Annotated in this window: 48 protein-coding genes; 7 read left to right on the plus strand and 41 right to left on the minus strand. The window is 69.7% G+C overall.

Going from position 1 to position 51,078, the window contains the following annotated elements:
* The coding region (locus VMJ70_05480) for a hypothetical protein (GenBank protein ID HTO90563.1) at positions 1–609 on the plus strand (609 nt) is incomplete at its 5' end.
* Between the two features lie 72 nt (positions 610–681).
* Here the strand turns inward: VMJ70_05480 and VMJ70_05485 are convergent.
* From VMJ70_05485 to VMJ70_05525, 9 genes are all read right to left on the minus strand, one after another.
* On the minus strand, positions 682–2,184 hold the full coding sequence (locus VMJ70_05485) for a T9SS type A sorting domain-containing protein (GenBank protein ID HTO90564.1): 1,503 nt from the start codon (positions 2,182–2,184) through the stop codon (positions 682–684).
* 463 nt (positions 2,185–2,647) lie between these two features.
* Positions 2,648–3,445, minus strand: coding sequence for a DUF72 domain-containing protein (locus VMJ70_05490; protein HTO90565.1), 798 nt, complete (start codon positions 3,443–3,445; stop codon positions 2,648–2,650).
* Entirely contained in the window at positions 3,442–4,308 is an 867-nt protein-coding gene (locus tag VMJ70_05495; GenBank protein ID HTO90566.1) for an alpha/beta fold hydrolase, read from the minus strand. The genes VMJ70_05490 and VMJ70_05495 overlap by 4 nt, the downstream gene beginning before the upstream one ends.
* A gap of 109 nt (positions 4,309–4,417) precedes the next feature.
* Complete coding sequence (locus VMJ70_05500; protein HTO90567.1) at positions 4,418–5,560, minus strand: citrate synthase/methylcitrate synthase; 1,143 nt, start codon at positions 5,558–5,560, stop codon at positions 4,418–4,420.
* A gap of 57 nt (positions 5,561–5,617) precedes the next feature.
* The gene (locus VMJ70_05505) at positions 5,618–6,844 is read right to left on the minus strand and encodes a cytochrome c oxidase assembly protein (GenBank protein HTO90568.1); all 1,227 of its coding nucleotides are present in this window, start codon (positions 6,842–6,844) and stop codon (positions 5,618–5,620) included.
* A 98-nt stretch (positions 6,845–6,942) separates the two neighbouring features.
* A complete protein-coding gene (locus tag VMJ70_05510) occupies positions 6,943–8,112 on the minus strand; it encodes a CoA transferase (protein ID HTO90569.1) in 1,170 nt (389 codons plus the stop codon).
* On the minus strand, positions 8,109–9,758 hold the full coding sequence (locus VMJ70_05515; protein HTO90570.1) for a M2 family metallopeptidase: 1,650 nt from the start codon (positions 9,756–9,758) through the stop codon (positions 8,109–8,111). The genes VMJ70_05510 and VMJ70_05515 overlap by 4 nt, the downstream gene beginning before the upstream one ends.
* Complete coding sequence (locus tag VMJ70_05520) at positions 9,755–10,567, minus strand: nitrilase-related carbon-nitrogen hydrolase (GenBank protein ID HTO90571.1); 813 nt, start codon at positions 10,565–10,567, stop codon at positions 9,755–9,757. The genes VMJ70_05515 and VMJ70_05520 overlap by 4 nt, the downstream gene beginning before the upstream one ends.
* A gap of 58 nt (positions 10,568–10,625) precedes the next feature.
* Positions 10,626–11,141 carry a hypothetical protein gene (locus VMJ70_05525; protein HTO90572.1) on the minus strand — a complete coding sequence of 172 codons (516 nt, stop codon included), beginning with the start codon at positions 11,139–11,141 and terminating at the stop codon, positions 10,626–10,628.
* A gap of 251 nt (positions 11,142–11,392) precedes the next feature.
* Between VMJ70_05525 and VMJ70_05530 the strand changes: the two genes are divergently transcribed.
* Both VMJ70_05530 and VMJ70_05535 read left to right on the plus strand, forming a co-directional pair.
* Complete coding sequence (locus tag VMJ70_05530) at positions 11,393–12,739, plus strand: glycosyltransferase family 39 protein (protein ID HTO90573.1); 1,347 nt, start codon at positions 11,393–11,395, stop codon at positions 12,737–12,739.
* 1 nt (position 12,740) lies between these two features.
* A complete protein-coding gene (locus tag VMJ70_05535) occupies positions 12,741–14,573 on the plus strand; it encodes a hypothetical protein (protein HTO90574.1) in 1,833 nt (610 codons plus the stop codon).
* Here the strand turns inward: VMJ70_05535 and VMJ70_05540 are convergent.
* From VMJ70_05540 to bshC, 12 genes are read right to left on the minus strand one after another with little or no spacing between them, the layout of a single operon-like run.
* Positions 14,554–15,222, minus strand: coding sequence for a hypothetical protein (locus VMJ70_05540; protein ID HTO90575.1), 669 nt, complete (start codon positions 15,220–15,222; stop codon positions 14,554–14,556). The two genes, VMJ70_05535 and VMJ70_05540, sit on opposite strands and share 20 nt — an antisense overlap.
* Positions 15,223–15,233: 11 nt before the next feature.
* A complete protein-coding gene (locus VMJ70_05545) occupies positions 15,234–16,187 on the minus strand; it encodes a TIGR01777 family oxidoreductase (GenBank protein HTO90576.1) in 954 nt (317 codons plus the stop codon).
* A 28-nt stretch (positions 16,188–16,215) separates the two neighbouring features.
* Positions 16,216–16,983: a slipin family protein gene (locus VMJ70_05550; protein ID HTO90577.1), complete on the minus strand. Its 768-nt coding sequence runs from the start codon at positions 16,981–16,983 to the stop codon at positions 16,216–16,218.
* The gene (locus VMJ70_05555; GenBank protein HTO90578.1) at positions 16,980–18,356 is read right to left on the minus strand and encodes a nodulation protein NfeD; all 1,377 of its coding nucleotides are present in this window, start codon (positions 18,354–18,356) and stop codon (positions 16,980–16,982) included. Before VMJ70_05555 ends, VMJ70_05550 begins: the two co-directional genes overlap by 4 nt.
* Positions 18,353–19,576, minus strand: coding sequence for a threonine synthase (locus VMJ70_05560; GenBank protein ID HTO90579.1), 1,224 nt, complete (start codon positions 19,574–19,576; stop codon positions 18,353–18,355). Before VMJ70_05560 ends, VMJ70_05555 begins: the two co-directional genes overlap by 4 nt.
* 37 nt (positions 19,577–19,613) lie before the next feature.
* Positions 19,614–20,621 carry a ribosome small subunit-dependent GTPase A gene (gene rsgA / locus VMJ70_05565; GenBank protein HTO90580.1) on the minus strand — a complete coding sequence of 336 codons (1,008 nt, stop codon included), beginning with the start codon at positions 20,619–20,621 and terminating at the stop codon, positions 19,614–19,616.
* Positions 20,573–22,003, minus strand: coding sequence for an ATP-binding protein (locus tag VMJ70_05570; GenBank protein HTO90581.1), 1,431 nt, complete (start codon positions 22,001–22,003; stop codon positions 20,573–20,575). The genes rsgA and VMJ70_05570 overlap by 49 nt, the downstream gene beginning before the upstream one ends.
* A complete protein-coding gene (locus VMJ70_05575; protein HTO90582.1) occupies positions 22,000–23,022 on the minus strand; it encodes a dipeptide epimerase in 1,023 nt (340 codons plus the stop codon). Before VMJ70_05575 ends, VMJ70_05570 begins: the two co-directional genes overlap by 4 nt.
* Positions 23,006–24,091, minus strand: coding sequence for a DUF1611 domain-containing protein (locus VMJ70_05580; protein ID HTO90583.1), 1,086 nt, complete (start codon positions 24,089–24,091; stop codon positions 23,006–23,008). The genes VMJ70_05575 and VMJ70_05580 overlap by 17 nt, the downstream gene beginning before the upstream one ends.
* Before the next feature lie 2 nt (positions 24,092–24,093).
* Positions 24,094–25,311, minus strand: coding sequence for an N-acetyl-alpha-D-glucosaminyl L-malate synthase BshA (gene bshA, locus VMJ70_05585; protein ID HTO90584.1), 1,218 nt, complete (start codon positions 25,309–25,311; stop codon positions 24,094–24,096).
* Entirely contained in the window at positions 25,308–26,024 is a 717-nt protein-coding gene (gene bshB1 / locus VMJ70_05590; GenBank protein ID HTO90585.1) for a bacillithiol biosynthesis deacetylase BshB1, read from the minus strand. The genes bshA and bshB1 overlap by 4 nt, the downstream gene beginning before the upstream one ends.
* Positions 26,024–27,649 carry a bacillithiol biosynthesis BshC gene (gene bshC / locus VMJ70_05595; protein HTO90586.1) on the minus strand — a complete coding sequence of 542 codons (1,626 nt, stop codon included), beginning with the start codon at positions 27,647–27,649 and terminating at the stop codon, positions 26,024–26,026. The genes bshB1 and bshC overlap by 1 nt, the downstream gene beginning before the upstream one ends.
* 322 nt (positions 27,650–27,971) lie before the next feature.
* Between bshC and VMJ70_05600 the strand changes: the two genes are divergently transcribed.
* Positions 27,972–29,177 carry a hypothetical protein gene (locus VMJ70_05600; protein ID HTO90587.1) on the plus strand — a complete coding sequence of 402 codons (1,206 nt, stop codon included), beginning with the start codon at positions 27,972–27,974 and terminating at the stop codon, positions 29,175–29,177.
* A gap of 9 nt (positions 29,178–29,186) precedes the next feature.
* Here the strand turns inward: VMJ70_05600 and murJ are convergent, their stop codons facing one another.
* Positions 29,187–30,803 carry a murein biosynthesis integral membrane protein MurJ gene (gene murJ, locus VMJ70_05605; protein ID HTO90588.1) on the minus strand — a complete coding sequence of 539 codons (1,617 nt, stop codon included), beginning with the start codon at positions 30,801–30,803 and terminating at the stop codon, positions 29,187–29,189.
* Positions 30,804–30,845: 42 nt separating this feature from the next.
* Between murJ and VMJ70_05610 the strand changes: the two genes are divergently transcribed.
* A complete protein-coding gene (locus VMJ70_05610) occupies positions 30,846–31,640 on the plus strand; it encodes an undecaprenyl-diphosphate phosphatase (protein HTO90589.1) in 795 nt (264 codons plus the stop codon).
* Here VMJ70_05610 and VMJ70_05615 read toward each other — a convergent pair.
* The 3 genes from VMJ70_05615 to VMJ70_05625 are packed head-to-tail and all read right to left on the minus strand — an operon-like array spanning position 31,615 to position 34,729.
* A complete protein-coding gene (locus tag VMJ70_05615; protein HTO90590.1) occupies positions 31,615–32,310 on the minus strand; it encodes a sigma-70 family RNA polymerase sigma factor in 696 nt (231 codons plus the stop codon). The two genes, VMJ70_05610 and VMJ70_05615, sit on opposite strands and share 26 nt — an antisense overlap.
* Positions 32,307–33,938, minus strand: coding sequence for an amidohydrolase (locus VMJ70_05620; protein HTO90591.1), 1,632 nt, complete (start codon positions 33,936–33,938; stop codon positions 32,307–32,309). Before VMJ70_05620 ends, VMJ70_05615 begins: the two co-directional genes overlap by 4 nt.
* Positions 33,935–34,729, minus strand: a complete 795-nt coding sequence (locus VMJ70_05625) for a fumarylacetoacetate hydrolase family protein (protein HTO90592.1) — start codon at positions 34,727–34,729, stop codon at positions 33,935–33,937. Before VMJ70_05625 ends, VMJ70_05620 begins: the two co-directional genes overlap by 4 nt.
* Positions 34,730–35,020: 291 nt before the next feature.
* Here VMJ70_05625 and VMJ70_05630 point away from each other — a divergent pair, with 291 nt between their 5' ends.
* The gene (locus VMJ70_05630) at positions 35,021–36,337 is read left to right on the plus strand and encodes a nucleotide sugar dehydrogenase (protein HTO90593.1); all 1,317 of its coding nucleotides are present in this window, start codon (positions 35,021–35,023) and stop codon (positions 36,335–36,337) included.
* A 78-nt stretch (positions 36,338–36,415) separates the two neighbouring features.
* Here the strand turns inward: VMJ70_05630 and dnaK are convergent, their stop codons facing one another.
* Positions 36,416–38,335, minus strand: coding sequence for a molecular chaperone DnaK (gene dnaK / locus VMJ70_05635; GenBank protein HTO90594.1), 1,920 nt, complete (start codon positions 38,333–38,335; stop codon positions 36,416–36,418).
* A 62-nt stretch (positions 38,336–38,397) separates the two neighbouring features.
* Complete coding sequence (locus tag VMJ70_05640) at positions 38,398–38,847, minus strand: Hsp20/alpha crystallin family protein (protein ID HTO90595.1); 450 nt, start codon at positions 38,845–38,847, stop codon at positions 38,398–38,400.
* Positions 38,848–39,140: 293 nt separating this feature from the next.
* Between VMJ70_05640 and VMJ70_05645 the strand changes: the two genes are divergently transcribed.
* Positions 39,141–40,142: a glycosyltransferase family 4 protein gene (locus VMJ70_05645; protein ID HTO90596.1), complete on the plus strand. Its 1,002-nt coding sequence runs from the start codon at positions 39,141–39,143 to the stop codon at positions 40,140–40,142.
* Here VMJ70_05645 and nuoI read toward each other — a convergent pair.
* The 14 genes from nuoI to VMJ70_05715 form a co-directional block, all read right to left on the minus strand.
* Positions 40,133–40,579: an NADH-quinone oxidoreductase subunit NuoI gene (gene nuoI, locus VMJ70_05650; protein ID HTO90597.1), complete on the minus strand. Its 447-nt coding sequence runs from the start codon at positions 40,577–40,579 to the stop codon at positions 40,133–40,135. The genes VMJ70_05645 and nuoI overlap by 10 nt on opposite strands.
* Before the next feature lie 75 nt (positions 40,580–40,654).
* Entirely contained in the window at positions 40,655–41,209 is a 555-nt protein-coding gene (dcd, locus tag VMJ70_05655; protein HTO90598.1) for a dCTP deaminase, read from the minus strand.
* Between the two features lie 3 nt (positions 41,210–41,212).
* Positions 41,213–41,740, minus strand: coding sequence for a molybdenum cofactor biosynthesis protein B (locus tag VMJ70_05660; GenBank protein ID HTO90599.1), 528 nt, complete (start codon positions 41,738–41,740; stop codon positions 41,213–41,215).
* A 5-nt stretch (positions 41,741–41,745) separates the two neighbouring features.
* A complete protein-coding gene (locus VMJ70_05665) occupies positions 41,746–42,441 on the minus strand; it encodes a hypothetical protein (protein HTO90600.1) in 696 nt (231 codons plus the stop codon).
* On the minus strand, positions 42,438–43,487 hold the full coding sequence (locus tag VMJ70_05670) for a DinB family protein (protein HTO90601.1): 1,050 nt from the start codon (positions 43,485–43,487) through the stop codon (positions 42,438–42,440). The genes VMJ70_05665 and VMJ70_05670 overlap by 4 nt, the downstream gene beginning before the upstream one ends.
* Complete coding sequence (locus VMJ70_05675; GenBank protein ID HTO90602.1) at positions 43,484–44,128, minus strand: MBL fold metallo-hydrolase; 645 nt, start codon at positions 44,126–44,128, stop codon at positions 43,484–43,486. The genes VMJ70_05670 and VMJ70_05675 overlap by 4 nt, the downstream gene beginning before the upstream one ends.
* Positions 44,129–44,159: 31 nt before the next feature.
* Positions 44,160–45,017, minus strand: coding sequence for a TIM barrel protein (locus VMJ70_05680; GenBank protein HTO90603.1), 858 nt, complete (start codon positions 45,015–45,017; stop codon positions 44,160–44,162).
* Positions 45,018–45,067: 50 nt separating this feature from the next.
* Complete coding sequence (locus VMJ70_05685) at positions 45,068–46,630, minus strand: hypothetical protein (GenBank protein HTO90604.1); 1,563 nt, start codon at positions 46,628–46,630, stop codon at positions 45,068–45,070.
* A 150-nt stretch (positions 46,631–46,780) separates the two neighbouring features.
* Positions 46,781–47,482 (minus strand): tol-pal system protein YbgF, encoded by a 702-nt coding sequence (gene ybgF, locus VMJ70_05690; GenBank protein ID HTO90605.1) that lies wholly within the window; start codon positions 47,480–47,482, stop codon positions 46,781–46,783.
* A 71-nt stretch (positions 47,483–47,553) separates the two neighbouring features.
* Entirely contained in the window at positions 47,554–48,105 is a 552-nt protein-coding gene (gene pal / locus VMJ70_05695) for a peptidoglycan-associated lipoprotein Pal (protein ID HTO90606.1), read from the minus strand.
* 45 nt (positions 48,106–48,150) lie between these two features.
* Positions 48,151–49,425, minus strand: a complete 1,275-nt coding sequence (tolB, locus tag VMJ70_05700) for a Tol-Pal system beta propeller repeat protein TolB (GenBank protein ID HTO90607.1) — start codon at positions 49,423–49,425, stop codon at positions 48,151–48,153.
* Positions 49,422–50,078, minus strand: coding sequence for an energy transducer TonB (locus tag VMJ70_05705; GenBank protein ID HTO90608.1), 657 nt, complete (start codon positions 50,076–50,078; stop codon positions 49,422–49,424). Before VMJ70_05705 ends, tolB begins: the two co-directional genes overlap by 4 nt.
* A complete protein-coding gene (locus VMJ70_05710; protein ID HTO90609.1) occupies positions 50,078–50,485 on the minus strand; it encodes a biopolymer transporter ExbD in 408 nt (135 codons plus the stop codon). Before VMJ70_05710 ends, VMJ70_05705 begins: the two co-directional genes overlap by 1 nt.
* Positions 50,482–51,078 (minus strand): MotA/TolQ/ExbB proton channel family protein (locus tag VMJ70_05715; protein ID HTO90610.1); only part of this gene is annotated, 597 nt, incomplete at its 5' end. The genes VMJ70_05715 and VMJ70_05710, both read right to left, overlap by 4 nt.

Below are 51,078 nucleotides of genomic sequence, written 5' to 3' on the forward strand. Positions count from 1 at the left end.
CTCGACGATCTGCAGCCGCAGCTCGCCTCCTTCATCGGCACCACCGCGCGCGGCTTCCTGCCGGTGGGCGGCGTGGCTTCGTTGTTCATCGAGACCGCGCCCGGGCTGATCATCAACCGCCTGATGGACGTGGCGCTCAAGGCCACCCGCTGCCGCCCCGCGATCATGGTGGTCGAGCGCGCCTTCGGCCTGCTCGAGATCCACGAGCACGACAAGGGCCAGGTGCAGCTCGGCGGCCAGGCGGTGCTCGACTATCTCGAGATCGAAGAGCACGATCGGTTGAAGCCCCGCGTGGTGAGCGAGCAGATCATCCGCGCGGTCGAGCCCTACCACGCCCAGCTCATCAACAAGATCCGCTACGGCGACATGCTTCTGGCCGGCGAATCGCTGCTGATCCTCGAATCCGAGCCGGCCGGCTACATCGCGTTCGCCGCCAACGAAGCGCTCAAGGCGGCGCGGGTGAAGCTGATCGACGCGCAGCTGTTCGGCGCGTTCGGGCGACTCTATCTCTCGGGACCCGAGGCGCAGATCGATGCCGCGCGGGACGCGGCGTTGCGCGGGCTCTCGAGCGTGACCGGCCGCGAGGGGACGCGAGGCGGCGGCGGGTAGGGGTCCGCTCGGGCTCGAAAACGAATGGCGGGCGAGGGCCGAGGCCCTCGCCCGCGTTCGTTACAGCCGCGACTACCGGCTGACCACCAGCTTCCGGGTGAGCATCAGCGAGCCGGCTTCGAGACGGCAGAAGTACATGCCGTTCGGAACCCGGCTGGCATTCCACGTCACCTGGTGAATGCCGCCCGTCAGGTAGCCGCGCTCGAGTGTCTCGATCCGCCGCCCGGCGAGATCGAACACCGCGAGCGTCGCGTCCCGATCGTCGGGCAGCGAGAAGGCGATGGTCCTGGGACCGGACGCGGCCCCACGCACCTCGAGCCCGGTGACCGAAGCCAGCGCATCCTCACCCGACCGCCCCAGCGGCGTCGGCAGCGGGACGCGCAGCGGCGACACATGCTCGCCCTGGCGGCGCAGCAGCCGACCGTCGGTCATGCTCACCCACAGCACGCCGTTCGCGTCGCCCGCAACGTCCACGGACGCGGCGTGAATGGGCTCGGGCGCGATGTCCTTCCACGCCGAGCCGTCGAAGTGGAACAGATGGAGATATCCATCCACCGCTCCGGTCACGTACACGTCATGCACCTGGAAGCCCCACACCCGGTTCGCGACGCTTCCCACCTGGCACGGACCATCCGGGTGCTCGACCACGCAGTGAAAATCGCCGGCCAGCTGGTCCTGCGTGGTCTCGACGTACTGGAAGATCTCGAGCTGATTGTGGGTGTCGTTGCTGCCGCCGGCGAACATGTGGAGCTCGCCGAACTGATCGCGTCCGCCCCACGCCCCGTTCACGTGCGCCGGGACCGCCTCGGGATTCCAGGTCCAGTGATGCCCATCGAAGAGATGCACACCCGACACGCAGGGCACCATCACCTGATTGCGCGACAGATAGACGATCCCACCGCTCATTCCGAGATTCGGGCAGGAGAAATCCACCTGCCAGTGATTCGCGGTATGACGGAGGATCGCGCCGCCGGTGCGGAAGTAAAGGGTCTGCTCCCCGGCCATCTGACCGGCCGGGCCATGCACGCCCGCGGGCAGCGATTCCATGTGCCAGCCGCAGCCATCGTTCCGATAGAGGTGAATGGATCCATCGGGAAGATCGGTCGCCGCGTAGATCTCGCCGGACCTCGCGATGAAAACGGTGGCGCCAGTCTCACCGGTCACCCGGAGCGACGGCGTCCAGCTGATGCCGTTGTAGGCGTAGAGCGTGCTCACCATCGCGTTGGTGCCGGGGGGCTGAGGACTGCCGCCGCCATCGGGCGGAGGCAGCGGAGTCCCCGGATCGGTCCGCTCGGGATCGATCACGTTCTCGGCGGCCGCGCCAAGCGGCTGGAACTGATTGGCCATCGACCAGACGAACACGCGACCCGACGGCTCGACGGCGAGCGAGCCGAGTGCCGATCCCGGCGCCTGCCCGACGATGGACACCGTGGACCACACGGATCCGCCACCGCCTTCGGCCGGCGGCGTGAGCGGATCGGTACGGCGAGGCGAAGGATCCTGGGCGAGCGCCACACCGGCGAAAATGAGAGCCGAAAGGATCAGGCTCCCGCGAATGAGATGGAGACGGTTCATGACACACCCTCCTTGCTTCCGCGACGGTTCCCTGCCGCCTCGAGGCGCGTTCCAGGCGATTCCATCGCCGTCGCCACCGTGGTTCGCCACCGGCAACAGGGCGCGAGCGGTCGTCTGGATTCAGCGTCTGTATGCGAGGGAGGAGGGCTGCCTGCCCCGTCGGTGTCGACCGTTCGCGCTCCGCTGTCGGCGGAACGCGTCCTCACCACGGATCGCGGCACCTGCGTCTCGGGTGCGCTTGGGGCACAGCCCCTGATCGAGGGGCTCGATCAGAAGATTTCCGTGGGCGGCGAAGTCGGCTTGCACCGAACGTGCCACTCGAAGTCGAGTCGAGCGAGCGGATCCAACTCGCGAATCCCTTGGGAATCCGGGGCGTCCCGCACGGGTGGACCCGTCGAGAAACCGCCCGGCCCGCCGCTCGTGTCATTCAGTCATGTCAGCGATGCACCCTGGCAGCGATCGCTCACCACAGTTCACCCTGAGGCCAGCGAGTCCTGGGATCGACGGGAACGAGTCCCAGCCGGCGCTTCATCTCGTTGGCGCTCGCAGGCGAATGGCCAGCCCAGTGATTGTTGAAATAGCCGAACACCTCTCGCACTCTCGGCAGCGCCTGCCGAATCTCCCGCTCCCATTCCGCGAACGCTTGCGCGCGATCGATTTGCACCCGATCGTATTTCTCGATCGCTTCGCGATCTCCCAGCCAGCGCACGTAGAGGAAGTCGGCGGTCACCTCGAACACCCGTGGCAGATCGCGCCAGTCGGTCCAGGCCATCGCCGTGGCGCGGCGCCGCAGCAGCTCGTAGACCGGGGGCTGGTGCCACGAGCGATGGCGGAATTCGACCGCCAATCTCGCCGCCGCCGGCTTCGCGGCCAGGAAACGATCGAGCACGCCCCGATTGTCTTCATCGTTGGTGAACTCGGCGGGCATCTGGACCAGCAGCGGCCCGAGCCGCGACTCCAGCGGCTCGAGGGCGCTCACGAAGTCCCGCAGGTGATCCCCCATGGCGGCGAGTCTCGCTTCGTGCGTGATCCGCTGCGGCACCTTGGCCGCGAATCGAAACGTGCCGTGCGTGAGGCGGGCCCAGGACCGCACCACGCTGGCCCTGGGCGGGTGGTAAAAGGTGGTGTCGAGCTCGACCGAGTCGAACACCTGCGCGTAGAACGGCAAGTAGTGCTCCTGCTTCGAGCCCGGCGGATAGAAGGTTCCCACCCAGTCCGAATACGACCAGCCCTGCGTTCCGAGGTAGATACGCGCGCTCACTTCAGGTGCTCCGCGTAGAAGCCGAGCACGCGCCGCTCGTACTCGGCCCGATCCTTGAGCCACGCCTCGTTGTGACCGACCTTCCCGCGCAGGATCCAGAGCCCTCCCGAATCGCTGCCGGCTGCGCGCCACAGCGCCTCGGCTTCACCGGTCGAGAGGCGATCGTCGTTCTCCCCGTGGATGAACAGCGTCGGCCGATCGGCGAGCCGGCGCGCCGCGGCCACAGCGTCGAGCGCGAACGGATCGTAGCCGGAGAGCAGCCAGCCCAGTCCTCGCGCGATCGGCGCGGCCACCCACGACGGAGCGTGCGCCCAGCGCCAGCTGGCGTCCTCGACCGCCCAGCGTCCGGTGGCGAAGGCGCCGTCCACCACCACCGCGCGGACCTCGGGACGGCTCGCAGCGGTGACCAGAGCCACGCTCCCCCCCAGCGATTCGCCGAAGAACGCCAGCGTGTCGGCGGACAGATCGGGCTGCTCGTGGATCCAGCTCATCACCGCGGCGGCGTCCGGAATCTCGTAACCCCCGAGCGTGGTGGGCTTCCTCCCGACGGCGCGCGAGGAGCGGAAGTCGAAGGTGAGGATCGAGTATCCCGCGCGGCGCAGGAACTGGGCGTAGCGCCAGGCGCGAGTGTGGTTGCGCCCGTAGCCGTGGAAGATCACCAGCAGCACGCGCCGCGAGCCCGGCAGCAGCCAGCCATCGAGGTGATCGCGCTCGGCCACTGGAATGCGGACGCGGCGCGCGACGCGGTCGAGGTTCGCGACGCCGCCGAGGTCCACCGGGACCACCGGATAGAGCGCGATCCAGGTCGAACCGCCGAGGAACAGGATCGCGGCGAGCAGCACCAGGGTGATGGCGCGTTTCATGGCGCGGCATGTTCGCACAGTCGTGGCGCCCCGCCGAAGCACCACCGCCAGCCAGACGGCCCGAGCCTCCTGCGAGACCCGGGCCGCACGAATTTCAACGGCAAGTCGCTCAGCGCTCGAGCTTCAGTCCCCGCGGCCCGATGTACTCCGATTGCGGCCGGATCAGGTGGTCCTCGGCGTGCTGCTCGATGACGTGGGCGCACCAGCCCGCCACGCGACCACAGGCGAACATCCCGACGAAGGTGGCCGGCGGGAGGCCCAGCGACTGGAGCACCAGCGCGGTGTAGAACTCGACATTGGTGCGCAGGTTGCGCCCCGGCTTCACTTCGTCGAGCACGCGAACGATGGTCTGCTCGACCGAGCGCGCAAGATCGAACAGCTTGCGATCGTGCAGCACCGCTCCCGACATCTCCTCGGCCGTGTGACTCAGCACCTCGGCACGCGGATCGCGCACCTTGTAGACGCGGTGGCCGAATCCCATGATGCGCTCGCCGGCGGCGAGCTTGGCGCGCACCCACGGTTCGCAATTCTCGGCGGTCTTGATGTCGAGCAGCATGTCGAGCACCGGCCCGGGCGCGCCGCCATGGAGCGGACCCTTGAGCGCGCCGATCGCGCCGGTCACCGCGCTCACCATGTCCGAGCGGGTGCTGGCGATCACGCGGGCGGTGAAAGTCGAAGCGTTCATGCCATGGTCGATCACCGTGACCCAGTAGGTATCGAGCGCCCGCGCCGCGATCGGGTCCGGCTCCTTGCCGTGCACCATGTAGAGAAAATTCGCGGCCAGGGTGAGGTCGGTGCGCGGCGCGATCGGCTCCTGTCCCGCCGAGAGCCGGATGTGGGCGGCGAGCAGGGTCGGAAAGCGCGCCACCAGCATCTTGGCGTTCTGCAGATCGGCGGCGGGCGAGATGTCGGCGGGGTTGGCGACGTCGAGCGAAAGCGTTGCGCAGGCCATGCGCAGGGCGTCGATCGGCGGCGCCTTCACCGCCGCGCGGGTCACGGACAGCGCGGTCGGCGGCACCGCGCGCATTCCGGCGATCTCGTTGCGCAGTGCGGTCAACTCGTCGCGCGTCGGAAGCGCGCCCTTCCACAGCAGGTGCGCGGCCTCCTCGAACGTGACGCGGCCGGCCAGCTCCTTCAGTTCATATCCGCCGATGATCAGCACACCGTTCTGGCCATCGACGTGGCTCATACGGGTCTGGGCGGCCACCACCCCATCGAGTCCACGGGGCGTCGGGGTCGTCGTGCCCGTCATGGGTTGCTCCTTTCGGTTGCGGAGGCTTGGTGCGCCTCGATTTCGATTCTCATCGGCTCAATGCGATCCCGGTGTCGCCAGCGGCACTGCCGGAATCGCGAGCGGATCCTCGCTCTTCGATTCCTGGCTCGCCCACTGGAAATAGACCACGGTCATCATGCCCCAGTAGAACATGGTGCCGGGAATCCACATGATCAGCCCGCCGAGGCGCTGATCGCCGACCGCGGTCGTTCCCCACAGCCGCGGCGCGAACTCGTACCATTCGTAGAGCGGCTGAGTGGCGAAGGTGATCAGCGCAGCCACCAGCATCATCGGCGTGCCGAGCAGGAACAGATAGAGGAGCCGGGCGCCATGAGAGAGTGGCCGCTCGACGGCCTCCCCTCCCACGATCGGCCACCACATCAGGGTGGCGCTGGCCATCACCATCAGATGCATGACGATGTGGAAGTTGTGGTCGCGCATCATCAGGTCATAGAGCGGCGGCGCGTGCCACAGCCCGAGCACCAGCGAGTAGAGCACGAAGCCCACCGGCGCCATCGCTGCCCAGCGCCACGGAATCGCGACCCAGCGCGGCCGCAGCACCACGCGCCGGAGCCACACCGGTAGCCCCAAGATCAGGAGGATCGGGAAGATGTCGGCGAGCAGCAGGTGCTGGATCATGTGGGTGGTGAACAAGTAGTGATCGCTCAGATCGTGAATCGGCCCGTTGAGCGACATCACCACCACCGCGAGCCCGCTCAGGAACACGACGATGCGGCCGCGCTCGACGCGGGCCGGCGCGCCCAGGCGCGATCGCCACGGTCCCATCGCCAGCAGATAGAAGAGCGCGATCAGCCCGCAGCCCGCGAGCGTCGTCCACTCCCAGCGGATCGGCCACCAGGCGTAGCCGGGCTCGGGCTGCTCCCGCCAGGGGTAGACCGCGTTGACCGCGATCGCGGCACCGTCGAACTTCTTCCAGACGTGCGCGCGGATGGCGAAGGTGTCCCCGAGCGCGTCGAGAAAACCCTGCTTCGGATCTTCCCAGTGATTCTGGCCAATCACCGTGTAGAGGCGGCGCTGGCGGATGTCGAGAAAGTACATACCCTGCTCGACCCGGCCGCTCACCATCGCGCATTGCTTCTGGGCAATGCCCTGCATGCCGTGCTGGAAGATGCAGACCGGGTCCACGAACTCCCCGACCAGGTAGACGCTGTCCGAATTGGCGTCGCCGGGCCCGGCGTGCGCGGGAATCGCGAACGCCACCATCGGCAACATCAGGCAGGAGGCGAGGAGAACGCGCTTCAACGGTTTGCCCTCGGCGAGGATTCGTGGACGAGCGGGCGGAACGGACCGACCGGGCATCTTACTCGTTCGCGCGCGTGCCCGAAACTGGCGGACCCCGATCAAGAAGCGCCCGAGAAACGGGCCCGGAATTCCGCGGTGTGCTGGCCGAGGGCGGGCGGCGGGAGCTCGAGCGGCGGCCGCGCTCCGTTGGTGCGCCACGGCGTCCCGAGCAGGCGTACGCGCGCTCCGGTCTCGGGCAGGCGCGCCTCGCGCACCATGCCGCGGCTCGCCAGCACCGGGTCGTTCAGCACCTCGCCGACCTCGCGCACCGGACCGGCCGGCACGCGAGCGGCCCGCAGGCGCTCGAGTAGCGGCTCACGCGAATGACGCGCGAACCGCCCTGCCAGGGCTCCCACCACCTCGTCACGACGCAGCACGCGGTCCGGATTGCGCGCGAGGTCCGCCCGGCCGGCCAGGTCCGCCGCCTCGATCACTTCGCAAAGCCGCCGCCACTGCTGGTCATTGCCGATCGCCACCACGATCGGGCCATCGCGGGTCTCGAAGGTCTGATAGGGCACGATCGAAGGATGGGCGTTGCCCCATCGCCGCGGCGGCTCGCCCGACGCGAGCGCGTTCTGCGCGACGTTGACCAGCGAGGCCACCCCCACCTCGAACAGCGGCACGTCGAGATGCACGCCGGGGCCGCCGCGCGCGCGGCCGACCAGTGCGGCAAGAATCGCGGCCGCGGCGTGCGCGCCGGTCATCACGTCCACGACCGCGACACCCACCTTGAGCCCGGGACGGTCCGGCGTGCCGGTGATGCTCTGCAGGCCGACGAATCCCTGCAGCACCGCGTCGTAGCCGGGCCACTTCGCATAGGGGCCATCCTGACCGAAGCCGCTGATCGAGCAGACCACGAGCCCCGGGTGGCGCTCCCGCAGCGTCACGACGCCGAGCCCCAGGGCCTCGAGTCCTCCGGGAAGGAAGTTCTCGACCAGCACGTCGAAGGCGGGGAGCGCCTCGAGCACCAGTCGCCGATCGGGCTCGCTGGCCAGATCGAGGACCGCGCTGCGCTTGTTGCGATTGACGGCGAGGTAGTAGGCGGAGACGCCGCCCACGAACGGCGGGCCCCAGGTCCGCGTTTCGTCGCCGGGGCCGGGGCGCTCGATCTTCCAGACTTCGGCCCCCAGGTCGGCGAGCAATTGCGTCGCGTAAGGTCCGGCCAGGACTCGCGACAGATCGAGCACGCGCAGTCCGGCCAGCGGATGGACCGCGTCCGGCGCGATCACGAGCCGGGCAACGGCGCGAGGTCGGCGATCATGGCCGCGGGGCCGAAGGCTTCGCCGGTGGCGCGGCGCACGGTCTCGCGCCAGTCGTAGCGGCGGCCGCTCGCGTACAGCCGATCCCGCAGCCAGGCGCCGGTGCGCGGGCTGGAGAGGTACTGGCTCCACGGATCGGCGCCGCCGAACTCTCCCAGCAGCGCGCGTTGGAGCTGGGAGGCCATCAGCTCGCCGAGCAGGTAGTTCTGGTAGTAGACGGGCGCCACGCTGAAGTGGATCTTGCTTGCCCAGTCGGGCGCGTTTCGCTCCTCGGGGCGCGTCACCTGCTGGAAGTGCTCGACCAGATCCCACCACCGCGTGTTCAGGTCCTGCTCCGGGTCGCGATACAGCGATCGCTCCATCTCGCACATCACCAGGTTCCAGCGGATCTGAACGAGCAGCTGGTGGCGCGTCGCGCGCTGCGACTCGACCCGGATGGAGCGCGCGACTTCGGCGGGCACCCCGGCGTAGCGCTCGAGCCAGGCGGCGTTTCGCGACAGGCGCCCGAGCAGCATGGCGCTGGATTCGGTGGTCAGGATGTGCGCGTGGGTGCGCAGCAGGAACGGCAGCTCGGGATCGATGTGCAGGTCGTACACCGCATGACCCAGCTCGTGCAGCAGCGTCCCCATCCAGCGCTCGCTGGGTCTGAGGTTGCAGAGCACGCGGATGTCCGGGCCCCGATCCATGGTCATGCAGAACGCGTGCGGGCACTTGCCGCCACGTTCGTAGAGGTCCGAGCGTGCCAGGATCTCCGCGACCTCGAAGCCGATCTGACCGAAGAATCGGCGCGCGATTTCCTCGAGATCGCGACCCTCGAACCACGGGTCGAGATCGAGCCGGGGATCGGGCGCCTCCTGGAAGAACGGGTCCGCGAAGTGCCAGGGGCGCACGCGCCCGGCGGAGATCGCGAATCGCCCGGCGAGCGTCCCGTCGAGCTCCCGCCGATAGGCGGCGAATGCGGGCCCGGTATCGCGCGCGAGCCGATCGAGCATCGCGAACAGCTCGACCTGGTCGAGCTCGTCGAGCTCGAGCATCATCGAGTAGTAGTTGTCGAAGCCCTGTTCGCGCGCCGCTGAATTGCGCAGCCGCACCAGCTCGAGCAGCTCGTCCCGAACCTCGGCGCCGACCTGCTTGGATGCCTCCCACGCCTCGCGCCGCTCGCCCGAGTCGTGCGAAGTGCGCAGCACCTGGCGCAGATCGTTGTCGCTCACCTCGCGACCGCCAAAGTTCGCCCGAAAGGAATTGAACCGCCCTTCCAGCGATTTCTCCATGCGCACCAGCCTTTCGAGCGTGGCCGGAGGGATCTGTTGCGCCCGATATGCGAGGATCAGCACCTCGAGCTGGCGGCGGAGCAGCGGATCGCGGATGGCACTCCGATCGAGCGCGCGCAGCCATTCGAGGGGTTCGCGGCGGGCGTAGACCAGGCGCACGGCAGCCTCGAGCCGCGCGCTCTCCCCCAGATCGGAAGACTCGCCGGTGAGGTTGGCGCGCCAGGAGGCGTGGTTCGAGGCCCGCATCAGCGGCGCGATCTCGGCGACGTGATCGTGAATGAACGACTCGAGCGCCGATTCGGTGGGAGTCCGCGGGTCGGCGCTCACCGGGATGCCCGCGCTCACGCGCCGCGGGTGAGGAGCCGGTAGAAGTCGGGGCGTCGATTCGAGAAGATCGGCGTCCGCGCGGTGATGCGCTTGCGACGCGACGCCCTGAGCTCGCAGGCCGCGGCGCGGGCCACGGTCTCGCGCGCGCCGGCGCGCGCCAGGACTTCGCCGCTCGGGGCCACGATCTGGCTCCGACCCGTGAACGCCACGCGGCCGCCGGGTCGTGACTCGATCCCGGTGCGATTCGCGGTCACCGCGTAAACGTGATTTTCGAGGGCGCGGGTGCGCATCCCTTCCGGCGCCTGGCCGAAGACGAGATTGGAGGGATGCGCCAGCACATCGGCGCCCATCAGCGCCAGGACGCGCGCCACTTCGGGAAAGCGCCAGTCGAAGCAGATCATCATGCCGACGCGGGCTCGGCCGACGCGGTGCACCGCCAGCGGCAGATCCCCGGGCGAAAACCATTCGCGCTCGCGCTCGAACAGGTGCAGCTTTCGATAGATCGCGCGCACTCCGCCCGGGCCCACCAGCATCGCGCTGTTGAAGAAACGCCCGGCGTGTCGCTCGGGAAACCCGGCCACGTAATGGCGCCGTTCGCGTCGCGCGGCGGATGCCAGCGCCCGGGCGGTCACGCCGCGACGCGCGTCCTCGGCGAGCCGGGCCACCTCGGCCCGGGAGGAAAAGACGTAGCCCGACGACCACAGTTCGGGGATGACGATCAGCTCGGCGTCGAGCGGCGCGCTCAACGACAGCGCTCGCTCGAGGTTCTCGTCCGGACGGCCGAAGCGGGGGGATCCCTGCACGAATCCCGCGCGGAATTCGCTCATGGCCGAACCCTAGCGGGTGCGCCGGCCGCGGACAACCCGGGCCGCGCGAGCCGCTCGGCTAGGCGGCCGCTTGTTCTTCGGAGCTGGAGAGCGGCGCGCCCGCGCTCTCGGACAATCGGACTTCGACCACCGCCTCGGCACGAATCAGGTGCGTGCCGGTGGAAGTCAGGAGCACGAAGAAGGCGCCGCCGAGTTGATTGAAGAAATCCGAAAGGCGCTGGGTGGCGCGCTGGATCGGCATCCACACCTTGCCGCTCAGCGCCGTGCCGTCCGCCATCAGGATCTCGGCTTCCTCCTCGCGCCAGGGCTCGAACCCGCGGTGGAAGATGTCGCTCGGCATCACCTGCCGGCCGACGGTGAGCCGCGCGATGCGCTGCTTGTTGTAGAGGTGGACCCGACCCTCGTCCCCGACGCCGACCGGCATGAAGGGCGTCGATTCGTTGAGCTTCTCGAGAATGGTCTGATGCATCTGGGTGGCCGCGTCCATGTCGAGGAACAGCTGGCCGCGCACGCCGTGCAGATCGGTGGACCACAGGGTCACCGGAATCCGGCGTTTCGGAATGTAATGGTCCACGGTTTCCTCCTCGATCGGGCCGCTGGCGCTTCCCTGCGACTCCGCGAATCTGAGCAACTCTGTTGCCGGAGCGGGCGCCGAACCGGGTCCCGCCGATTCGCCGTCAAACTCGCGAGTTCGGCGCCCGTGGCGCGTGCGCCTCCCGGGCCGCCGCCCGCGGGGACGTGCAGGATGCAAGCTGCATCGGATCCCGCTGATCAACCTGCACGATCCCGGCCTGAACGGCGCACGCTCTGCTAGACTCGACTTCCATGTTGCACAGCGATCCGCCCGTCCGGCGCGTACGCCGCGTCCGCAGCGGTCCCGGACCCGGTCCGTGGATCGTGGTCTATCTGGTGGCGCTGGCGCTTCGCGTCGGCTACGTGTGGATGGCCGCGGGCCCCGGCGCGACCGCATCCTCCGACTCGCTCGAGTACGACACCGTGGCGTGGAATCTGGCGCGCGGCGCGGGCTTCTCGCTCGACGGCGCGGCCGGCCCCTACCCGACGGCGTTCGTGCCGCCCGTGGTTCCCTGGCTGACGAGCCTCGTCTACCGCGCGTCCGGCCACCATTTCTTCGCGGCGCTGCTGTTCCAGTGCGCGATCGGTGCGCTGGTGCCGCTGCTGATCGCCGCGTTCGCCGCCGCGACCTATGGGGGCGGCACCGCGCTGCTCGCGGCGTGGCTGGCCGCCTTCGATCCGCTGCTGGTGTTCTTCTCGGGCTACCTGCTCACCGAGATCACCTTCACGGCGGCCCTGCTCGGCGCCATGATCGCCAGCGTCGCCTGGCTCAAGACGCCCCGCCCGGGGCGCGCGCTGGGCGCCGGGATCCTGTGGGGGGTCGCCTCGCTCACGCGCCCGACCGCGTTGCCCCTGCCGGCGCTGGTGGCGGCGTGGGCGTGGGTGCCGTTGGGCCTCACCGTGGCTCCGCGCGATCGCGTGCGGCAGCTCCTGCTGCTCGGGCTCGGCGCGCTGCTCGTGATCGGGCCCTGGACGATTCGTAATGCGATCTCGATTCATGCGTTCGTCCCGGTCACCACCGGCGGTGGGCGCGCGCTCCTCGACGGCAACAACGCGGCGGTGTGGGGCGATCCGCTGACGCGCGGCGGCGCCAACAGTACCTACGGACTCGAGCCCTGGGCCTCCGAGTTTCGGGGGCGCAGCGAACCCGACGTCGATCGCATCGCCCGCGCCGAGGCGATCGGCTTCCTGCGCGACCACGTCGCCGAGTGGCCGGCGATGGCCGGCGCCAAGCTTGCGCGCTTCTGGCGCGTGACCGCCGAAGGCGGCGGCACCGGCACCTGGCAGCGTGAAGGCTCGCCGATCAGCTCGTGGCTGCATCGGCTCGATCCCCTGCTGATCTGGTCCATCCCGGTGCTGCCGTTCGCGCTGTGGGGGCTGGTGCGGTCGCTGCGCAATCCGCGGCGATGGTTCCTCGCCCTTCCGCCGCTGGTCGTCGTCTACTTCACGCTGCTCGCGGTGGTGTTCTGGGGCGCGTTGCGCATGCGCGTTCCGATCGAACCGCTCGTCCTCCTGCTCGCCGCCGCCGGCCTCGAGGACGCGCGCCGCCGCTGGAACACCCGCGCGCGGGGTCTGCGCGTGATCGAGGGCCGCCGCTGAAGTGACGTCCGCGCCGCGATCGAGCGCGTCACCGGCGCCGGCTCTCTCGCCCGCCCCCGACACCGCCCTGCGTCTGGCATGCATCGCGCTCGCCGCGCTTCGCGTCGCGGCCCAGTTCCATCCCTCGATGTTCGCGTGGGGTTTGAACTACGGCCGGTTCGCGGCCCCGCCGGCGTGGATGACGGGACTGCTGCTGATCACGCTGCCGCTGGCCCCCCCGGTCGGACGCTGGCTCGACGACCGGCTCGATCACCTCTCCCGGATCGCCGGTTCGCGCGCGGGGCTGGCCTGGGCGCTGCCCGCGGCGCTGGCGATCGCCGTCACCCTGGCGCTCCCCGACCGCACCTGGTTCGTGGGCGACTTCGTGCTGAGGGCCGGAATCGTGCGCGAGCCGGGCGGCTTCGGACGGCTGTTCCCGCAAGCGCAGCCGCTCGACGTCTGGCTCCACTACCGGCTGCCCCACGCCTTGCTGTCGCTCGGACTCGATTCCGACGTCAGCGCGCGGCTGCTCGGATCGCTCGAGGCCGTGGGAATCGCGCTGTTGTCGGTGCGGCTCGCGCGCGGGCTACGACTCGATGGCGCTCCCGCGATCGCGGTCGTGACCACCGCCGCCGCCGGCGGATATCTCGCGCTCTACACCGGCTACGGCAAGCCGACCATCGAGGTCGCGCTGCTGACGCTGGCGATCGGCGTGCTCGCGCTCGAGCTGGTCCGCGACGGTCGCGGATATCTGGCGATCGCGATCGCGTTCGCGTTGGCGCTCGGGCTCCACCGCTCGGCATTGAGCCTCGCGCCGGGCGTGTTCATCGCCTTCGGGCTGGCCATGGCGCGCCGGCGCGGCAGCCGGGTCGAAGCCGGCGTCGCGCTGCTGGTGCTGGCGGCAACGCTGGCCTGGTTCGTGCCGAGGCTGTGGCGACTGTTCGTGAGCTTCGACGCGTCCACCAATTTCACCTCGCCCGAGGTCGAGCGGCAGGGCGGGATGTTGCGCGCCGCCATGAGTGGATTGCGCCTGCTCGACCTCGCCAATCTCGTCGTGCTGTTCGCGCCGCTCGCCCTGGCGTTGCCGGTGCTGTTCGCGGGGCTGCGGAGATCCCGGCCCGCCGAGGAGTGGCTCGCCCTGCTCGGGCTGTTCACGGGGTTCCTGCCGGCGCTGCTGTTCGTGACCGTCACCCAGGGCCCGTTCCGCGACTGGGACGCCAACGCCGCCGCCGGGGTCGCGCTCGCGCTGCTGGTCGCCGCCGGATTGGCCGAACGATTGCGCTCCGGCGCTCGCGGGATGAGCACGGCCTCGGCCCTCGCGGTGCTCGTGCCGACACTGCTGGTGATGGTGTCGCAGAACGATCTTTCGCGCGGGCTCCAGCGCGCGCGCGCGTTCCTCGACGAGCGGCCGGCACGCAGCGAATCCCAACAGCTCGCCACGCTCGACTACCTCGGATTGCGCGAGCTTCGCCTCGAGCACTGGGAGGACGCGGCCGACGCCTACGGCGCGCTCGCCGAGCGCGCCCCTCACCCGCGCGCGCTGGTGCTGCACGGCACCGCCGCGCTGATGGCCGGACGCAACGCCGACGCCGAGCGCTCCTTCCGCACGCTCATCGAGCGCGACTCGTCGGAGTCGGTGGGGTGGTTCGGGCTCTGGCTCTCGGCCCGGCGTGGCGGCGACTCGGCGACCGCGGCCCGCGCCGAACGAGTGGTGCTCGCCTATCCCGACACCAGCGAGCAGATGAGCCGGATCCTCGCCCATCTCCAGCACTATCCGAAGCTGTGGGGATTGTTGCCGCGGACCGGATGGGTGGGGTCGGCCGCGGACCGCGACTCTACTTCGGCAGGACGCTGACCGCCTTGAAAGTGAAGGCGTAGTCGCGCGGGCGACCGTCGATCACCACCTCGATGGTGACCGAGGTTTCACGATCGGTGTACTGCTGGGCGCTGTTGTCTTCCGGGTAGAGCGGACGGTGGAGCTGCTGGTCGCTCGATCCGGGATCGACGAGATACGAGAGCGGGAACACGTAGTCGCCGTAACGCTGCAGGCCCGAGACCGTGGTGGCCGGCTGGGTGCTGAAGCGGTCGGCCCAGCGCGTGGTCGAGTGCGCGACCTTGTCGCTCTGCCCCCACGGGCCGACGATGCTCGACTTCTCCCAGTCGATGGTGATCGGGCGATCGAGCTTGTTCTCGAGCTGGAAGTGAATCGCGTCGGGTGTCGGCTTCATCGACCACGAGGTCTCGCGATCGTAGTAGGTGAAGTTGCTGCTCCCCGGCTGGGTCTGGCGGAAGCGATACCGGTAGAGCGCCTCGGCCGATCCGGGGAGCGAGCCCACGGAATCGGACGCCCCGCTGACGATTGCGCCGGGCCCGAGCCGATCGCCATAGCTCGAAGCCGGCGGCGCCGGAGGCGGGGCGGGATGCGCAGGCTCGCTCGCCGAGCAACCCCAAAGCGCCAGGGCGGCCGTGGAGGCAAGTCCCGCCAGCCATCGAGCGTGTTTCATCGCGCGCGAGACTAGCGGTGCCCGGAAGCCGGAGTCAATACGGAAGCCGGTCCGAGAATCGCCGCGAGCGCCCCCTCGAGCGAAGCATGCCGCCAGGCGAAGCCGCTGCCGATCAGGCGAGCCGGGTGCACCCGGGCGCTCGAGAGCAGGAGCGAGTTGGCCATGCCGCTCCCGAGCGCAAGCCGGAGCGCGAACGCCGGCGCCGGGAGCCACGCCGGCCGCCGGAGCGCGCGAGCCAGCGAGCGCGCGAACTCGACCTGCCGCACGGGTTCGGGCGCGACGGCGTTGATGGGCCCGCTCAGCTCTTCACGTTCGAGCGCCCAAGCAAACGCCGAGACCAGATCGTCGAGCGCGATCCAGCTCCACCACTGCCGGCCGCTGCCGAGCGGGCCACCGAGACCGGATCGCGTGAGCCGCAGCATCGGCGGAAGCGCACCACCCTCGCGCGCGAGCACCAGGCCCTGGCGCATCCGCACCACGCGAACGCCGGCTTCGGCCGCCGGCGCGCTCGCCCGCTCCCAATCTTCGGCGACCTCGGCGAGAAAGCCCGCGCCTCTCGCACTCGACTCGTCGAGCGGCTCCTCGCCGCGATCACCGTAGTAGCCGATCGCGGACGCCGAGATCAGGGCCCGGGGCGGCGACTGCGCGCCGGCGAGAGCCTCGCACAGGAGCCGAGTGCCGAGCACCCGACTCTCGCGAATTTCGCGCCGGCGGCGATTCGTGAAGCGGCCGGCGATGCTGGCGCCGGCCAGATGAATGACCGCCTCGTGGCCTTCGAGGTCGGCGCGCTCGAGCCGGCCGCGAGCGGGATCCCAGCGGGGCCCGGGTCCAGCGCCGCGGCCGAGCGCCACCACCGTCCACCCGCGCGCCGCCAGCTCGCGGGCGAGCGCGCGGCCGATGAGGCCGCTGGCGCCGGTCATGAGAACGCGCCGGAGCGGTGGCTCGCCCGGCGCGGTCCCGATCATTTCACGCTTCCGTCCGGCCGCGGAGCGCTCAGCTCGCCTTCTTCTCCATCGAGCCCATCCACACCTTGAGCATGTCGATCGGCACCGGGAAGATGGTGGTGGAATTGTTCTCGGTGGCGATCTCGGCGAGCGTCTGCAGGTAGCGCAGCTGGAGGGCCGCCGGCTCGCGCGCGATGACCTGCGCCGCTTCGGCCAGCCGCGCCGCGGCCTGATACTCGCCCTCGGCGTTGATCACCTTGGCGCGCCGCTCGCGCTCGGCCTCGGCCTGGCGCGCGATCGCGCGCTGCATCTCCTGGGGCAGATCCACGTTCTTCACTTCGACCGTGGTCACCTTGACGCCCCACGGCTCGGTCTGCCGGTCGATCACCTGCTGCAGCGCCTGATTCTGCTTTTCGCGCTCGGAGAGCAGCTCGTCGAGCTCGGCCTGGCCGAGGATCGAGCGCAGCGTCGTCTGCGCGATCTGCGAGGTGGCGTAGAGATAGTTTTCGACCTGAACCACCGCCTGTTTGGAATCGATGACGCGGAAGTAGATCACCGCGTTCACCTTCACCGTGACGTTGTCCTTGGTGATGATGTCCTGGGGCGGCACGTCCATGGTGACGGTGCGCAATCCGACCTTGACCGCCCGATCGATGATGGGAAACAGCAGCACCAGCCCGGGTCCGCGCTCGCCCGACAGCCGGCCGAGCCGGAACACGACCAGCCGCTCGTACTCGCGTACCACTCGAATGGCGTTGGCAAGGATCACCAGCACCAAGAAGATCAGGAACAGCAACAGTCCCAGAATCGGGGTCATCCTCTCGCCTCCTGGCTCGCGGGGCGGACCCGCAGCGTGAGTTGTCTCACTTCCGTCACCACCACGTCACTCCCCGCTTCCACGGGAACGTCGGACTCAGCATTCCACAGCTCACCATGGATCTCGACCCGACCGCGCGGCGCCAGCCGCTCGAGCACTCGACCGCGCGTCCCCACCATTCCCCGCGCGCCGGTGGCGGCCGGACGCCGCTGTGCGCGAATCCCCGCTCCCACCACGAGCAGGAAGAAGCAGGCCGAGGCAATGGTCACGCCGATCACCACCGACCACGAGATCCTGGGGCCCCCCTGGAACAGGATCAGCGAGCCGAGCAGCATGGAAACCACGCCGCCGGCGGCGAGTAGTCCGTGACTCGTCACCTTGATCTCGGCGATGAAGAACACGATGCCGAGCACGATCAACGCGATGCCGGCGGCGTTGATCGGGAGCGTCGACAGCGACAGGAACGCCAGGATCAGGCAGATCCCTCCCACCACGCCGGGCAGGATGGCGCCGGGATTCTGCAGCTCGAAGATCAGCCCGTAGAAGCCGAGCATCAGCATGATGTAGGCGACGTTCGGGTCGTCGAGCAATCCCAGCAGCCGCTGGCGGAAGCCGGGCTCGATGCGATCCGATTCGAGCCCCTTCACCTCGAGGCGGTGGGTGGCGCTGCCGCGGCGCCAGGTGCGGCCGTCGGCCTTGGCCAGCAGCTCGGGGAGCGTGCTCGCGATCAGGTCCACGACATGGAGCTGGATCGCCTCGTCCTCGCTCACCGAAACCGCCTCGCGCACCGCGCGCTCGGCCCACACCGCGTTGCGCCCACGCTGCGCCGCCACGGTGCGCGCGAAGGCGGCGGCGTCGTTGGTGGCCTTGTGGGCGAGCGTCGAGTCCATGGCGCCCTGCATGCCGATCGGGGTCGCCGCGCCGATGTTGGTGCCGGGCGCCATCGCGGCGACGTCGCCGGCCATGGTGATGAAGACCCCGGCCGAGGCCGCGCGCGATCCGCCGGGCGCCACCCAGGTGAGGATGGGCACCTGGGAGGCCAGCATCTTCTTCACCATCTCGCGCATGCTCGACACCAGGCCGCCCGGGGTGTCGATCTCGACCACCAGCGCGCGATACTTCTCGCGCTCGGCGCGATCGATCGCCGAGGCGAGCGTCTCGGAGGTGATCGGCGAGATTGCGCCGTTGATGTCCACCACCAGCACGCGCGGCCGGGTCTCCGGCGCGGGCGTGATCGAACCGGTGTCGGGAGGGACCGCCGCGGGCTTCGCCGCGGCCGCGCCGTGGTGCATCGTCCTGGCGAACGCCGGGCTCGTGAGCGCCGGGCCCGCGAATGCGAGCAATGCAACCAGCGCGAGCGCGCGCAGCTTCATCGCGCCACCTCGGCGCGGCGCGCCAGCGCCTGCTTCCAGGCGTCGAGATACTTGAGCCCGCTGCCGGTGTTGTAGATCACCACCCGTTCCTCGCTCTTCACTTCACCGCTCGCGCGCAAGCGCTTCAACGCCGCCAGCGTAGCGCCTCCTTCGGGACAGGCAAAGCAGGCCTCCTCGCCCGCCAGCTCGAGCATCCCGTCCAGCATCTCCTCCTCGCTCACCGCCACCGCGGTGCCCCGGCTGTCGCGCACCGCAGCGAGAATCATGGTGTCCGCGAACGGCGCGGGAACCCGCAGCCCGCTCGCCACCGTCGCCGCGTTCTCCCACGGCCGCGCGGTGGAGGCGCCCGCTTCGAACGCTCGCACGATCGGCGCGCAACCCTGGACCTGCACCGCGATCAGCCGCGGCGCAGGCGCGGACATCCAGCCCAGTTCCTTCAGCTCGGCAAAGGCCTTCCACATCCCGACCAGCCCGGTGCCACCGCCGGTGGGATAGAAGATGACTTCCGGAGGCTTCCACCCGGTTTGCTCGGCGATCTCGTAGCCGAGCGTCTTCTTTCCCTCGAGTCGGAACGGCTCCTTGAAGGTCGCCACGTTCCACCACTCGCTGGCCGGCGCCCACTCGGCGAGCGCGCGCCCGGCGTCGGAGATGGTGCCAGGCACGAGCCGGACTTCGGCGCCATAGGCGGTCTGCTCGATCAGGAACGCCTCGGGAGTGTCGGTCGGAATGGTGATGCGGCACTTGAGGCCGGCCGCCGCAGCGTAGGCGGCTGCGGCGCTTCCGGCATTCCCGGCCGAGGGCAGCGCGATTCCCTTGAGCCCGAAGGCCAGGGCGCCGTTGACCGCGAGCGCGAGCCCGCGCGCCTTGAAGGAGTGGGTCGGGTTGGGCGATTCCTCCTTGAGCCACAGCTCGCGGACTCCCAGCTCGCGCGCGAGTCCCGGCAGAGGCAGTAGCGGCGTGCCGCCCTCCCCCAGCCGGACGGCGGCGAACTCCGGGGCGAACGGGAGCACCATGCGGTAGCGCCACAGATCCGACCCGAATCGGCCGAGGTCCTCACGCCGCACTTCGCGCCCGATCTGGGTGAGGTCGTAGCGGGCCACCAGCGGGCGCCCGCACGAGGTGCAGACGCTGCGCGGCCTGGAGAGGTCGAGGCTTGCGCCGCACTGCGAACAGTCGAGCGAGAGCAGGTGCCGCTGGAAGGCTGTGGGAGCGGAACTCATGGCCGGGACAGGATACTCGACCGGATTGCCGCCGGTCTCACCTCTCGCCGCGCGCCTCGCGCCCCCGCTGCGGGCTCTGCTCCTGCTCCAGCTCGTCGCGCAGCTTCAAGTAAGACTCGAAGCGCCGCCTCGAAATGCCTCCCGACTCGACTGCGGCGCGCAGGGCACAGCCCGGCTCGCGCAGGTGCGAGCAGTCCGAGAACCGGCAGGCGCCGAGGAAGGGACGGAATTCGGCGTAGGCCTGCTCGAGTTCGCGTGGGCCGATTCCCCACAGGCCGAATGCGCGCACTCCCGGGGTGTCGATCAATTCGAGATCGGGCGCGGGGCGCAACAGCCAGGCGGCGGTCGTGGTGTGGCGCCCCTTGCCGGTCTTGGGATTGACGCGCCCCTCGATCAGGTCGATGCCGGGCGCGAGCGCATTCAGGAGCGTGCTCTTCCCCACTCCGGAATGCCCGACCATCAGGCTGCGCCTCGACTGACACGAGTGGCGGAGCTCCTCCACGCCCTCACCGGATCTCGCGCACAGCACGTGCACCGGATAGCCGGCGGCGCGGTAGGCCACCGCGACGTCTTCGGCGACGCCGGCTTCGGCGAGGTCCGCCTTGTTGAGGGCGACGCGTGCCGGGATCCCCGAATGCTCGGCCTGCGCCAGCACGCGATCGGCGAGGCCGGCCTTGAACTCCGGATGCGCCAGCGAGGCCACCAGCACCACCTGATCAAGATTGGCGGCCAGCACTTGTTCGGCCGGCTCATTGCCCGCGGCGCGGCGGGAGAACTGGTTCCGGCGCGGCGCCACGTTCTCCACCACCCGCCGGCCAGCTTCTTCCTCGATCCAGACTCGATCCCCGACCACCACGGTGTTGCCGAGCGCCTTCTTGGGCCCCATCACCCGCCCGCGCACCGTGGCCTCGATCAGCTCGCCATCGGGGTCGAGCACCACGCAGCTGCCGAAGTCCACGCGCACCACCAGCGCGTCATGGAGCGGGAGCGCCGAGGTCAGCCGAGGCCCCCGGCCCGGCTCTGCGGAAGGGTCACCGTGAAGCACGCGCCCTGACCGGGCGGGCTGGTGGCCACGATGCGCCCGCCGTGATTGGTAATGATGCGATACGAGGTCGAGAGCCCGAACCCATGGCCCTCGGCCTTGGTGGTGAAGTGGGGTTCGAAGATGCGGGCCAGATTGGAGGGCGCGATGCCGCTGCCGGTATCGGTGACCACCAGCTTCACCTGGCGCGTGCGTTCGTCCCACGAGCTGGTGACGGCGATGATCCTGTCGCCGATGGTCTTCTCCTTCATGGCGTCGGCGGCGTTCATGAACAGGTTGAGCAGCACCTGCTGGAGCTGGCCGGGATCGGCGCGCAGCTCGGGCGACGGCTCGCTGAGCCGGATGTCCCACTCCACCCCGTCGAAGCGATTCTGGGCGCGAACGAACTCGATCGAGCGCTGCACCAGCGCGTTCACCTCGACGCGCTCGATGTGGAGCTCGGCCGCCGAGAAATCCATCAGCCCTTTGGACAGACCCTCCATACGCTTGGACTGCTCGAGAATGATCTGGGCATTGCGGGCGACGTCGTCGAACCTCTGGCGCTCGGCGTCGCGCGCCAGCATCTGGGCGCGCCCGCTGATCGCGACCAGCTGGTTGCGCAGCTCGTGTCCGATCTCGGCCGCCATTTCGCCCTTCGCGGCCATGCGCTCGGTGTGGATCAGCTGCTGTTGCGTGGAGCGCAGCTCGAGGTGCCGGCGCGCCGACTCGTGGAGCATCTGCAGCGGCACGTAGAACAGCACGACGCCGATGTAGCGGATCGCCTCGTACGAGATCACCATCAGGGGGCTCAAGAGGAACGCCGCTGCATCTTCGAGCAGGCGCTCGGGGTAGAACCAGTCCTCGCGCAGCGTCCGCAGGTAGGGACGCTCGCTCGACCATGCCACCGCGACACCCACCAGCGCGCGATTGACCAGCAGGTAGGCCACGAACAACCCGGCGAACGCGGGCGCGAGGCGAAACGCCAGCGCCTCGGTTCCCAACTGGAGCTGCTGGCCTTCGATGCCGGTACGCATCCCACCCAACCACCCGAACACCGCGCTCGCGAACCACATGGTGATGGTGATCTGACCGGCGTTGAAGATCGCGCGCACGAACGGCTTTCGCTGCACGAATACCACGGCGAACAGGGTGCTGATCGCGGCGATCCACATCGCCGGCGCCTGGCCCCACAGCGCGGCGGTGGTGAGGTTGGCGGTCGAAGCCATGCTGACGGTGCCGCTCTTCGAGATCGTGGCGAGCCACATGGTTTCAGACAGCACCGAGATCACGGCCCAGGCCACGTAGTGCGGCCACCGCTCCTCGAGCCGCTCGGGCACGCACAGGATCAACAGCAGTCCGGCGGCGATCGCCACCACGCTGACGTACAGGCGCAGCTTGAGGCTCATGCGCCCGCTCGGGCGGGTTCGACGCCGAGTCCGGGCCGATCGCTCAGCACGATGCGACCCAGCTCGCGCGGCGCGCCGCGGAATGGATCGTGGCGAAGCAGCCAGTGGCCGTCGAGATCGAGGTAGTCGGCGAGCGGCGCGACCTGCGCGGCCGCCGAGAGCGCCAGGCTGGTCTCGACCATCGAACCCAGCAGGATCTTGAGTCCCAGCGCGCGCGCCGCGTGGATCATGCGCAACATCTCGCGAATCCCGCCGGTCTTCATGATCTTGAGGTTGACGCCGTCGGCCCGACCGTGCAGCAGCCCCAGATCGAGCAGGGTGTGGCAGCTCTCGTCGGCGAACACCGGGATACCCGAGCGCTCGCGCACCCAGCGCAGGCCGTCGAGATCCTCGCGCGGGACGGGCTGCTCGACCAGCTCGATGCCGAGCGGCTCGATCTGGCGGAGCACGCGCACCGCCTCGGCCGGACTCCACGCGGTGTTGGCGTCCACTTGCAGCACGCCCTGATAGCGCGCGCGGATCCGCTTGAGATTGTCGACGTCGCCGAGCCCGCCGAGCTTCACCTTGATGCGCGGGAAATCCAGCACGGTCTCGAGCTTCTTCTCCATCTCATCGGGGCTCGCCATGCCGAGCGTGACGCACGACACCGGCGTGGTGCGGGCGTCAAGGCCGAGCAGCCGCCAGACGGGCAGGCCGAGCTTCTTCCCGATCCAGTCGTGCAGGGCCATGTCGATCGCCGCGTGCGCCGCGGCGTTGCCGCGCAGCACACCCGCCAGCCGCCGCTCGATCGCTTCGAGCGCGAACGGATCCTCGCCGAGATGCGGCGCCCATGCTTCGAGCGCAGCCGTGACCAGCTCGCGAGTCTCGCCGTAGTAGTGGGACGGAGAGGCCTCGCCGATGCCTTCGATCCCGTCGTGCTCGATCCGCACCAGCGTGTTGTCATGGTGAGTGCGAGCGCCCACCGCGATGCGGAACTCGAAGGTGGTCTGGACGTCCAGCGGCTCATGCCGAAGTCGCACGTCGCCTCCTCGACTCGAGGGCCGCGATCAACGCCTGGGCCAGCGCCTCGGCACCAAAGCGCACCGGATCCGTCGCCGGCAGCCCGGTCTCGGCCGCCGCCGCCGCGCACGCGGCGCGCGCCGCCGGCTCGGCGAGCGCGGCGGTATGGAGCGCCACGCCGAGTGCGCGCGCCGGGTGAACCCAGGCGGCGGCGCTTTCGTACACGCGCACCAACGCCGGAAGCGACGCCACCGGGCGAGGCGCATCCCCGGGCCGGCCGTAGTGGATCAGCGCGTGGTCGGATTGATGGCAGAGAATCAACGCCGATGGGCAAGCGCCGTGGAGCAGACTCAGAGTCACCCCCGAGTAGCCGGGGTGGTGGAGCGCGCCCTGGCCCTCGACCAGCACGATGTCGGCGTCGCGCGCCGCTTCGAGCACCAGCTTCTCGACCGTCCCGGCCACGAAGTCGGCGGGGATCGCGTCGATCGCGGCGCCCTGGTCGGCGACGAAGATTCCGGTCTGGCCGGTGGCGACGAACGCCGCGCGCACGCCTCGAGCCTCGAGCGCGGCGCGGATCTCGAGCGCCGCGGTCATCTTGCCGACGTTGCAATCGCTGCCGACGGTGAGCGCGACCAGCGCGTCGAGGCCGGCCGCGCGCGCCGCCGCCACCGGCTTTCCGGCGGGCGGGCGGCGTACGTCGTGGATGGCGGCGCCGCTCGCCCGCGCGCGCTCGCGGAATTCGGGATCGTCTCCGAGAAACGCATGCAGTCCCGACAGCACGTCCCAGCGACGCGACAGCGCGTCGTTCACCAGCGCGCGCCAGGCGGGTGGAAGCTCGCCCCCCTGCGGAGCGATCCCGATCAGGATCGAATCCGCGCCGCGCGCCGCGGCCGCGTCGAGTTCGGCGAGCACCGGCACTCCGCCGCCCACCCCCACGCAATCCGCGGCGGTGCGCCCCGCGTGCGTCGAGTCGAGCACGGCCACGACCTCCTCTGGCCGGTAGCGCAGCACGCCGACCGCGGTCTTCGCCTCTCCCGGCGCGAAGTGACCTTCCGCGAGCAGCACCAGCCGGCGTTTCCTGCCCAGCATCGTCAGCGGAACGACTCGTAGACCTGGATGTACCGACCCACCATCTCGTCGATGTTGAAACGCTCCCGCGCCACCCGTCTACCGGCGCGGCCCATCTGGCGCCGCAGCGACGCGTTCTCCAGCAGGCGCAGCACCGAGCTGACGAACCCCGCGGTGTGGCCCGAGTCGTGGAGATACCCGGTGACGCCGTGGTCGATCACCTCGGGCAGCCCGCCCGCGTTGGACGCCACCACCGGCACCTCCGCACTCATCGCCTCGAGCGCCACCAGCCCGAAGCTCTCGGAGGAACTCGGTAGGAGAAAGACATCGGCAAGCGGAAGGAGTTCCTCCATGCAATCCTGATTTCCGAGAAACAGGACGTCGCGCTCCACCCGCAGCTCTCGCGCCAGCTGCTCCGCACCGGCCTTTTCCGGCCCGTCTCCGACCATCACGAGCTTGGAAGGAATCCGCCGGCGCACCTCGGCGAAGATGTGAATCACCTGCGGGATGTTCTTGACCGGACGGAAGTTCGAGACGTGCATCAGCACCCGCGACTCGGGTGGCGCCAGCCGCAGCCCCGAGCGGCGGCGCGGCGCGAACACCGCCGGATCCACGAAGTTGTAGATCACTTCGATCGGCCGCGTGATCCCGAAGGTCTCCTCGGCCCGGTCCTTGAGGAAGCGGCTCACCGCCGTCACCCGATCACTGTTCTGGATGCTGAACTGGGTGACCCGGAAGTAGGCTGGCTCCACGCCCACCACCGTGATGTCGGTGCCGTGCAGCGTGGTCATCACCCCGAGCTGCTTCGGCAGCAGCAGCTGGCGCGCCAGATAGGCGCTGGTAGCGAACGGCATCGCGTAGTGGACATGGATCAGGTCGAGCTTGTAGTGCTCGGCCACCTCCACGATCTTGGTGGTGAGCGCGAGATTGGCCGGAGTCTGATCGAACACCGGGTACTCGGCCGGCATCGCCTCGTGGAAGAACACGTTGGATTCGAAGGCGCGCAGTCGGAACGGCAGTCGATGCGCGATGAAGTGGATCTCGCAGCCGCGGCGCGCCAGCGCCATGCCCAGCTCGGTCGCCACCACGCCGCTTCCACCGAAGTGCGAATAGCAGACGATGCCGATGCGCAGCTTCGGATGCACCGCGCCGGCGAGGCGCGGCGCGGGCTTGCCGCGTCGGCGCGGACTCGCATCGGCACCGGCCGCGCGCGATCGCGTGACCCGCCGTCCCGCGCTCATGACTCGTCCCCCGCCCCGATCAACAAGCGCGCGTCGTGAACCCCGAGCGGGGCGCGCGTGCGGTAGCCTTCGCCGTGGCGCGCGCCGATCGCCGCGCCCATCACGCGAGCGCGCGCCTCGATCTCGTCGAGGAAGCCGGGCTGCGTCAGGTAGGTGGTCGGCCCGCGGTCGGGGTCGAGCTGGCTCCGGTGCTCCCTCAGCGCCCGCATGCGCTTCTCCCAGACTTCGCTGACATCGACGATGAGATGCGGCCGCACGCTGCTCCGATACAACGCGAACAGCAGGCGCGATGGCCGATGGCGCTCGCCGGGCGCCGCGAAACGGACCAGACCCGACAGGTAGCAGGCGCGCGCCACGAGATGCGAGGCCTCGACGTGATCGGGATGCGCGTCATCGGCGGAAGGCGCCACCACCAGTCGCGGGCGATGGGTGCGCAGCGCGGTCACGACTTCGATGAGCTGGGCGCGCAAGTGGCGATCGAGCCCGGTGTCGGGCAGCTCGAGATTCTCGCGAACGGTGACCCCCAGCACCCGCGCGGCGTTGCGCGCCTCGACCGCGCGCTCTTCGACGGTGCCGCGGCTCGCGGCCTCGCCCCGCGTCAGGTCCACGATGCCGACCGCGTGGCCATGGGCGGCCAGCCGCGCCGCCAACCCGGCGGAGGTCAGCTCGACGTCGTCGGGATGGGCGCCGAAGAACAGCGCGTCGAGCGCCATCACAGCTCCAGCACGGCGTGCTCGAGCACGCCTTCGGCGAGCCGGCGCGCGTGCTCGGCGGCCAGCTCCTTCAACTCGTCGGCCACCGCGCGCCCGCGATACGCGACCACCTCCAGCGAGGCGAGGCGGCGCTCCTGAAGCTTGTCGCCGGGCAACAGGTAGTAGCGAAGGCGCAGCCATTCGGGATGCTGGCGCTCGAGCTTGTGGCGCACCTTGCCGGTCAGCCCCTCGAGCAGCCGCTGGAACTGGAAGTCGACCTTGCCGCGCGCCGATTCCACCATCTGCGGCAAACTGGGATCCAGCGAACGCGCGGCGTCGGCGAATTCGGCGAGCCCCTCGAGGGTGGCGCGGTGGGCACGCTCGAGCGCCGCTCGCGGGCCCGCCGGCACCTCGCGCTCGGCGAACCCGCGCAGCACACCGTCCGCGTCCGCCACCACCGCGAACGGATCGGCGCCCGCCTGCTCGAGCAGCTCGATCGCGGCCGGCGGCATCCAGGTCGCCGACAGCCGCGGCACCGGACAGGCCGGGACCACCTCGAGCGCCTCGAAGGCCTCGCGGAGCTGCGCCAGATAGGCGAGCTCGCCCGGTCCACACGCCATCGCCACCGTCGGCAGCACGGCGTCTTGCACCTCGGGCCTCAGGGCGACACTTGGACTCAGAGTCATCCGGTGCCGGCTGGAATCCGCGAGCGCCTCGTTCAGGTCGCACTTCCGGCGCACGCCGTTCTCGATCGCGAATACGAACGAATCGAGGGCGCTGTCGGCGAGCGCGCGATGAGCGCCACGGCGTTCGAGCTCGTCGCCGGCCGCGCGCACGCGTGCGCCGATCGTGTCGGCTCGCGCGAGATAGCGATCGATCACCGGGCGCGCCGCCTCGCGGAACGCAGCCAGGCGCGGGTCCACCACCACCAGGCCGTCGCCGGCGAACAACTGCAGCATCAGCGCGCCGTGTGCCTCGCCGAAGTCGCGAGCGCCCTGACGGGCCGCGGCCAGCAGCCCTCCGGTCTCGGCGACGTGCGGCAGCCCCGCCCACACCCTCATCGCCTCGGTCTCGAGCGCGCGGAGCGAATCGAGCCCGATGTGACCCACCAGCCCGCCCTCGACGCGGGCCTCGTCGGGCAGCGCCAGCTCGCGCAGGGTCAGCCCGGAATCCGCGAGCGAGGCGCCGCGGATCTCGGCGAAATCGGAATCCTCGCCGTGCATCCAGAACACCGGCACGCAGGGAACGCCCGTGCGCCGCTCGACTTCGATGGCGAGCCCCAGCGTCGCCGCGGTCTTGTGCAGCGAGTACAGCGGACCCCCGAGTGGCGCGGGCTGCTGGCCGGCGATCGCCGCCACGGCCTCTCCGCGCGCCAGCCGGTCGAGATTGGCGAGGGTGGCGCCGGAAGCACCCAGACGGCGATGCAGCTCGAGCAGCTCGCGCGCCAGCGCCGCCGGCAGCGGACCGCGCTTGCGTTCGGCCAGCTGGCGCAGCGCGCCGGTGTTGGACCACAGAGTCGCGAATCGTTGCACCGCGAGCGCCCCGCCCCGCGCGATCTGATCCGCGAGCGGATCGTAAAGTCGGTCCCAAGGCGGCTCGATCGAGGCCGGAACCCGGGCGCGAACGGTGAGCGTGCGCGTGCTCATCCGGCCAACGGCGGACACGAGGGGCGCAAAGCGGACCGGCGAAGGGCAACCTCGAGGCAACGGAGCATCGGAGGCGGCATCTTAGGCTCTGTTCGAGAATGCCGCACGGGCCCGGACGGGAATGACCGTCCGCGCTTCATTGCCAGTCGTCGACAGCCGAGCCACCGCCAGTCTCCTCCTCGCGCTTTGCCCCGCCAGTCATTCCCGCTCGGCGTGCTCGCGGGGCATTCTCAGCCAGAGCCTAGCCCGAAGCGCTCGCCAGCCGCCACCGCGCCCGCCGGCACCCCGGGCGCCGCGACTCGGCGCCGGATCGCCCGCATCCTTGACGCTCTCCTCGCGCTTCCGACAATATCGCCCGCCCGCCATGGATCCCAATGGCCTGATGCCCGATGACGTGCGACGCTCGGCGCTGCACGCGTTGTGGACCTTTCCTTCGATCCTGGCCAGCGCCTTCGTGGTGGCCTGGGGCGCGGAGGCGGCCCAGTTCTTCGTCTCGCAGGGCCTGGCGCTGGCGCTGCTCGCCTGGGTTCAAGTGCTTCCGGAATTCGCCGTCGAGGCGGTGATTGCCTGGCACCGCGACATTCCGCTCATGACCGCGAATTTCACCGGCGCGCTGCGGCTGTTGACCGGGCTCGGCTGGCCGACGATCTGGCTGGTGTCGGCGTTCACCCGGCGCAGCCACGGCGAGCGCTTCTGGGACCCGATCCGGCTCGACGAGGAGCATGCGGCCGAAGTGGTCGGACTCGCCCCGGCGTTGCTCTATTTCGTCTGGATCATCGCGCGCGGATCCATCGGACTGGCGGACGCGGCGGTCTTGATCGGACTCTACGCATCGTATCTCGTGTTCCTGAATCGCCTGCCGTCGCGCGAACGCGAGGCGCTGGACGACGCCGAGGCTCCGGTGCGCGCCGTGATGTCGCTGCCTTCACGGCTGCGCGCGGTCACGATCGTCGCCCTGTTCCTGGCCGGCGGCGGCGCCCTCTACCTGGTGGCGCATCCGTTCCTCGAGAGCACGCTGGCGCTGGCGACGGTGCTGGGCGTTTCGCAGTTCGTGTTCGTGCAGTGGGTCGCCCCCTTCCTCTCCGAGTTTCCGGAGTTCGTCACCACCACCTACTGGGCGCGCTCCCACGGCAAGGGCGGCATGGCGCTGATGAACATGGCCAGCTCCAACATCAATCAATGGACGGTGCTGGCGGCGATGATCCCGATCGTCTATTCGCTGTCGCTGGGGGCTCCTTCGTCGGTGCCGCTCGAGGAGCACCGCGTCGAGCTGTGGCTGACGCTGCTCCAGGGGACGCTCGGGCTCGTGATCCTCTGCAACTTCACCTTCGAGGCCTACGAGGCCCTCGGTCTCCTCGCCGCCTGGGTCGCGCAATTCCTGCGCCCGGACTGGCGCGAGGAGATGGTGGCCGTGTACGCGATCTGGCTCGCCGTCGAGCTGGTCAGCACCCTGTGGCGGCCGGGGCGGCTGCGGGCCTTCCAGGTGTTTCCGCAGCTCTGGAATCAGGCCGCGCGCCCGAGGGCCTGAACCCCGGGATCAGCGCGGCGCAATCCGCCGCCGCAACGCGGCGCCAATCTCGGCCAGCGCTCCCAGCTCTTCGACCTTGAGCAGGCGCAGGAACGCGTAACCCGCCCCGACCAGGATCAGGGCGCCGGCGGCGACCGTCAGCCCCGAGCCGGTCCAACCGTGGTGCCAGCGCCGGCCGAGCAGCACGAGCATGCCGCCCGCCAGCGCCGCGATGCCGAGCGAAGCGAGCGCGACGCGCAGCAGCGTGCCGAGGATCCGCCGGCCTTCGAGCGGCCCGATCCGGTTCCGCAGGTAGAACGCGAGCTGCACGAGGTTGCCGATCGAGGTCACCGAGGTGGCGAGCGCGAGGCCCATGTGGCCCAACCCGAGCCCGCGCCACGGGCCGATGAAGAGCAGGTTGAGCCCGAGGTTGATGGCGACCGCGACGAAGCTGGCCTGCACCGGCACCCGCGTCTCGCCCAGAGCGTAGAAGGTGCGCGTGAACACCCCGACCGCGGCGAAGGCCGGCAGCCCGATGCAGTACATGCGGAGCGCGCCGGCGGTACGCAGCGTGTCGCGGGCGTGGAAGCGGCCGTGTTCGAACAGCAGCGCGATCACCGGCTCGGCCATCACCGCCAGCCACACCGCGGCCGGCACCGTCAGCAGGAACAGCAGGCGAACCGTCGACGACAGCGTGCGCTTCAGGCCCGGCATGTCCTGACGCACCGCGGCGCGCGACAGATCGGTCATGCTCACGGTGGCGAGCGCGACGCCGAACACCCCGATCGGCAGCTGCATCAACCGGAACGCATAGTAGAGCCACGAGACGCTGCCCTGCTCGAGATGGGTGGCGATGATGGTGCTGACCATCTGATTGAGCTGGGTTGCCGACAGGCCCACCATTGCCGGCACCATCAGCGACGCCATCCGTTGGACCCCGGGGTCGCGGCGCGGCCACTCGGGGCGCAGCCGGAAGCCGAGCGCGTGCAGCGAAGGAATCTGCCAGCCGAACTGGAGCGCCCCGCCGATCAGCACCCCCACGGCCATGCCGAGGATGGCGGGTTGCCCGAGCGCGGTCGCGATCGGGATGCAGGCGAGCCCCCCCAGCACCATGCCGACGTTGAGCAGCGTGGGCGCGAACGCCGGAACTCCGAAGCGCCCGCGCGCGTTCAACATGCCCATCGCCACCGCGGCCAGGGCGACGATCGGGAGAAACGGCAGCATCACGCGGGTGAGCAGCACGGTCAGCTCGAGCTTGCCCGGGATCTTCTCGAACCCGCCCGCGAACAGCCGCACCAGCGGCGTGGCGAAGACGCCGGCCAGCAGGCAGATCGTCCCGAGCACCGCCGCCAGCCACGCCATCACCTGGCGGCCCAGCGCCCAGGAGGCCTGATCGCCGCGGTTCAGGTGCGCTTCGGTGAAGGTCGGCACGAATGCCGAGGACATCGCGCCCTCGGCGAACAGATCGCGCAACAGGTTGGGGATACGGAACGCGACGTTGAATGCATCCGTCGCGAACCCGGCTCCGAACAACGAGGCCATCACCTGATCACGGATCAAACCCGCCACGCGCGACAGCAGCGTGGCCGCGCCGACCACGCCGGCGCTACGCGCGACCCGCGCTTCTTCGCTGCCGGTCGTTGTCATGTGCGGGACCGCATGCTAGCGTGCCGCGCCATGGTTTCCCCGGTGACGCCGATTCAGGCGGCAGTGCTCGGTGTGGTGCAGGGCCTCACCGAATTCCTTCCGGTTTCGAGCAGCGCGCATCTCTACGTGGTTCCCACCCTGCTTGGCTGGCCGTACGCGGGCGTGGCGTTCGACGTGGCGCTTCACTGGGGCACTCTGTTCGCGCTGCTGGTGGCGTTCGCCGGCGACTGGTGGCGGCTGGTGACCGGGTTGTTCGCGCGGAATACGCCGCGCCAGCGGGAGTCCTTCGATCTGCTCGCCAAGCTGGCGGCGGCCAGCGTGCCGGGCGCGGTGGCCGGATACCTGCTGCAGGATCTCGCCGAGACCCGGCTTCGAGCGCTTCCGATCCAGGCGGTGATGCTGCTGGTGTTCGGCGCGCTGCTGTGGGCGGTGGATCGCTTCGCGCCGCCCGGCCGGCGCGAGGAATCGCCCGGCTGGCTTGCCAGCATCGGCGTGGGCTTCGCGCAGGCGCTGGCGCTGGTGCCGGGAGTGTCGCGCTCCGGGATCACCATGACCGCCGGACGCGCGGTGGGCATGGACCGCGTCTCATCGGCGCGCTTCTCGTTCCTGCTCGCGACGCCGATTACCTTCGGCGCCGGGCTGCTCGAGCTGCGCCACGTGCCGCACACCATTCCCGCTTCGACGCTGGCGATTGGAGTGCTGTTCTCGGCGGTGACGGGGCTGCTGGCCATCCGTGGCCTCCTGCGTTGGCTGAGTCGCGCCGGGTTCGGCGCGTTCTTCGTCTACCGCGCCGCGCTCGCTCTGTTCATCTTCATTCGTCTTCGGAACGCCGGCTGAGCTCTTTCGCGCGTCGCGCGATCTTGCCCGCGAAGTGGCGATTGAGACGATCGCGCAGCTGGATTCGAGCGCGATGCAGCCGCGACTTGACCGCCGCGACGCTCAGCGACAGGGCGTCGGCGACCTCGGCATTCGATTCCTCGAGCCAGTCGCGCCGGAAGAACACCACCTTCAGATCCTCGGGCAGCTGGTCCACCGCCTGCACCAGCACCTCCCACGTCTCGCGGTCCTCGAGCTGATCCTCGGGAATCTGCGACCAGTCGGCGAGCTCCATGGGCTGGAGGTCGTCGTCCCGGCTCTGCGATTGCTCGAGCGACACATGGCCTTCGCGGCGCTTCCGGTACTTCATCAGCGCGGCATTGGTGGTGATGCGGTAGAGCCAGGTCGAGAAGGTGGACTCGGCCTTGAAGTTCTTGAGCCCGCGAAACGCCGAGAGAAATGCGTCCTGGAGCGCCTCGGCCGCGTCTTCTTCGTGGCGAAGGATCTTGAACGCCAGCCGGTAGACCTTGTCGCGGTAGCGCCTCACCAGCTCGTCGAACGCGCGGGAATCGCCGCGCTGCGTGCGCACCACCAGCTGCGCGTCGGGCAGCTCGTGGTAGGCGGCCGAGGCGATCGGCGGCGGAACTCCGGCCGCGCCGTCATTCGACGACGGGTCGCGTCCCGAGTTCACGATGCCACCTGGATGGCGCGGCCCGCGGGCTTCGGCGCCGGTTCGGTGGCCTCGTGAACGACCTGGCCTTCGAGCACCGTCAGCCGCGGCCGCGCCAGGGCGAGCGCGTCGCGCTGCAAGGCATGCAGGTCGGCGTCCCACACCACCAGGTCGGCCGGTGAGCCGATCGCAATTCTTCCCAGCCGCGGCCACTGGCCGGCGGCCCGGGCCGGTCCCTCGGTGTATCCGGTGAGCGCCTGATCGAGTGTGAGGGTCTGCGCGGCGAGCCAGGGTACGCCCGGGTCGCCGGGGGCGCGGCGCGTCACCGCGGCGTGGAGCCCGAGCGAGGGATCGGGTGGCTCGACCGGCGCGTCGGCACCCAGCGCCAGCCGCGCGCCGGCCGACAGCAGAGAGCGCGCCGGGTACGCCCGATCGGTGCGATCCGGCCAGGCGCGCGCCACCAGCTCCCGGTCGGCCACGGCGTGCGAAGGCTGAAGACTCGCGATCACGCCCAGGGCCGCGAAGCGGGCCACATCCGCCTCGCGAATCAGCTGCACGTGCTCGATGCGCGGCGGAAGCGGCGGCCTGCGAATCCTCTCTCCCGCGGCTTCGATCGCGTCGAGCGCGTGGGCCACCGCACGATCGCCGATCGCGTGGATCGCGATCGCCAGCCCGGCCGAGGCGGCGCGCCCCACCAGCTCGCGCAACTCGGCCGGCCCGATCAGCTCCATGCCTCGATCCGTGCTGCCCGCGTAAGGTTCGAACACCGCCGCGGTGCGCGAGCCGAGCGTGCCGTCGGCGAACAGCTTGATCGCGCCGACGCGAAACCAGTCGTCGCCGAGTCCGCTGGCGAGTCCCAGCTCGCCAGCCGCGTCGAGTCCCGCGTGAGCGAGGTGCATGAGCACCCGCACGCGACTCCCCGCGCCGCCCGTCAGCCGCCGGGCCAGCCGATGGGCGCGCGGGCCCTCGAACGAATGGACGCCGGTGACTCCCCAGGCCAGCAGCCGCGCCGAGGCGCGGCCGAGCCGTTCCAGATCGGCCTCGTCGTCCTCGGAGGCCAGGAGCTCGGCGACCAGACGCACCGCGTGCTCGCGCAGCACGCCGGTCGGTTCGCCGTTGGAGTCGCGCTCGATCCGGCCGCCGGCCGGGTCGGGCGTCGCACGGGTGATGCCGGCGCGGCGCAGGGCCTCGCCGTTGACCCACAGCGCGTGGAAATCGTGGCTGTGCAGCAGCACCGGTCGGCGCGGCGCGGCGCGATCGAGCGCATCGCGGCGTGGCGGCACCGGCCACTCGTTCTCGTCCCAGCCCCGGCCGATCAGCGCCTCATCGCCTGGCCGGGCGGCGGCGAATCGCTCGACCCGGCGCGCCACTTCGTCACTCGATCGAGCGTCGCGCAGCGGGATCTGGTCGAGCGCGCGCGCCCACTCGAGCAAATGGATGTGGGCGTCGGTGAGCCCGGGGGTGAGTGTGGTGCCGCGCGCATCCACGACCCGCGTGCCCTCCCCGATCCAGGCGTCGAGCCCGTGCGAAGGACCGAGTGCGCGAACGCGCCCGTCGCGGACGGCGACGGCGTCGGCGCCGGGCCGCAGCGCGCCCTCGGACCACACGCGCGCGTTGCGGATCACCAGATCCGCCCGTTCAGAAGTCACCTTGCCGCCTCGACTCGATTGCTGAGCACCCCGATCCCCTCGACTTCGACCTCGATCACGTCTCCGGGAACGACCGGCGCGACGCCGGCCGGCGTCCCGGTGGCGATCACGTCGCCCGGCTCCAGGGTCATGATTCGCGAGATATGCGCGATCAGAATCGGTATGGGAAAGATGAGGTCCGAGGTGTTGCCCAGCTGGCGGCGTTCGCCGTTGACGCGGCACTCGACGCGAAGCCCCTCGGGACCCAGATCCACCGCGAGCCACGGGCCCAGAGGCGCGAAGGTATCGAAGCCTTTGGCCCTTGTCCATTGGCCGTCCTCGCGCTGGTGATTGCGCGCGCTGACGTCATTGAAGCACGTATATCCGGCGACGAAATCGAGCGCGTCACGCTCGGAAACCGCTCGGGCGCGCCGCGCGATCACCACGGCCAGCTCGGCCTCGGGATCGAGCCGCGTGACGCTCGGCGGATAGCGAATCGCCTCGCCGCTCGCGATCACGGCACTCGGCGGCTTGAGGAAGATCAGCGGCTCCCTGGGGACCTCGCCGCCTCCGGGGATCACGGTGGTGCTCTCGGCGACGTGCGCGCGATAGTTGAGTCCCACGCAGACGATCTTGGTCGGCACGGCGGGCGGCAGGAGCGTCCATGCGCCCGGCTTCAGCCGTTCGCCGGTGGCGCGGCCGTCGTTCCAGGGTTCGGCGTCGAGCAGCTCGAGATCCTCGCCGCTCGAGCGCGCGAAGCACACCCGGCCGTTGGCTCGAACGCGGAGAATTCTGCCGGGAGGAGTCGCCATGGCGCGCGATGATGGCACATCGAGGAGGCGCGCTCGAACGAGGGAGGAGGCCCCCGTCCTGTCCGTGAAGCGCTTCAGCGAGCCCGAAACGATGGCACGTCCACTTCGCTTTCATGACGCGCCGGCGCAGTATCACAGGATGAACAGGAGGCCTCGCTCCGGGGTCGGAGTCTCGATGGGAGCGTGACCTCGGGTCAAGAAAAAAATCGGAACTTCCTGTGAATTGCGCGACGTCCATGCGTCTGTTAGCTTGCGCGCCGCATGTCTCGTCGCGCCTCCGCGAAGTCCCGAATGTCCCGCTCCAGTCCCGCCGAGCAGCTCATCCGGCGGATCGAGTCCCGCCGAGCGCACCTCGCGGTCATCGGCCTCGGCTACGTCGGCCTGCCGCTGGCGGTGGAGATGGCGCAGGCCGGTTTTACCGTGACCGGCATCGACATCGATGAGCGGCGAGTGAAACAGTTGCAACGCGGACACTCCTACATCCAGGACGTTCCGACCGCCGAGCTCCGCGAGCTGGTGCGTTCGGGAAAGCTGCGCGCCACCACGGACTTCAGCGTGCTCAGGCGCTGCGACACGGTCAACATCTGCGTGCCGACGCCGCTTTCCAAGCAGCGGGACCCGGATGTCTCCTACATCGTGGCCGCCACCGAGCAGGTCAAGAAATACCTTCATCGCGGCATGCTGGTGGTGCTCGAAAGCACGACCTACCCCGGCACTACCGACGAATTGATCCTGCCCGAGCTGCGCAAGACCGGGCTCGAAGTGGGCAGGGACTTCTTCCTGTGCTTCTCGCCCGAGCGCGTGGACCCCGGCAACCCGCGTTTCAATACCCGCAACATTCCGAAGGTGGTGGGCGGCGTCACGCCGGCCTGCTCGCGGGTGGCGGTCACACTCTACCGGCAGCGCCTCGAAAAGGTGGTGCCGGTTTCCTCCACCCAGGTCGCCGAGATGGTCAAGCTGCTCGAGAACACCTTCCGCAGCGTGAATATCGGGCTCGTGAACGAGCTGGCGCTGATGTGCGCGCGACTCAAGATCGACGTGTGGGAAGTGATCCAGGCCGCCGCCACCAAGCCGTTTGGCTTCATGCCGTTCTTTCCCGGCCCGGGTCTCGGCGGTCACTGCATCCCGATCGACCCCTTCTATCTGTCGTGGAAGGCGCGCGCCAGCGGATTCGAGGCGCGATTCATCGAGCTGGCCGGCTACGTCAACGGGCAGATGCCCGAGCACGTCGTCAGCCTGGTGACCGAGGGTTTGAACCGGCGCGGTCGCTCGCTGCATGGCTCTCGGGTGCTGGTGCTGGGGGTCGCGTACAAGGCCGACATCGACGACGTCCGCGAGAGCCCCTCGCTCGACATCATGGAGAAGTTGCGGGAGCACGGCGCGCGCATCGAGTACCACGACCCCTACGTGCCCTCGATCGAGTTCGGCGGCAAGCGGCTGAAGAGCACGCCCTTCACTCCCACGCAGCTGCGGCGATTCGACTGCGTGGTGGTGGCCACCGCGCACTCGAATGTCTCCTACCCCATGTTGCTCAAATACGCGCGCACCGTGGTGGACACGCGGAACGCGCTCAAGGGCCGGAGCTCGCCGAAGATCGTTCGCCTCTAGTCGCGGCGCCGGACTCGACGACGAAACGGGCGGCGGAGTGCTCGTTCCGCCGCCCGATCGATCCCTTCCGAGGCGAGACTAGTTCATCACTTCGAAGTCGGCGTCGACCGCCCCCGAACCGCTCTTCTTCTCGGTGTCGGGCTCAGGCTTCGGACCGGGCTGTGACTGCGCCCCCGCTCCGGCCGTCTGGTAGAGCGACGCCGCCGCCTCGTGCCATGCCTGCTGCAGCGACTCGCTCGCCGAGGTGATCGCCGCCGGGTCTTCACCCTTGAGCGCCTCCCGCAGGCGACCGAGCGACTCCTCGATGCGGCCCTTGAGGCCCGCCTCGAGCTTCTCGCCGTGCTCCTTCAGGTTCTTCTCGATCTCGTACACCAGCGCGTCGCCCCGGTTGCGGGCCTCGACCGCCTCTTTGCGCTTGCGGTCCTCGCCGGCATGCTCCTCGGCGTCGCGCACCATCTTCTGGATGTCGGCTTCGTTCAGCCCGCTCGAGGCCTCGATGCGGATGCTCTGCTCCTTCCCCGACGCCCGATCCTTCGCCGAGACATGGAGGATGCCGTTGGCATCGATGTCGAACGCCACCTCGATCTGAGGGATTCCGCGCGGCGCCGGCGGAATGCCGTCGAGGTGGAACCGCCCGATGGTCTTGTTGTCGCGCGCCATCGGCCGTTCGCCCTGGAGGACGTGCACCTCGACCGACGTCTGACTGTCGGACGCCGTCGAGAACACCTCCATCTTGCGAGTCGGAATCGTGGTGTTGCGCGTGATGAGCGGCGTCATCACGCCGCCGAGGGTCTCGATGCCGAGCGACAGCGGCGTCACGTCGAGCAGCACGACATCGCGCACGTCGCCCGCCAGCACCGCCCCCTGAATGGCGGCGCCCACCGCCACCACTTCGTCGGGGTTGACGCCCTTGTGCGGCTCCCTGCCGAAGATCTCCTTCACCAGCTCCTGCACCTTGGGCATGCGCGTCGAGCCGCCGACCAGCACCACCTCGTCGATCTGCGAGGCCTGCAGTCCGGCGTCCTTCAGCGCCTGCATCACCGGGCCACGGCAGCGCTCGATCAGGTCGGCCACGATCTGTTCGAGCCGGGCGCGAGTGAGCGTGATGTTCATGTGCTTGGGACCGTTCTGATCGGCGGTGATGAACGGCAGATTCACGTCGGTCTGAAGCGTTCCCGACAACTCGCACTTGGCCTTCTCGGCCGCCTCCTTGAGCCGCTGGAGCGCCATCGGATCGCGGCGCAGATCGATGCCTTCCTGCTTCTGAAACTCCGCGGCGAGCCAGTCGATCACCTTCTGATCGAAGTCGTCCCCACCCAGGTGCGTGTCGCCGTTGGTGGAACGCACCTCGAACACGCCGTCGCCGATCTCGAGGATCGAGATGTCGAACGTGCCGCCACCCAGGTCGAAGACCGCGATCTTCTCGTCCTTCTTCTTGTCGAGACCGTAGGCGAGCGCCGCGGCGGTCGGCTCGTTGATGATGCGCTTCACGTCGAGTCCGGCCACGCGCCCGGCGTCCTTGGTGGCCTGGCGCTGGCTGTCGTTGAAGTAGGCCGGAACGGTGACCACCGCCTCGGTGACCTTCTCGCCCAGATACTCCTCGGCGGTCTGCCTCATCTTCTGCAGGATCATCGCCGAGATCTCGGGCGGCGAGTACTCCTGACCGCTCACGCGCACCCGGGCGTCCCCGTTCGGGCCACGCGTCACTTCATAGGGAACGAGCTTGATCTCGCCCGTCACTTCGTCGTACTTGCGCCCCATGAAGCGCTTGATGGAATAAATGGTGTTCTTGGGATTGGTCACCGCCTGCCGGCGTGCGACCAGACCCACCAGGCGCTCGCCGGCCTTGGAGAACGCCACCACCGACGGCGTGGTGCGGAATCCTTCGGCGTTGGCGATCACCTTCGGCTCGCCACCCTCCATCACCGCGACGCACGAGTTGGTGGTTCCCAAATCAATACCGATGACCTTGCCCATGATGTTCCTTTCACCTTTCACGCGGGGTCGCGCCTGGCCGGATGACTTCCGGCCGGCGCGAGCCGCGAATTCGTTCCGAGAGCTTAGCCGACCTGAATCTCGATCTCACGCGACCGGGCCTGCGGGGCCTTGGGCACGTGAACCTCGAGCACTCCGTCCTTGAAGGTGGCCTTGACCTGGTCCGCCTGCACCGGCGCACTCAGGGTGAAGCCGCGCTGGAAGCTGCCGAACACCCGCTCCCGATACTCCAGCCTGCCTTCCTTGCGGGCCTCGTCCTGCTTCCGCTCGCCGCTGATGGTCAGCTCGTCGCCGAGCAGACTCACCTTGACGTCGCCCTGTGCGACGCCCGGCAGATCCAGACGCACGATGAATGCCTCGGGAGTCTCCTGGATGTCGGTGGCCGGCGAGAAGCGCGCGACCTGGCCGCCCGGGCTGAACACGAGACCGTCGAACAGCCGGTCGAAGTCGGTGCCCCAACGATCGAGCTTGCGGGTACCCGAGAAGAACGGACTCCAGCGCATGAGAGTGGTCATGATTGCAGTTCCTCCTGATGATGTGACGCCCGGCTCGAATCGCCGGACGGGATGACGGATGCACCGGCCCCCATTCAAAGCAGGCCTCGTACCAGCCTCGGATCGCCTGGCCAACCCTTTCAGCGACAGTGGATTATGGAGCCGGATTCAATTCGGATGTCGGCGGTTGCCGCGGATCGCGTTCACGTCCGCAACGCCGGCGTTTCGCTCGCGAACGGCCGGCGTTTCGAATCGAACTGCGCCAGGCGCTGGAGCCCTTGGGCGCGCCTCGCCGAGCCGCTAAGGTGCCGCGCGTGAAGATCGCGCTGTTTCTCCCCCACGTCGGCGTATTCGGCGGCGTCCGCCGCTTTCTCGAGCTCGGCAACAGCTGGACGGCGAGTGGCCACGCCGTGATGCTCTTCCATCCCGGCGGCGAGCCGCCCGCCTGGTTGGGATTCGCCGGCGAGGTGCGCAAGCTCGAAGCGGCCCGCCACCAGCGCTCGGACCTCGCCATCTCGGCCGACCCGCACACCTTCGATGCGTTTCGCCGCCACGAGTCGGCCCGCCACCTCTATTACTGCGTGCTCGAGCGCGACCCGGGACTCGCCCTGGCGCTCCGCGACCGCGAGTTGCTGCTGGCCGCGAATTCGGGCCCGCTCCGCCGCGCGCTCGCCGCGCGCGCTCGCCGTCCGGTGCTCGACGGCATCGGCGGCATCCGGCTCGAACAGTTCCATCCCGCGCCCGAGCAGCGCGCCGATCGACCGCTGCGCGTGCTCCTGAACGGCCGGCGCTCGCGCGAAAAGAAGGGCACCGATCTGATCCTCGCCTCCCTCGAGGCGGTGCGGCGCAGCGTTCCCGAGTTCGAGACCGTACTGTTCGACAGTCTCGGGCCCGGCAACGCTCAGGACCCGCGTGAGGGCGCGCGGCTGCCGAGCAGCGCCCGCTTCGTGATCAATCCGAGCCAGGACCAGCTGGTCCGGCTCTACCAGTCCTGTCACGTGTTCGTGGCGGCCGAGCGGAAGGCCGGCTGGTGCAACACCGCGCTCGAAGCCATGGCCTGCGGGGCGGCGGTGGTCTGCACGCCGAGCGGCACCACCGATTTCGCGCGTGATGGCGACAACGCCCTGATGGTTCGCGTGCGCCACGCATGGTTTCTCTCGCGCGCGCTGCGTCGCGTGCTCGGCGATCCGGAGCTGCGCGCGAGGCTCAGCAGTCGGGCGCCGCTCGGGCTCGAACGATGGAGCTGGGATCGGCTGGCCGAGAAGCTCCTGAGCCAGCTGCCGGCGGAAGGCGCCGCCGGCGGGGCTCAGCGCTGAGGCAGGTAGCCCGACTTTTCGCGGCCCACCAGCAGCTCGTCCTTCGTATAGATGAACGCGTCGCGCCGGTAGTCGGAGAGCTCGAAGTCCTTCTCGAGGTAGATGGCGTCCTCGGGACACGCCTCCTCGCACATGCCACAGAAAATGCAGCGCAGCATGTTGATCTCGTACCGCTCGGCGTAGCGCTCGCCGTGGGAGCTCGGGCGGTTCGGATCGTTTTCCGCGGCCTTGACGAAGATCGCGTCGGCCGGGCAGGCCACCGCGCACAGCTCGCAGCCCACGCACCGCTCGAGACCGTCCTCGTGGCGGGTGAGGATGTGGAGCCCGCGGAAGCGGGGGGTCATCTGCAGCTGCTCGTCCGGATACTGGACGGTGAACGGCTTTCGGAACAGGTTCTCGAACGTGACGCCGAGCCCCGTCGCCAGCTCTTTCAGCATTCCGCCTCCGCGTGACTCACGAATCCCCGACCAAGGCAGAATATCCAGCGGCTATCGCCGGCGCAAGCGCGCGGCTCACAAACGCGGCAGCGTGATGCCGCGCTGCCGCTGATACTTGCCGGCCTTGTCGCGGTACGAGGTCTCGCAGGGCTCGTCGCTCTCGAAGAACAGCACCTGAGCGATCCCCTCGTTGGCGTAGATCTTGGCGGGCAGGGGCGTGGTGTTGCTGATCTCGAGCGTGACGTGACCCTCCCACTCCGGTTCGAATGGCGTCACGTTGGTGATGATGCCGCAGCGGGCATAGGTGCTCTTCCCGACGCAGATGGTCAGGACATTTCTCGGAATCCGGAAGTACTCGATGGTGCGCGCCAGCGCGAACGAATTGGGCGGAACGATGCAAATGGGCCCGTGGAAGTCCACCATCGAGGCCGGATCCACGTGCTTGGGGTCCACCACGGTGGACATGACGTTGGTGAAGATCTTGAATTCGTCGGCCACGCGGATGTCGTATCCGTAGGAAGAGATTCCGTATGACACCACGCCCTCGCGCACCTGCTTCTCTTCGAACGGCTCGATCATGCCGTATTCCCGGCACATCTTTCGGATCCAGTGGTCGGGCTTGATGGACACTCGTCAGTCTCCGGGGGTGAGTCGTCCGAGCAGTCGCAGGGCGTGGGTCAGCTCGGGAATGAGCAGCTCGCGAAGTCCCAGCTCGACGGCCGCCGGGGAGCCGGGAAGGTAGGCCACCAGCCGCCCGCGAGCCACCCCGGCCCCGGCGCGCGACAGCCAGGCTGCGGCCCCGACCTGGCGGGACGATCGATCGCGAAAGCGCTCGCCGAATCCCGGCAGCGCGAGGTCGAGCAGCGGCTCGACCGCCTGCGGAGTCACGTCGCGGGGCGAGACGCCGGTGCCGCCGGTCAGGAGCACCAGGTCGGCGCCGGTGGCCAGCGCCCGGCGCAGTTCACGCCGGATCGGCGCGATTCGATCGCGTACCCAGCGGCGCTCCATTACCCGATGCCCCGCCGCTCGCAGCAGCGCTTCCGCGCGTGCCCCGCTCACGTCGGTGCTGCTCCCGCGCGTGTCGCTCACCGTCACCACCACGCATTCGGCGGCGCGCTCACCCCGCCGGCGCGCGGCATGCGCTCCACGGCGCGTGCGCATCGGCGTCACCGGGCCTGCTGCTCGGCCCACGTGGCGACGTCGCCGGCGCGCAACCCGAACCGCCGCTGCCAGAGTTCGGATTCGGCCAGCCGCTGCTCCGCCACTTCCTCGAGCGGAGGCTCCCACGCCGGCTCGGGCGCCGAGCCCGCCGGAACACCCGCCGGCGGCCCGCCGGCCAGCTCGGACCACTCGGCCAGCGTCCGGGCTTCGGGCCCGGCGATGTCGAACCAGCCCTCCCAGGTCCCGCTCTGCGACAGCGCGTGATGCATCACTTCGACTACGTCGCGCTCGAGCACCGGCATCACCAGCGAGCGCGCGAAAGGCCCGAGCCGCGGCCGCGACTTCAGCCGGCTCCAGAACGGGCTCGACTCGCCGATCAGCGGCGCCAGGCGAAGGACCAGGGTCGGGATCAGGCTGACGCGCGCGTACTCTTCGAGGCGCCACAGCTCGCGAAGGCTTTCCGCTCGCGCGTCGGGGTGAACCCCCATGCGGCTCAGCACCAGGATCCGTGCCCCGCGCGCGACGTGCCACGAACCGAACCACACTCCGAGCCGCATCCAGTCCACCGGTCGGGCGAGCAGCAGCGTCGCCCCGGGCCCGCCGGTCGGCGATTCCGACTCGACCACCGAATGACCGCGCGCCCCGAGGGCGTCGATCAGCCGGGGAACCGGGGCGTCGAAACGGCCGGGAACGTGGATCATCGCGAGGCCGCGAGCGCGCGCTCGATCTGCCGCCGGTGCGACGCCTCGTGCTCGACCCACGACCGCACCGCGTCGGCGACCGAGTACGGACCGCGTCGCGAATGGATTCCGCGTCGCGCCCATTCGGTGGATCGGAGCGGCGCGAGCCGTTCGAGCGCCGTCCGCCGCGACTCGCGCCAGCGCTCGATCTGCGCCCGGGGCGCGAGCCCCGGGGTGCCGGCCGAGGCGCGGATCGCGATCAGATCCACCTCGGGCAGCTCGGGACGCTCTTCGCGCAGCAAGCGCTCGAGGCGGGGTCCGAACACGTGGGCGTCGGATTCGAGCAGGTGGGCGACGACCTCGTGAGCGCTCCAGCGATCCGGGCCCGGCCGGCGCGTCCAGCGCGCCTCGCCGCTCACTTCGAGGAGCGAGGCCGCCCAGCCCGGCGCCTCGGCCAGCGCGGCCAGCCGCTGGCCCCATTCGAGGTGACTCATCGCCGCGGGCGGGAGCCCGCGCACTCCGAGCGGGTGATCCGCCGCCGGGATCGGCTGGCCGAATCCGCGCGCCAGATACTCGCGCGACAGCGCCACGTAGTGACGGTTGCCGTCGCGGATCGCGGCGCGATGCGACTCCTGAACCGGTCCCAGCACCCGTGCCGGCGCTCCCACCACCAGGCTCCCGGGCGGGATCTGCTGGCCTTCGCGCACCAGGGCGCCCGCCCCCACCAGCGAGCCGGTGCCGATATGGGCACCGGAGAGCACGATCGAACCCATGCCGATCAGGCATTCGTCCTCGATCACGCACCCGTGCACCACCGCGCGGTGCCCGACCGTCACTCGCGAGCCGATCAGGGCCGGTTGGCCCTCGTCCACGTGGACCACGCTCAGGTCCTGCAGGTTGGTCTCCTCGCCCACCTCGATCCGGTCGGTATCGCCGCGAATCACGGTGTGGAACCAGACGCTGGCGCGCGGGCCGATGCGCACGGATCCGGTCACGACCGCCCCGGTGGCGAGGAACACGCTGGCGTCGATCTCGAGGTGAGTCTGCCAGCCGGTCGCCTGGCTCATCCCAGCACCGCGCGCTCGCCCACGAAGGGATTGGTCCGGCGTTCGATGCCGATCGTGGTGGCGGGCCCGTGCCCTGGATAGCAGCGCACCTGGTCGCCGAGCGTGAACAGCCGGGTCCGGATCGTCCGCTCGAGCAGCTCCCACGAAGCGCCGGGCAGATCGGTGCGTCCCACCGAACCCGCGAAGAGCGTGTCGCCCACCCACAGATCGTCGCCGTGCCGGAAGCAGACTCCGCCCGGAGAGTGTCCCGGCGTGTGGATGACCTCGAGGGCGGATTCGCCGATCGCGAGGCGCTGGCCGTCGGCCAGGTCGCGCAGGTCGACCGGCGGATCGGCGGGCGGCAGGCCGAACAAGATGCCCTGCTCCGCGATCCGCGCGAGCAGCGGGCGATCCGCGGGATGGAGCCAGCAAGGCAACGGCAGCACCTGCTGCACCGCGAGCATGCCGCAGGCGTGATCGTAGTGCGCGTGGGTGAGCAGCAGCAGCTCGAGCTTCACGCGCTCGCGCGCGATGCGCTCGAGCACCGCCTCGGGCTCGAAGCCCACGTCGATCACGGCCGCGACGCGAGTGGCATCGTCCACCAGCAGAAAGGTGTTGTTGTCGAGCGGGCCGAGATTGAGCGTGATCGCCGTCAGCGGCACGGGGCAATCGGCGAGCGCGGCGCGGCGCCGCTCAGGCCGCCTCCCAGCTCTGCTGCAGGTGCACCGCGTCGTCCTCGAGCGCCGGACTCTCGCACACCACCCAGCCCCGGACGCCCAGCGCCTTGAGCGCGCGCAACAATTCGCCGTAGCGGAATGCGGACTCGCGCAGCGGCACGTGCCGCCGCTCCCCCGAGGGGCCGAACTCGATGCCGGCGATGTGCACGTGCAGGGATTCGAGCGCCTCGGGACCCAGCCGGCGGCGGATGATTTCGAGCATGTCGGCGAAGTCGTCGAACCGATTGGGCTCGCCCTGCAGCCGGGCGTAGTGATGCGAGAAGTCGATGCAGGGTCGAACTCCGGGAATCATCTCGCACCACATCAGCGTCTCGTCGAACGAGCCGATCTGTGAAGGCCTGCCGGTCAGCTCGGGACGCACGTCGATCGCCACGCCGCGCTCGCGAAGGGCGCGGGTGACTTCGAGCAGAGCACGCCACACCCGCACCCGTGCGTGGTGCGGATCCTGGCCGCCGAGAAAACCCGGGTGGAAGCAGAAGCTGCGCGCGCCGCAGCGCGCGGCCAGAACGCCGGTCTCGATCAGGCGCCGAACGCTGCGGTCGATGGTGTCGCGGTCCCCGCACAGATTGAGGTAATAGGGAGCGTGGGCGGTCAGCTCAAGGCCGGTCTCGCGTGCGGCCCGGGCGATGCGATCGGCGGTCTCGGGCTTCATTCGCACCCCGTTCCCCCACGCCATCTCGAGGCAGGTGAGGCCCAGCTCGGCGGCCCGACGAATGCCGGCTTCGGTGGCGGGTCGAGCGCTGGAGCGCGGAATTCCCGAGGTCCCGAAGCGCGGGCGCTCCGGCGCGAGGCGCGAATCAGGCGTGGGGTCCATGGCGCGAAGCACGGTACGGAGGGCTCAGACCGCGGTCAAGGAGGGCGAGCCTAGAACGCCTGGCTCGAGCCCACCGAGAGCACCGGCTGGCGCCTCCCGTCGCGCGTGGGGTGGATGGGCCAGGCGAGATCGACCCGAAACACCGGACCCAGCGCCGAGCGGGGCGGCGCGATCCGCAGGCCGAACCCGGCGTCGTGGAAGGAGCCCGCACCTTCGCTGCCCGGACCCCGAGCGTTGGCGCCGTCATAGAAGATCGCCGAGCCCAGCGAGGCCATCTGCAGTACGTCGCGAACCAGGGTGAGGCGGTCTTCGACGTTCCAGCGCAGCACCTGGGTGCCGGCCACGGCGTGCACGGGATAGGCGCGCAGGCCGTTCAACCCGCCGATCGTCACCTGAAAGGTACGCGGCATGTTGTAGCCGCCGGTTCCCGTGAGCCCGAACACCAGCGAATGCGAGAGACTGGGCTGCCGAATCCATCGCGCCTCGAGCGTGGCCAGCATTTCGCGGGGCCCGCGCCGCAGGCGGGTCGACAGCGCCGAGCGCAGGAATCCGAACCCGAACCGCGTCTGCGCCCCGAGATCGAGCTGTCCCTGCGCATAGCCCTCGTCGGCCGTGCTGCCGAACGCCTTCGGCGCGTATCCGCCCTTGACAGCCAGTGACGGGCCGAGATCGTAGTCCTCGACCCGATCGATGCGCTCGATGCCAATGCGCTCCACGTAGTCGGGCTTCCAGAAGCGCGCCTGAATCGCCAGGCGCCGCAGGCTCAGGGATTCCTCCGGGCCGATGAAGGCGGCCGGGGGCGGCTGGGATGGCGAGTACTGGGTGGCGCCCAGTCGCCGGTCGAGCGTGTAGAACGAGGTCGTCCAGCGGAGGATGTTGCCGTCGTCGCGCCTCCCCCGCCCGAAGAACCATTCGGTCTCCTCGAGGTGCTGGGGAACGACCGCGACTTCGGTGTTGTTCTCGAAGAGATGAGACTGGCTGGTGGCGCGGTTCCCGAGCCCCCCGAACGACAGCCGCGTGTCCTCGGCATAGAAGGGCACGGCGGCACCGAAGAAATCGGTGGCGCCGCTGGTGCCGCGCGAGGCGTCGTAATCGAGCTGCAGCCGCGTGCCCGCGAAGCCCGGATCGTGAAGAGCGATGCCGCGCGTGATTCCCACCGGGTCCTCGCGATAGGCGAGCGTCAGCGACTTGCCGAGCCCGAGCAAATTGCGCTCGCTGAACGCCAGTGAGCCGAAGTGGCCGCCCGAAGCCTGCTGGACGTCGAACTCGGGTTGCGTGGTCCAGAAGTCGTGGGTCTGGACCGCGACCTCGACCGAGTCGCCCACCGGGCGCGCGGAGATGTGATCGGGCTCGAGGAATCCCAGCATGCGCAGCTGGCGCGCGGCCTCCCGCCCGCGATCGGTGGTCCATCGCTCGTCCGGGCGAAGGATGAGCTGATCGCGGACCGTCTGCTTCCGGGTGCGCACGTGCAGCTTGTTGGCCATGCGGCCGATCGGACGCAGCGCGCCGGTCGGAAGCGGATCGAAGATATTGCGCGAGGTGATCTCGATGTTGCGGATCGGAAGGCCTTCGAGCGCCGGAACGTCGGTCACGCGCGTCGTGTCGGGCGCCATCCAGGCCGGCGCCGGCGCCGGGTCATCGGCCGCCCGCGAGCCGCACGGCGAAATGCCGAGGAGCAGGAGCGCGACGAGCCCTGCCGCTCCCGGACGGCTAGATCCCCGTGTTCCGCCCGGTCCGTGGCGGGTCGCTACCATTCGGTGAGATCAGTGGCGGCCGCCCGTTGACAGGCGCTCGCGCGCCAGCTGCGCCTCTCCGGAGAGCGGGAAGCGCTTGACCAGGTCCTCGAGCGTCTTCCTGGAATCGGCGTCCTTGCCGAGCTTGTCCTCGCACAGCGCGCGCTTGTAGAGGGCCGCCGGCACCTTGTCACCCTTCGGCCACTGGGTCTCCACCCTGGCGTACTCGACCGCCGCACTGTCGAACTGCGATTGCGCGAACAGACACTCGCCCACCCCATATTGCGCGTTATCGGCGAGCTCGCTGCCGGGGTTCTGCTTCACGAATTCTCGGAAGCCCTGCAGCGCCATTGAATAGCGTCCCTGAGTGAGATCCAGGGCGGCCTGGTCGTACAGCTGGCCGGCATCGGCCGCGGCCGGAGTGGCGGGCGCATGCTGCGACGGCTGCTGAAACCGGCCCATGACGTCCTCGAGTCTCGCTTCCAGCCGGCTCATCTGATCGAGCTGCTGCTGAGTGTCGGTGCCGGTCGCGGCACGCGTGCTGAGCAACAGATCGTGCTGCTCGCTCACCTCGCGGTGGATGTCGAGCAGCGTCTGATAGGCGATCGAGTCGCGCACCACCAGCGTGTCGACCACCACGCGCAGACTGTCCACGTCACCGCGCAGCGTCATCAGCGAGGGCGGCACGCAGCCGCTCATCGCGATCGCGCCGGCGGCGAGCAGCGCCGCCACTGCGCCCGCCGCGCGGGCGCCCGGTCCTGCCGGGCCCCGCGTGACGACCGCATTCCAAAGCGCGTTCAATCTCACTGAGAGACGAATTGCGCCCGACGATTCTGGGACCACGCCGACTCGTCGTGTCCTTCAGCGAACGGGCGCTCCTTGCCGTACGAGATCACCTTGAAACGCGACGCATCGATGCCGGCCTGCACCAGATAATCGCGAGCCGCGTTGGCGCGACGCTCGCCGAGCGCCTGGTTGTACTCGACCGTACCGCGCTCGTCGCAGTGTCCCTCGACCGTGATGTGCCAGCCGGCATTGTCGCGCAGCAGCTTGGCGTCCTTGTCGAGCGCCGCGCGCGCATCGTCACGCAGGGCGTCCGAGTCGTAGTCGAAGAACGCCGGCTGGAGATCGGAGACGCTGGCGGTAGGCGGAGGAGGCGGCGTCGGCGTCGGCACCGGGGCCGGGGCCGGCGTCGGCGGCGGTGTGGGAGCCGGAGGAGGAGTCGCCGCGGGCGCGGGAGGCGGCGTGGCGGGCGTTGGAGGCTGTTGCGTGGCCTTCTTGGCGCAGCTCCCCAGCATCAGCGCGCCCGCGAACAGGGCGAGCGCGACCACAGTGCGAAGCTTCGGATTCTTCATGCGATCCTCCCAGAAGCCCGGCAGTCCGCCGGAGAGGCAAGTTCCCTAGCGATTCACCCGGGGCGACCACGCCGGCGAGAAGGCGGCCAGCCCTCCCGTGTCGATCCGACGGGGTTGCCGATCGCTGAGATCGGACACATACAACGCGCGGTTCCCTTCGCGGTCCGATGAGAACACCAGTTGTCGCCCATCCGGAGACCAGTGGGGGTTCTCGTTGTTCCCGCCGGTCACGATCAGGCGCGGCTGGCTCCCATCGGCGTTCACCAGCCAGATGTCGAATCCTCCCGCCGTGCGCGAGACCAGCGCGATCCGATCGCCGCGCGGAGACCAGGCCGGAGAATCCGTGTAGCTGATTTCGTATGTCAGGCGGCGCACATTACCACCTTCGCGATCCATCACATAAACCTGCGGCGTGCCGCTGCGATCCGAGGTGAAGGCGATTTCGCGGCCGGTGGGGGACCACGCCGGCGAGGTGTCGATCGCGCGATTGTCGGTGAGTCGGCGCGGATTGCCGCCGCGGGCGTCGGTGATGTAGATCTCGGAATTGCCATCCTGACTCAACGTGCACACGATGTCGCGACCATCGGGCGAATACGACGGGCAGATGTTGAGCCCGGGCCGACCCGACACCAGGTAGAGCCGCCCGCCGCCCGCGGGAGTCACGAAGATCTGGGGTCCCGAGCCGCCCCGGTAGGACGTGAACAGAATCAGCGAGGCGTCGGGCGCCCATGAGGGCGAGACCACGATCGAGTGATCGGCGGTGAGCGCCTTGAGATTCGCCCCATCGCTGTCCATCACATACAGCTCCTTGTCGCGCCCGGTCCTGGCGACGAAGGCGATGCGCGTCGAGGCCACGCCCGGTTCGCCGGTGAACTGCTGGACGACGTCGTCCGCGAACCGGTGCACGAGCGACCGCCATTCGTCGGTCGACCCCTTGTAGTCGCGCTTGAAGATCGAGCGCCGCGCGGGGAAGTCGACCACTTCGCCGGTCAGCGAGACGCGGCTGCCGTGGACCTCCCACCTCCCTCCCACCACGCCTTCGACGTCGAAGGGCTGCTGCCCCTGCACCCAACCGCGGCTGACCGTGAACACCGCGGAATTCTCGAGATCATTGGCGATCACCTCGTCGGCCTGGACACTCGGCACGCGCGGATTTCGATCCCCGGCGGGATTGAGGGATTCGCAATGGATGCGGATGCGGTGCCCGCCCGAGCTGATGTCGATGCGCACCTCGGTCGGCGCCTGGGCTCGCGCCGGCATCGCCAGCGTGAGCGCCAGCAGCAGCGGCCAGGCGCTCCTGGCGAGTCGTCGGCCGCTCACGGCGTCGTGTACTCGAAGCCGAAGTGAACACCGAGCGATGCGCCCTTGAACCCGGCCGGCAACGGCGGCATGGGATCGCTCAGCACCACCGCGCGCAGGGCCGAACGATCGAAGAAATCGGCGGCGCTCGGTGACTCGAGCCGCACGTCGGCGAGCCCCCCCTCGCGCAGCACGCGGAAATACACGACCGCGCGGATCGGCTGGCCCCCCGACACCAGCCCGGCGGGCGGCGACCAGTTCTCCGCAATCCGATTGCGCACCAGCAACAGGTAGTAGTTGAACTCGAAGTCACCGGCGTCGACGGTGAGATCGCCCTGCAGCCCCGGCCGGCCGAGCGAGGCCGGAGGCAGGGTCAGCGCGGGCGGGGGCGGCTTCTCGGGTTGCGCCGGGGGCTTCGCGGCCGGCTTTGGCCTGGGGGGCTTGGGCGGCGTGAGCTTGACCCCGCTCCCCTCCTCGGGCTTGAGCTCGGGCGCTGCCGGCGCCGGCTGAACGACCGGCGGCGCCGGCGTCGGCGGCTCGGGCGTGGGCTCGAGCAGGGCGACGCGCACCACGTCGGGTCCGGTGATCAGGCGGGGCGCGTGCGTTTGCAGGGCGAACATGGCGATCAAGAGGCCGAGGTGAACGAGCGCCGAGCCCGTGACCGCGCCCCGCATCAGCGCGTCACCTGGCGCGGCGGCGGCTCCGTCACCAGGCCGAGGCTGCTCACCCCGGAGCGCCTCAATCGCGAGATCAGATCCACGATCGTGCCGTAGGGCACGCGCTGATCGGCCTTGAGGAACACCGGTCGCCGCGCGGCACCGGCCTGCGCCAGCGCGTCCTCGAAACGATCGATCGCCACCACCGAGTTGCCCACCGCCACGGTGCGGTCGGCGCGCACGCTGATCACCAGACCCTCGCGCACGTCGAGGCCGCGCGAGGCCACCTTGGGCAGATTGATCTCGAGACCGCCCTGAAGGAAGGGCGCGGTCACCATGAAGATGATGAGCAGCACCAGCACCACGTCGACCAGCGGTGTGACGTTGATCTCGGCCAGCGGCATGCGGCTGGGCCCGAGCTTCATGCGCCGGTCCCGGAGAGGCGGCGGTCGAGGAATTCGCTCGAGAACTGCCCCGCGGTGTTGGCGAACTCGCGCAGGCGCGCGAGGCAGTGATTGTAGGCGACCACCGCGGGAATCGCCGCCGCCAGACCGGCGACCGTCGCGATCAGGGCCTCGGCGATGCCCGGCGCCACCACCACCAGCGAGGCGGAGCCCTGGCTGCCGATGTTGAGAAACGCGCTCATCACGCCCCAAACCGTTCCCATCAGCCCGACGAAGGGCGCCACGCTGCCGGTGGTGGCGAGGAAGCCGACGTGACGTTCGAGGCGCGCGCTCTCTTCGCCGGCACGGCGATCCATGGCGCGCTGGGCGAGATCCCAGCGGCGCTCGAAGCTGAGCCCTGGATCGGTGGCGTGCCGGTCGAGCGCCTGCTGCCCGGTGAGCGCGAGCCGCGAGAGGAACGAGAGCGGATGCTGCTCGCAGAGGAGCCGGCAATCGCCGCCGCCCGCCAGCCTTCGGAACGCGGCGAGGAACCCGCGATCGGCCGACTCGACCCGCGAGTAGAGCCGCAGGCGATTCCAGATGACGGCCCACGAGTACACCGAAACCGTGATCAG

The sequence above is a fragment of the Candidatus Sulfotelmatobacter sp. genome, assembly GCA_035498555.1.
Lineage (GTDB): Bacteria > Eisenbacteria > RBG-16-71-46 > RBG-16-71-46 > RBG-16-71-46 > DATKAB01.

What these genes read in the sequence shown, in the direction of transcription:
- VMJ70_05550 (HTO90577.1), bottom strand. Translation starts at nt 16,983, where the DNA reads ATGACCCCGATTCTGGGACTGTTGCTGTTCCTGATCTTCTTGGTGCTG.
- VMJ70_05520 (HTO90571.1), bottom strand. Translation starts at nt 10,567, where the DNA reads ATGAGCGAATTCCGCGCGGGATTCGTGCAGGGATCCCCCCGCTTCGGC.
- VMJ70_05580 (HTO90583.1), bottom strand. Translation starts at nt 24,091, where the DNA reads ATGCTGGGCAGGAAACGCCGGCTGGTGCTGCTCGCGGAAGGTCACTTC.
- VMJ70_05495 (HTO90566.1), bottom strand. Translation starts at nt 4,308, where the DNA reads ATGAAACGCGCCATCACCCTGGTGCTGCTCGCCGCGATCCTGTTCCTC.
- VMJ70_05665 (HTO90600.1), bottom strand. Translation starts at nt 42,441, where the DNA reads ATGATCCACGTTCCCGGCCGTTTCGACGCCCCGGTTCCCCGGCTGATC.
- bshC (HTO90586.1), bottom strand. Translation starts at nt 27,649, where the DNA reads ATGAGCACGCGCACGCTCACCGTTCGCGCCCGGGTTCCGGCCTCGATC.
- VMJ70_05630 (HTO90593.1), top strand. Translation starts at nt 35,021, where the DNA reads ATGTCCCGCTCCAGTCCCGCCGAGCAGCTCATCCGGCGGATCGAGTCC.
- pal (HTO90606.1), bottom strand. Translation starts at nt 48,105, where the DNA reads ATGAAGAATCCGAAGCTTCGCACTGTGGTCGCGCTCGCCCTGTTCGCG.
- VMJ70_05560 (HTO90579.1), bottom strand. Translation starts at nt 19,576, where the DNA reads ATGAGTTCCGCTCCCACAGCCTTCCAGCGGCACCTGCTCTCGCTCGAC.
- VMJ70_05705 (HTO90608.1), bottom strand. Translation starts at nt 50,078, where the DNA reads ATGCGGGGCGCGGTCACGGGCTCGGCGCTCGTTCACCTCGGCCTCTTG.
- VMJ70_05540 (HTO90575.1), bottom strand. Translation starts at nt 15,222, where the DNA reads ATGAAACACGCTCGATGGCTGGCGGGACTTGCCTCCACGGCCGCCCTG.
- VMJ70_05640 (HTO90595.1), bottom strand. Translation starts at nt 38,847, where the DNA reads ATGACCACTCTCATGCGCTGGAGTCCGTTCTTCTCGGGTACCCGCAAG.
- VMJ70_05710 (HTO90609.1), bottom strand. Translation starts at nt 50,485, where the DNA reads ATGAAGCTCGGGCCCAGCCGCATGCCGCTGGCCGAGATCAACGTCACA.
- murJ (HTO90588.1), bottom strand. Translation starts at nt 30,803, where the DNA reads ATGACAACGACCGGCAGCGAAGAAGCGCGGGTCGCGCGTAGCGCCGGC.
- VMJ70_05685 (HTO90604.1), bottom strand. Translation starts at nt 46,630, where the DNA reads ATGGCGCCCGACACGACGCGCGTGACCGACGTTCCGGCGCTCGAAGGC.
- VMJ70_05485 (HTO90564.1), bottom strand. Translation starts at nt 2,184, where the DNA reads ATGAACCGTCTCCATCTCATTCGCGGGAGCCTGATCCTTTCGGCTCTC.
- VMJ70_05500 (HTO90567.1), bottom strand. Translation starts at nt 5,560, where the DNA reads ATGACGGGCACGACGACCCCGACGCCCCGTGGACTCGATGGGGTGGTG.
- VMJ70_05570 (HTO90581.1), bottom strand. Translation starts at nt 22,003, where the DNA reads ATGAGCCTCAAGCTGCGCCTGTACGTCAGCGTGGTGGCGATCGCCGCC.
- VMJ70_05670 (HTO90601.1), bottom strand. Translation starts at nt 43,487, where the DNA reads ATGAGCCAGGCGACCGGCTGGCAGACTCACCTCGAGATCGACGCCAGC.
- VMJ70_05555 (HTO90578.1), bottom strand. Translation starts at nt 18,356, where the DNA reads ATGAAGCTGCGCGCGCTCGCGCTGGTTGCATTGCTCGCATTCGCGGGC.
- VMJ70_05680 (HTO90603.1), bottom strand. Translation starts at nt 45,017, where the DNA reads ATGGACCCCACGCCTGATTCGCGCCTCGCGCCGGAGCGCCCGCGCTTC.
- VMJ70_05660 (HTO90599.1), bottom strand. Translation starts at nt 41,740, where the DNA reads ATGCGCACGCGCCGTGGAGCGCATGCCGCGCGCCGGCGGGGTGAGCGC.
- VMJ70_05545 (HTO90576.1), bottom strand. Translation starts at nt 16,187, where the DNA reads ATGATCGGGACCGCGCCGGGCGAGCCACCGCTCCGGCGCGTTCTCATG.
- nuoI (HTO90597.1), bottom strand. Translation starts at nt 40,579, where the DNA reads ATGCTGAAAGAGCTGGCGACGGGGCTCGGCGTCACGTTCGAGAACCTG.
- bshA (HTO90584.1), bottom strand. Translation starts at nt 25,311, where the DNA reads ATGAGCGCGGGACGGCGGGTCACGCGATCGCGCGCGGCCGGTGCCGAT.
- VMJ70_05625 (HTO90592.1), bottom strand. Translation starts at nt 34,729, where the DNA reads ATGGCGACTCCTCCCGGCAGAATTCTCCGCGTTCGAGCCAACGGCCGG.
- VMJ70_05530 (HTO90573.1), top strand. Translation starts at nt 11,393, where the DNA reads ATGTTGCACAGCGATCCGCCCGTCCGGCGCGTACGCCGCGTCCGCAGC.
- bshB1 (HTO90585.1), bottom strand. Translation starts at nt 26,024, where the DNA reads ATGGCGCTCGACGCGCTGTTCTTCGGCGCCCATCCCGACGACGTCGAG.